This window comes from Streptomyces sp. NPDC093568 (assembly GCF_044764945.1).
In the GTDB taxonomy this organism is placed as follows: Bacteria; Actinomycetota; Actinomycetes; order Streptomycetales; family Streptomycetaceae; genus Streptomyces.
In genome coordinates this window covers 381,346-438,130 of sequence record NZ_JBIWJD010000007.1, presented here as the reverse complement: position 1 = coordinate 438,130, position 56,785 = coordinate 381,346, and the positions used below count along the sequence as shown (strand labels likewise).

Annotated in this window: 49 protein-coding genes, 2 pseudogenes and 1 riboswitch (1 of these 52 cut by a window edge); of the genes and pseudogenes, 35 read left to right on the top strand and 16 right to left on the bottom strand. The window is 70.3% G+C overall.

The annotated features are described in order from the left end of the window. Positions 1-618: pseudogene (locus ACIRD7_RS28610) on the bottom strand (AzlC family ABC transporter permease) (it extends 64 nt beyond the left edge of the window). 82 nt (positions 619-700) lie between these two features. Between ACIRD7_RS28610 and ACIRD7_RS28605 the strand changes: the two are divergent. Further along, complete coding sequence (locus ACIRD7_RS28605; RefSeq protein WP_403458069.1) at positions 701-1,249, top strand: helix-turn-helix domain-containing protein; 549 nt, start codon at positions 701-703, stop codon at positions 1,247-1,249. Positions 1,250-1,352: 103 nt separating this feature from the next. Here ACIRD7_RS28605 and ACIRD7_RS28600 read toward each other — a convergent pair whose 3' ends face one another. Continuing rightward, entirely contained in the window at positions 1,353-1,556 is a 204-nt protein-coding gene (locus tag ACIRD7_RS28600; RefSeq protein WP_003992177.1) for a cold-shock protein, read from the bottom strand. A gap of 320 nt (positions 1,557-1,876) precedes the next feature. On the opposite strand from ACIRD7_RS28600, the gene ACIRD7_RS28595 reads away from it, so the two are divergent. The 5 genes from ACIRD7_RS28595 (at position 1,877) to ACIRD7_RS28575 (ending at position 7,058) form a co-directional block, all read left to right on the top strand. Next, a complete protein-coding gene (locus ACIRD7_RS28595; protein ID WP_403458068.1) occupies positions 1,877-2,737 on the top strand; it encodes a menaquinone biosynthetic enzyme MqnA/MqnD family protein in 861 nt (286 codons plus the stop codon). 48 nt (positions 2,738-2,785) lie between these two features. Beyond that, the gene (locus ACIRD7_RS28590; protein ID WP_403458067.1) at positions 2,786-4,447 is read left to right on the top strand and encodes a serine/threonine-protein kinase; all 1,662 of its coding nucleotides are present in this window, start codon (positions 2,786-2,788) and stop codon (positions 4,445-4,447) included. A 2-nt stretch (positions 4,448-4,449) separates the two neighbouring features. Then, positions 4,450-5,175, top strand: coding sequence for a prepilin peptidase (locus tag ACIRD7_RS28585; protein ID WP_403458065.1), 726 nt, complete (start codon positions 4,450-4,452; stop codon positions 5,173-5,175). 70 nt (positions 5,176-5,245) lie between these two features. Next, positions 5,246-6,445 (top strand): cyclic dehypoxanthinyl futalosine synthase, encoded by a 1,200-nt coding sequence (gene mqnC, locus ACIRD7_RS28580; RefSeq protein WP_403458064.1) that lies wholly within the window; start codon positions 5,246-5,248, stop codon positions 6,443-6,445. A gap of 7 nt (positions 6,446-6,452) precedes the next feature. Continuing rightward, complete coding sequence (locus ACIRD7_RS28575) at positions 6,453-7,058, top strand: hypothetical protein (RefSeq protein WP_403458062.1); 606 nt, start codon at positions 6,453-6,455, stop codon at positions 7,056-7,058. A gap of 14 nt (positions 7,059-7,072) precedes the next feature. Here the strand turns inward: ACIRD7_RS28575 and ACIRD7_RS28570 are convergent, their stop codons facing one another. Further along, the gene (locus tag ACIRD7_RS28570; RefSeq protein WP_403458061.1) at positions 7,073-8,089 is read right to left on the bottom strand and encodes a chitinase; all 1,017 of its coding nucleotides are present in this window, start codon (positions 8,087-8,089) and stop codon (positions 7,073-7,075) included. Between the two features lie 225 nt (positions 8,090-8,314). On the opposite strand from ACIRD7_RS28570, the gene ACIRD7_RS28565 reads away from it, so the two are divergent. Genes ACIRD7_RS28565 through ACIRD7_RS28550 form a run of 4 tightly spaced genes read left to right on the top strand, consistent with a single transcriptional unit; the run spans position 8,315 to position 12,722 of the window. Further along, the gene (locus ACIRD7_RS28565) at positions 8,315-8,605 is read left to right on the top strand and encodes a hypothetical protein (RefSeq protein WP_403458059.1); all 291 of its coding nucleotides are present in this window, start codon (positions 8,315-8,317) and stop codon (positions 8,603-8,605) included. 19 nt (positions 8,606-8,624) lie between these two features. Then, entirely contained in the window at positions 8,625-10,895 is a 2,271-nt protein-coding gene (locus ACIRD7_RS28560; protein WP_403458057.1) for a bifunctional polysaccharide deacetylase/glycosyltransferase family 2 protein, read from the top strand. A 40-nt stretch (positions 10,896-10,935) separates the two neighbouring features. Beyond that, the gene (locus ACIRD7_RS28555) at positions 10,936-12,030 is read left to right on the top strand and encodes an acyltransferase (RefSeq protein ID WP_403458055.1); all 1,095 of its coding nucleotides are present in this window, start codon (positions 10,936-10,938) and stop codon (positions 12,028-12,030) included. Beyond that, entirely contained in the window at positions 12,027-12,722 is a 696-nt protein-coding gene (locus tag ACIRD7_RS28550; protein WP_403458054.1) for a demethylmenaquinone methyltransferase, read from the top strand. The genes ACIRD7_RS28555 and ACIRD7_RS28550 overlap by 4 nt, the downstream gene beginning before the upstream one ends. On the opposite strand, the gene ACIRD7_RS28545 is transcribed toward ACIRD7_RS28550, so the two are convergent. Beyond that, positions 12,709-13,020 (bottom strand): PASTA domain-containing protein, encoded by a 312-nt coding sequence (locus tag ACIRD7_RS28545; protein ID WP_403458051.1) that lies wholly within the window; start codon positions 13,018-13,020, stop codon positions 12,709-12,711. The genes ACIRD7_RS28550 and ACIRD7_RS28545 overlap by 14 nt on opposite strands. 120 nt (positions 13,021-13,140) lie before the next feature. Then, positions 13,141-13,656, bottom strand: a complete 516-nt coding sequence (locus ACIRD7_RS28540) for a GNAT family N-acetyltransferase (RefSeq protein ID WP_403458048.1) — start codon at positions 13,654-13,656, stop codon at positions 13,141-13,143. A gap of 47 nt (positions 13,657-13,703) precedes the next feature. On the opposite strand from ACIRD7_RS28540, the gene ACIRD7_RS28535 reads away from it, so the two are divergent. Then, entirely contained in the window at positions 13,704-15,038 is a 1,335-nt protein-coding gene (locus ACIRD7_RS28535) for a geranylgeranyl reductase family protein (RefSeq protein WP_403458046.1), read from the top strand. Here ACIRD7_RS28535 and def read toward each other — a convergent pair whose 3' ends face one another. Further along, positions 15,039-15,665: a peptide deformylase gene (gene def, locus ACIRD7_RS28530; protein ID WP_403458045.1), complete on the bottom strand. Its 627-nt coding sequence runs from the start codon at positions 15,663-15,665 to the stop codon at positions 15,039-15,041. An 88-nt stretch (positions 15,666-15,753) separates the two neighbouring features. Between def and ACIRD7_RS28525 the strand changes: the two genes are divergently transcribed. Beyond that, entirely contained in the window at positions 15,754-17,580 is a 1,827-nt protein-coding gene (locus tag ACIRD7_RS28525) for an FAD-dependent oxidoreductase (protein WP_403458044.1), read from the top strand. Positions 17,581-17,637: 57 nt separating this feature from the next. Here the strand turns inward: ACIRD7_RS28525 and ACIRD7_RS28520 are convergent, their stop codons facing one another. After that, positions 17,638-18,471, bottom strand: a complete 834-nt coding sequence (locus ACIRD7_RS28520) for a C40 family peptidase (RefSeq protein WP_403458043.1) — start codon at positions 18,469-18,471, stop codon at positions 17,638-17,640. Between the two features lie 251 nt (positions 18,472-18,722). Beyond that, positions 18,723-20,115, bottom strand: a pseudogene (locus ACIRD7_RS28515) (ATP-binding cassette domain-containing protein). A 768-nt stretch (positions 20,116-20,883) separates the two neighbouring features. Here ACIRD7_RS28515 and ACIRD7_RS28510 point away from each other — a divergent pair. The 15 genes from ACIRD7_RS28510 (at position 20,884) to recQ (ending at position 39,134) form a co-directional block, all read left to right on the top strand. After that, entirely contained in the window at positions 20,884-21,243 is a 360-nt protein-coding gene (locus ACIRD7_RS28510; RefSeq protein ID WP_030950624.1) for an NADH-quinone oxidoreductase subunit A, read from the top strand. A 15-nt stretch (positions 21,244-21,258) separates the two neighbouring features. Further along, positions 21,259-21,813 carry an NADH-quinone oxidoreductase subunit B family protein gene (locus ACIRD7_RS28505; RefSeq protein WP_007383964.1) on the top strand — a complete coding sequence of 185 codons (555 nt, stop codon included), beginning with the start codon at positions 21,259-21,261 and terminating at the stop codon, positions 21,811-21,813. Further along, on the top strand, positions 21,810-22,580 hold the full coding sequence (locus ACIRD7_RS28500; RefSeq protein WP_403458041.1) for an NADH-quinone oxidoreductase subunit C: 771 nt from the start codon (positions 21,810-21,812) through the stop codon (positions 22,578-22,580). The genes ACIRD7_RS28505 and ACIRD7_RS28500 overlap by 4 nt, the downstream gene beginning before the upstream one ends. Then, positions 22,577-23,956 carry an NADH-quinone oxidoreductase subunit D gene (locus ACIRD7_RS28495; protein WP_403458038.1) on the top strand — a complete coding sequence of 460 codons (1,380 nt, stop codon included), beginning with the start codon at positions 22,577-22,579 and terminating at the stop codon, positions 23,954-23,956. The genes ACIRD7_RS28500 and ACIRD7_RS28495 overlap by 4 nt, the downstream gene beginning before the upstream one ends. Beyond that, positions 23,953-24,825 carry an NADH-quinone oxidoreductase subunit NuoE gene (gene nuoE, locus ACIRD7_RS28490; RefSeq protein ID WP_403458037.1) on the top strand — a complete coding sequence of 291 codons (873 nt, stop codon included), beginning with the start codon at positions 23,953-23,955 and terminating at the stop codon, positions 24,823-24,825. The genes ACIRD7_RS28495 and nuoE overlap by 4 nt, the downstream gene beginning before the upstream one ends. Further along, positions 24,825-26,174, top strand: a complete 1,350-nt coding sequence (nuoF, locus tag ACIRD7_RS28485) for an NADH-quinone oxidoreductase subunit NuoF (protein WP_403458035.1) — start codon at positions 24,825-24,827, stop codon at positions 26,172-26,174. The genes nuoE and nuoF overlap by 1 nt, the downstream gene beginning before the upstream one ends. After that, the gene (locus ACIRD7_RS28480) at positions 26,171-28,675 is read left to right on the top strand and encodes an NADH-quinone oxidoreductase subunit G (protein WP_403458033.1); all 2,505 of its coding nucleotides are present in this window, start codon (positions 26,171-26,173) and stop codon (positions 28,673-28,675) included. Before nuoF ends, ACIRD7_RS28480 begins: the two co-directional genes overlap by 4 nt. Further along, a complete protein-coding gene (gene nuoH / locus ACIRD7_RS28475; RefSeq protein WP_403458032.1) occupies positions 28,672-30,048 on the top strand; it encodes an NADH-quinone oxidoreductase subunit NuoH in 1,377 nt (458 codons plus the stop codon). The genes ACIRD7_RS28480 and nuoH overlap by 4 nt, the downstream gene beginning before the upstream one ends. Then, positions 30,041-30,682, top strand: a complete 642-nt coding sequence (gene nuoI, locus ACIRD7_RS28470) for an NADH-quinone oxidoreductase subunit NuoI (protein WP_403458030.1) — start codon at positions 30,041-30,043, stop codon at positions 30,680-30,682. The genes nuoH and nuoI overlap by 8 nt, the downstream gene beginning before the upstream one ends. Next, positions 30,679-31,521 (top strand): NADH-quinone oxidoreductase subunit J, encoded by an 843-nt coding sequence (locus ACIRD7_RS28465; RefSeq protein WP_403458029.1) that lies wholly within the window; start codon positions 30,679-30,681, stop codon positions 31,519-31,521. Before nuoI ends, ACIRD7_RS28465 begins: the two co-directional genes overlap by 4 nt. Beyond that, entirely contained in the window at positions 31,518-31,817 is a 300-nt protein-coding gene (gene nuoK, locus ACIRD7_RS28460; RefSeq protein WP_003998919.1) for an NADH-quinone oxidoreductase subunit NuoK, read from the top strand. Before ACIRD7_RS28465 ends, nuoK begins: the two co-directional genes overlap by 4 nt. Before the next feature lie 16 nt (positions 31,818-31,833). Then, positions 31,834-33,747, top strand: a complete 1,914-nt coding sequence (gene nuoL, locus ACIRD7_RS28455; RefSeq protein ID WP_403458027.1) for an NADH-quinone oxidoreductase subunit L — start codon at positions 31,834-31,836, stop codon at positions 33,745-33,747. Between the two features lie 5 nt (positions 33,748-33,752). Then, complete coding sequence (locus ACIRD7_RS28450; RefSeq protein ID WP_403458026.1) at positions 33,753-35,324, top strand: NADH-quinone oxidoreductase subunit M; 1,572 nt, start codon at positions 33,753-33,755, stop codon at positions 35,322-35,324. Beyond that, complete coding sequence (gene nuoN, locus ACIRD7_RS28445) at positions 35,321-36,970, top strand: NADH-quinone oxidoreductase subunit NuoN (protein WP_403458024.1); 1,650 nt, start codon at positions 35,321-35,323, stop codon at positions 36,968-36,970. Before ACIRD7_RS28450 ends, nuoN begins: the two co-directional genes overlap by 4 nt. Positions 36,971-37,130: 160 nt before the next feature. Beyond that, the gene (recQ, locus tag ACIRD7_RS28440) at positions 37,131-39,134 is read left to right on the top strand and encodes a DNA helicase RecQ (protein WP_403458022.1); all 2,004 of its coding nucleotides are present in this window, start codon (positions 37,131-37,133) and stop codon (positions 39,132-39,134) included. A 58-nt stretch (positions 39,135-39,192) separates the two neighbouring features. Here the strand turns inward: recQ and ACIRD7_RS28435 are convergent, their stop codons facing one another. Both ACIRD7_RS28435 and fahA read right to left on the bottom strand, forming a co-directional pair. Further along, positions 39,193-40,131 carry a M56 family metallopeptidase gene (locus ACIRD7_RS28435; protein ID WP_403458020.1) on the bottom strand — a complete coding sequence of 313 codons (939 nt, stop codon included), beginning with the start codon at positions 40,129-40,131 and terminating at the stop codon, positions 39,193-39,195. Between the two features lie 240 nt (positions 40,132-40,371). Then, positions 40,372-41,592, bottom strand: coding sequence for a fumarylacetoacetase (gene fahA, locus ACIRD7_RS28430; protein WP_403458019.1), 1,221 nt, complete (start codon positions 41,590-41,592; stop codon positions 40,372-40,374). 314 nt (positions 41,593-41,906) lie between these two features. Between fahA and ACIRD7_RS28425 the strand changes: the two genes are divergently transcribed. Next, positions 41,907-42,737: an HAD family hydrolase gene (locus tag ACIRD7_RS28425; RefSeq protein ID WP_403458017.1), complete on the top strand. Its 831-nt coding sequence runs from the start codon at positions 41,907-41,909 to the stop codon at positions 42,735-42,737. 99 nt (positions 42,738-42,836) lie between these two features. Here the strand turns inward: ACIRD7_RS28425 and ACIRD7_RS28420 are convergent, their stop codons facing one another. Beyond that, a complete protein-coding gene (locus tag ACIRD7_RS28420) occupies positions 42,837-43,577 on the bottom strand; it encodes a LysM peptidoglycan-binding domain-containing protein (protein ID WP_403458015.1) in 741 nt (246 codons plus the stop codon). Positions 43,578-43,582: 5 nt separating this feature from the next. Beyond that, a riboswitch (cyclic di-AMP (ydaO/yuaA leader) is annotated at positions 43,583-43,768 on the bottom strand. 631 nt (positions 43,769-44,399) lie between these two features. On the opposite strand from ACIRD7_RS28420, the gene ACIRD7_RS28415 reads away from it, so the two are divergent. From ACIRD7_RS28415 to ACIRD7_RS28390, 6 genes are all read left to right on the top strand, one after another. Beyond that, on the top strand, positions 44,400-44,576 hold the full coding sequence (locus ACIRD7_RS28415; RefSeq protein WP_403458013.1) for a hypothetical protein: 177 nt from the start codon (positions 44,400-44,402) through the stop codon (positions 44,574-44,576). Positions 44,577-44,956: 380 nt separating this feature from the next. After that, positions 44,957-45,967: a polyprenyl synthetase family protein gene (locus tag ACIRD7_RS28410; protein ID WP_403458012.1), complete on the top strand. Its 1,011-nt coding sequence runs from the start codon at positions 44,957-44,959 to the stop codon at positions 45,965-45,967. Between the two features lie 201 nt (positions 45,968-46,168). Beyond that, on the top strand, positions 46,169-47,221 hold the full coding sequence (locus tag ACIRD7_RS28405) for a CHRD domain-containing protein (RefSeq protein ID WP_403458010.1): 1,053 nt from the start codon (positions 46,169-46,171) through the stop codon (positions 47,219-47,221). 283 nt (positions 47,222-47,504) lie between these two features. Continuing rightward, complete coding sequence (locus ACIRD7_RS28400; RefSeq protein ID WP_403458007.1) at positions 47,505-48,776, top strand: outer membrane lipoprotein carrier protein LolA; 1,272 nt, start codon at positions 47,505-47,507, stop codon at positions 48,774-48,776. Between the two features lie 59 nt (positions 48,777-48,835). After that, positions 48,836-49,855 (top strand): ATP-binding cassette domain-containing protein, encoded by a 1,020-nt coding sequence (locus ACIRD7_RS28395; RefSeq protein WP_403458005.1) that lies wholly within the window; start codon positions 48,836-48,838, stop codon positions 49,853-49,855. Next, positions 49,842-50,843, top strand: a complete 1,002-nt coding sequence (locus tag ACIRD7_RS28390; protein WP_403458003.1) for an ABC transporter permease — start codon at positions 49,842-49,844, stop codon at positions 50,841-50,843. Before ACIRD7_RS28395 ends, ACIRD7_RS28390 begins: the two co-directional genes overlap by 14 nt. Before the next feature lie 36 nt (positions 50,844-50,879). Here ACIRD7_RS28390 and ACIRD7_RS28385 read toward each other — a convergent pair whose 3' ends face one another. The 3 genes from ACIRD7_RS28385 to ACIRD7_RS28375 all read right to left on the bottom strand — a co-directional run bounded on the left by ACIRD7_RS28385 (position 50,880) and on the right by ACIRD7_RS28375 (position 53,381). Beyond that, positions 50,880-51,464, bottom strand: a complete 585-nt coding sequence (locus tag ACIRD7_RS28385; RefSeq protein ID WP_403458000.1) for a flavodoxin family protein — start codon at positions 51,462-51,464, stop codon at positions 50,880-50,882. A 72-nt stretch (positions 51,465-51,536) separates the two neighbouring features. Then, positions 51,537-52,835, bottom strand: coding sequence for an amidase (locus ACIRD7_RS28380; protein ID WP_403457999.1), 1,299 nt, complete (start codon positions 52,833-52,835; stop codon positions 51,537-51,539). A 30-nt stretch (positions 52,836-52,865) separates the two neighbouring features. Beyond that, complete coding sequence (locus ACIRD7_RS28375) at positions 52,866-53,381, bottom strand: DUF6668 family protein (protein ID WP_403457998.1); 516 nt, start codon at positions 53,379-53,381, stop codon at positions 52,866-52,868. Positions 53,382-53,650: 269 nt separating this feature from the next. Between ACIRD7_RS28375 and ACIRD7_RS28370 the strand changes: the two genes are divergently transcribed. Continuing rightward, positions 53,651-54,988, top strand: coding sequence for a tetratricopeptide repeat protein (locus ACIRD7_RS28370; protein WP_403457996.1), 1,338 nt, complete (start codon positions 53,651-53,653; stop codon positions 54,986-54,988). Positions 54,989-55,010: 22 nt separating this feature from the next. Here the strand turns inward: ACIRD7_RS28370 and ACIRD7_RS28365 are convergent, their stop codons facing one another. Then, a complete protein-coding gene (locus ACIRD7_RS28365; RefSeq protein WP_403457995.1) occupies positions 55,011-55,958 on the bottom strand; it encodes a M28 family metallopeptidase in 948 nt (315 codons plus the stop codon). 146 nt (positions 55,959-56,104) lie between these two features. Next, positions 56,105-56,581 (bottom strand): VOC family protein, encoded by a 477-nt coding sequence (locus ACIRD7_RS28360; RefSeq protein WP_403457993.1) that lies wholly within the window; start codon positions 56,579-56,581, stop codon positions 56,105-56,107. Positions 56,582-56,785 lie beyond the last annotated feature (204 nt).

Sequence of the window (56,785 nt, the reverse complement as noted above, 5' to 3'; positions counted from 1 at the left end):
ACACCCGCCGGGACGGCCGGTGTCACCGCCAGCGCCAGCGCGGCGCCGAGCAGCGCGCACCGCCGGATCCGGGCGTCCGCGCGCAGGGTGGGCAGGACCAGCGCCATCAGGACCGCCGGGAAGGCGGCGTCCAGGCCGTAGGTCGCCGTGTCGCCGAGCGCCGATCCGGCGAGCGCGCCCCCGAGGACACCCAAGTTCCAGGCGGCGAACAGACCGAGGCCGTTCACCCAGAACGCCGCCCGGCGCTGCCGCGGGATCTCCGGCTGGGCGAGCGTGAAGGCCACGGTCTCGTCGGTGACGAGGTGGGCGCCGAGGAAGCGGACCGGCCGGCCCCGCGTCGGCCACCGCCAGGCTGAACGCGGCCGTGCGGGTGTTCAGGAGCAGTCCGGTCGCCGCGGCGGCGAAGGGTCCGCCTCCGGCCAGCAGGACGCCGACCGCGCTGAACTGCGCCGATCCCGCGTACACGACCAGCGACATCACCACCGGCACCCAGACCGGCAGCCCGCCGGCCACCGAGATCGCGCCGAAGGAGACCCCGACGACCGCGCTCGCCAGCCAGACGAGTGCACTGTCGCGCACCAGAGGTGCCATCATCGGTGTTCGGAGAAGCGAACGCATGTTTTCCAGAATGAACACCTGGGCGCCCGTTCGTCAAGCCGAACGAACGTACCTGCAGAGCGAACGACGGGAAGTGACACGCATGAGCGAGCCCCTCACCTGGATCGCCGCCTCGCTGCGCCGCGAGCGCACCCGGGCCGGGCTGTCGCTGTCCGAGCTGGCCAAACGGGCGGGGATCGCGAAGTCCACGCTGTCCCAGCTGGAGACGGGTGGCGGGAACCCGAGCGTGGAGACGCTGTGGGCGCTGGGGGTCGCGCTCGGGGTGCCGTTCAGCGCGCTGGTGGAACCGCCGGCTCCGGCCGTTCAGGTGATCCGGGCGGGGGAGGGGCCCACGGTCGCCTCCGAGCGGGCCGACTACGTGGCCACCCTGCTCTCCGCCAGCCCGCCGGGCGCCCGCAGGGACCTCTACCACCTGCGCGCGGAGCCGGGGGCGGCCCGGGAGTCGGAGCCGCACATTCCGGGCAGCGTGGAGCACCTGATCGTCAGCACGGGCCGGGTGAAGGCGGGACCCCGGGGCGAGGAGGTCGAGTTGGGGCCCGGGGACTACATGTCGTATCGCGGGGATGTGCCGCACTCGTACGCGGCACTGGCGCCCGGGACGACGTTCGTGCTGGTCATGCAGCACGTCTAGGGCGCCGGGACAAAAGGCAGGAGCCCCGCTGCCTTACGGCACGGGGCTCCTTGGGTACTGCTATCTGTTCCGGATCAAAGCACCGGGCTCCGAGACCGAAGACTCAGACGGGGGTGACGTTCTCCGCCTGCGGGCCCTTCGGACCCTGGGTCACGTCGAAGGAGACCTGCTGGTTCTCCTCCAGCGAACGGAAGCCGCTCGCGTTGATCGCGGAGTAGTGAACGAAGACGTCGGGGCCGCCGCCTTCCTGGGCGATGAAGCCAAAGCCCTTTTCGGCGTTGAACCACTTCACGGTTCCGGTAGCCATAAGCCCTCCTTGGGCCCAAAGGGTTGCCCTGCTCCAGAACCCTGCAAGTGTGAAAACAAAATGCCGCACAACTGCATACGTCTGAAAACGACGAGAGCCCGCGGTCACATGCTCCGCAGGCTCTGTACTGCAAGGGAAACCAAACTGCAACTTGCGGCGAGCCTAGCACGCGGGCAGCCGAAAGCAATAGAGGTCAAGATCACGTCACCCGGACGTTTGAAGCCCTGTGTCGGATTGACGGGGCGGTGGTGGCCTTGGTGTCACCGGAGAGTCGCCACCCTGAAGCCTGCACGCTACCTCATGGGGTCTAGTCTCGCGATGTGGACAATTCTCGCACTCGGCCGCGCGTAGGCCACATCCAGTTCCTGAACTGCCTGCCCCTGTACTGGGGGCTCGCGAGAACGGGCACCCTGCTCGACTTCGAGCTGACCAAGGACACGCCGGAGAAGCTGAGCGAGCGGCTGGTGCGGGGTGACCTCGACATCGGCCCCATCACCCTCGTCGAGTTCCTGCGCAACGCCGACGACCTGGTCGCCTTCCCCGACATCGCCGTCGGCTGCGACGGCCCGGTGATGTCCTGCGTGATCGTCTCCCAGGTCCCGCTGGACGAGCTGGACGGCGCCCGGGTCGCCCTCGGCTCCACCTCGCGCACCTCGGTGCGCCTCGCCCAGCTCCTGCTCGCCGAGCGCTACGGCGTCCAGCCCGAGTACTACACCTGCCCGCCCGACCTCAGCCTGATGATGCAGGAGGCGGAGGCCGCCGTACTGATCGGGGACGCGGCGCTGCGGGCGAACCTGCTGGACGGCCCGCGCTACGGCCTGGAGGTGCACGACCTCGGCGCGCTGTGGAAGGAGTGGACCGGCCTGCCCTTCGTCTTCGCCGTCTGGGCGGCGCGCCGGGACTATCTGGAGCGCGAGCCGGTCATCACCCGTCAGGTCCACGAGGCGTTCCTCGACTCCCGCAACCTCTCCCTGGTGGAGGTGAGCAAGGTCGCCGAGCAGGCGGCGCGCTGGGAGGCGTTCGACGAGCACGTCCTGGAGCGGTACTTCACGACCCTCGACTTCCGTTTCGGCGGCCCGCAGCTTCAGGCGGTGGCGGAGTTCGCGCGCCGGGTGGGACCGACGACCGGATTTCCGGCGGACGTGAAGGTGGATCTGCTCCAGCCGCGAAGCGCGGGGTGATTCCGCACTAATCTGCTCACGTTCCTGACGGGGGAGGGGTGGACGCCGATGCAGCCGCTCGGAGTTGACGAGCCCAGGGTCGTCGGGCCCTACCGGCTGCTGGGCCGGCTCGGCTCCGGCGGCATGGGCCGGGTGTACCTGGGGCGCAGCGCGGGCGGCCGTACGGTCGCCGTCAAGATCGTGCATCCGCACTTCGCCCTCGACGAGGAGTTCCGCGCCCGCTTCCGCCGCGAGGTGGAGGCGGCACGCCGGGTGGGCGGCGCGTGGACGGCGCCCGTCCTGGACGCCGACCCGGACGCGGCGGTGCCGTGGGTGGCCACGGCGTACGCGGCCGGACCCTCGCTGTCGTCGGCGGTCGCGGACTCGGGTCCGCTGCCCGCGCATTCGGTACGGGCGCTGGGGGCGGGGCTCGCCGAGGCACTGGCGGCGGTGCACGAACTGGGCCTGGTGCACCGGGACGTGAAGCCGTCGAACGTCCTGCTGACGCTGGACGGCCCTCTCCTGATCGACTTCGGCATCGCGCGGGCCATGGACGGCACGGCGTCCCTGACCTCGACCGGCGTCTCGATCGGCTCCCCCGGATACATGTCGCCCGAGCAGATCGTCGGCAAGGGAGCCACGGGCGCGGCGGACGTGTTCTCGCTGGGCGCGGTGCTGGCGTACGCGGCGACGGGCGAGCCGCCGTTCTCCGGGGACTCCTCGGCGGCGCTGCTCTACAAGGTGGTCCACGAGGAGCCCGAACTCGACTCGCTGGACAGCGAGTTGCGGGAGCTGGTGGCGGCCTGCCTGGCGAAGGAGCCCGGCGCGCGGCCCACTCCGGGTGAGGTGGCCGGGCGGCTGGCCCCGCAGGGCGCGGCCCGGCTGGTGGCGGGCGGCTGGCTGCCGGGGGAACTGGTCGAGCAGGTCAGCCGGGGTGCCGTACGGCTGCTGAACCTGGAGGCGGGCGGGGACGTGGCGTCGGGGCCGGTGGCCTTCGAGGTCCCTTCGCAGGGGGTGCCCGAGACGGCGGGCGCGGATGTGCGGGCGGCGACGGCCGGGGTGTTCGGGCCGCCGCCCGTGATGCCGGCCTCGCTGACCGAGGCGCCCGCGGCCGAACCCCAGGACACCGTCCCGGCGGCGGACCAACGCCCGGGCAAGCTCTCCCTCTCCGTCGCGGCGGCCTCGACGCCCGGGGACGGCGGCCGCGGCCGGCGGATGAGCTGCACGGTCGCGCTGGCGGTCGCGGGGGCGCTGGCGGCGGTGACCGTGGGGACGGTGGTCGTCCTCGACCTGCTGCCGGACCGCGACCAGGACACCGACGCGGGCGCGGACGCCGCTTCCTCCCAGGCGCCGAGCAAGGAAGGCAGCCCGGACGCGGGCTCCGTCCCCGACCGCTACCTCGGCACGTGGGAGGGCAAGGCCACCGCCCTGGACGGCGCCCTGCCCGCCGGCACCTTCCGGCTCGTCGTGCACAAGGCCGACGTGGGCGACGAGGTGGGCACCCTCCGCCAGACCGACCTGCTCGGCGGCGTCTGCAACGACGTACTGACCCTGAAGCGGGCGACGGACAAGGAACTCGTCGTGACGTCCGTCGGGCGGAAGGACAACCACGGCGGCTGCAACCCGCGGCCGCACACCGTCCGGATCACACCGGCCGGCGAGGACCTCGTGTACCGCTCGGAGAGCGGTGACGAGGGCAATCCCGAGGCGCGTCTGTCGAAGGCCGAGTAGGGATGGCCACGCTCGTCGTGATCGGCGTCGCCCTGCTGTGGGGGGCGGCCGCGGGCGCCCTGCTGCCGCGGGCCGCGTACCGGTTCTCCGTCGAGGCCGAGGAGGACTGGCGCGAGCTGTGTCCCGACGGACATCCCCTCCCGGGCTGGCTCGGGCGGGCCCGCTGCTCGCGCTGCGCCACGCGCTACGGCCCCGGCGCTCCCGCGGTCGCGCTCACCACGGCACTCCTGTGCGCCGCTGTGGCCGCCGCCACCGACACCCGGCCCGAACTGGCGGTGTGGCTGCTGCTCGCTCCCGTCGGCGTCCTGCTCGCGCTCGTCGACCTCAGGGTGCGACGGCTGCCCGACGTGCTCACCCTGCCGCTCGCGGGCGCCGCGCTCGCCCTGCTCGCCGTGGTGGCGCTGGTGCCGGAACACGCCGGTGACTGGCCCACGGCCCTGTGGGGTTCGCTCGCTCTGGGCGCCGGCTATCTCGTGCTGCACCTCATCAATCCGGGCGGCATGGGCTTCGGCGATGTGAAGCTCGCGCTGGCGGTGGGAGCGGTGCTCGGCTGGTACGGCTGGGCGACGGTCATGCTCGGCACCTTCGCCGGGTTCCTGTTCGGGGCGCTGTACGGCTGGGGGCGCGTCCTCGCGCGGCGCGCCGGGCGCAAGTCGGCTGTCCCCTTCGGGCCGTTCCTGCTCGGCGGGGCGTACGCCGGGCTGCTGATCGGCGCGTACGCGGCCTGACCTCCGGGCCGCGAAAACGCTGGCGTAGGCTGGTCGGGTCCGTCCAACCCCTTGACGAAAGGGACCCCCGGTGACCGTGAAGGCCGACCTCCAGTCTGTGCTCGACCGTGCCGCGGCGGGCGGGCGGATCACCCCAGAGGAAGCGCTCGACCTCTACCGCGACGCCCCGCTGCACGCGCTGGGCACCGCTGCCGACGCCGTGCGCAAGCGCCGGTACGCGGGCACCGAGCACATCGCGACGTACATCATCGAGCGCAACATCAACTACACGAACGTCTGCGTCACGGCGTGCAAGTTCTGCGCCTTCTACGCCGCGCCCAAGGACAAGGCCAAGGGCTGGACCCGCGACCTCGACGACATCCTGCGCCGCTGCGCCGAGACCGTCGAACTCGGCGGCACCCAGATCATGTTCCAGGGCGGCCACCACCCGGACTTCGGCGTGGAGTACTACGAGAAGCACTTCGCGGCCATCAAGAAGGAGTTCCCGCAGCTCGTCATCCACAGCCTGGGGGCGAGCGAGGTCGAGCACATGGCCCGGATCTCCGGTGTGTCGGTCGAGGAGGCCATCACCCGGATCCACGAGGCCGGCCTCGACTCCTTCGCGGGCGCCGGCGCCGAGCTGCTGCCCGAGCGGCCGCGCAAGGCCATCGCCCCGCTGAAGGAGAGCGGCGAGCGCTGGCTGGAGATCATGGAGATCGCGCACGGGCTGGGCGTGGAGTCGACGTCGACGATGCTGATGGGCACGGGCGAGACCAACGCCGAGCGCATCGAGCACCTGCGGATGATCCGCGAGGTCCAGGACCGCACCGGCGGCTTCCGGGCCTTCATCCCGTACACCTACCAGCCCGAGAACAACCACCTGAAGGGCCGTACGCAGGCCACGATCTTCGAGTACCTGCGGATGATCGCCATCGCGCGTCTCTTCATGGACAACATCGCCCACATCCAGGGCTCCTGGCTGACCACCGGCAAGGAGATCGGCCAGCTGTCGCTGCACTACGGCGCGGACGACCTCGGCTCGATCATGCTGGAGGAGAACGTCGTCTCCTCCGCCGGTGCCAAGCACCGCTCCAACCGGATGGAGATCATCGACCTGATCCGCAAGGCGGGGCGCGTCCCGGCCCAGCGGACCACGACGTACGAGCACATCGTCGTCCACGACGACCCGGCGAACGACCCCGTCGACGAGCGGGTCATGTCCCACATCTCGTCCACGGCGATCGAGGGCGGCACGGCCCACCCCGAGCTGAAGATCCTCGCCTCCAACTGACGTACTCGTGCTGACGATTCACGCGGACTCCAGGGGGCGGGCGCTCGCCGTCAAAGGCGCGTGGATCGCCGACGCGGGGCAGTCGGCGGACCTGGTCGCCGCCCATCCGGGCGCGCGGGTGCGGCAGTGGCCGGGCATCCTCACGCCCGGCCTGGTCAACATCCACGGCAACGAGCTGCTGGAAGAGGCCTACCACCCCGATCCGCGCGAGGCCGACGAGCTGGGCACCGAGCCGCTGACCGGCGACGCGCTGGCTGCCCTGGAGATGGACGACGCCCGCTGGGGCGCGAGCGCACGGCGGTGCGTGCAGCGGATGCTGGCCCACGGCACGGTCCGGGCGGCGTGCGAGTCACTGCGCAACCGCGCGGTACGCGACGCCGTGCACCGTTCGGGGCTGGCGGTCATGGGCAGGATCGGCCGCCCCGACGGGACACCGGCGCTCGACCCGTACGACTCCGGGTGGCCGGTGCAGTTCGCGGAGCCGAGGGAGCGGAACTCGGCGGCCCGCTTCGCGGTGTTCGACGTGCGCGACGAGGAGGAACTGGCCGAGCGCGGCGCGGGGACGTGCGTGGCGACGGTGGCGGAGGGGCGGCTGGTGTATCGGCGGCGGTGAGGGTACGGCTGAGCTCACCCGGAGAACGCCTCCGCGAACGCCCCGTCCTCCTGCTCCACCCCGCTGCACTCGGTCAACGCGTCGTCCGACGCCGTGTCGTCATCGCACTGCCGGTCCCGGAACGTCGCCCACACGGACACCCAGCCGATCCCCTTCTCCTCGGCGAACTCGCGTACCTGCGCCGCGTCGTCGAGCGTGAACGTCTCGTTGTCGACGTCGTTCGTGCCGAGCATCGAGGTCAACGCCATCGCCTTCCACGCCGTCGCGTCCGACGTGCCGAAGACGTCCTTCAGCTGGGTGTGGGTGGCCCTGGCCGAGGCGAGCGCGTAGTCGCCCATGTCGCCGTCGTACGACTCGCCGTAGTTCATCGTCATGATGTTCACGGTGGAGACCTGCACATCGTGCTCGTTGGCGGACTCCAGCAGCGCCATGCTGTCGTCGTCGAGCCCCGACGGCATCACCGGCAGCGTGAAGGACACCTCGAGGTCGCTGCGCTCCTTCTGGAGCAGCGCGATCGCCTGTGAACGCAGGTCCACCGAGTCGGAGTCGGTCAGCTCGTCGCCCTCGATGTCGAAGTCGGCCTGCGAGGAGCCCGCCGCGTCCAGCGCCTTCCCGTATGCCTCCGCCAGTGCGGACGCGCTGTCACAACTCGCCGCCAGCTCCTTGCCGGAGGCGCCGCCGAAGGAGACGCGGACGGTCGAGCCGTCCTGCGTGAGCCGGGAGATACGGGACTTGACGGCCGAGTCGGAGACGGCGTCCGTACCGTTCCACCGGGGCGTGCAGTCGTTGCCGTCGGAGATGACGAAGGCCAGGTTGTACGTCGTCGGGGAGCCGGCGGAGTCGTATTCGGACGCCGTCGTGGCGCTGACGTAGGGGGCGTACGAGGTGCTCGTCGCGCTGGACTCGGAGGGCGCCGCGCTGGACTCGGGGGGTGCCGCGTCCGCCGTACCGTCCGAGCCCGCCGAGCACCCCGTGGTCAGCGCGAGCAAGCAGATGAGTCCGGCCGCCGATTTCCCTGAGTACGTTTGCATGCTGGAAACCTCTCATCACTGAGGGGCCGTTGCCGAAAACTCTCAGGGAGCGTACAGGCTAAGGCGTTTCTCATATGTGCCTCACATGAAGAGCGAGTTTGTGGCACATATAGCCTCCGTACTCTCCGGGGAATGCATTCCGAGCCTGTTATCGAAAGCCGCGCCGCCGGACCCCGTGTGCGCGGTCGCCGTCGCAAACGTGGCAACGGGTCCGCCGAAGGGCCCGTGTTCGTTGACAACTCCGGACGCCGCTCCAAGCTGCTGCGGCGCCTCGGCCTGCTCCTCGGCGTCGCCTGTCTCGGCTACGCGGTGGTGCTGGGCATGGCCTTCATGGGCGTCGGCACCTTGCTGAGCCCGTCCCAGCTGCTGCCTTTCGCGAACGGTCAGGGCGGCCCCGGCCCCGGCTACCAGCCGGGCGGCCGGGGCAACCGGATCGCCCCGCCCAGCGGCGCCCCGTCGGCGCCGTCCTCGGGCGCCCCCGCCCCGTCCGCGTCCGCCGACGCGTCCGCCCACTGACCGGAGCGCAGCGCCACTCATGACCACGACGACGCCCTCACGTCGCCGCCGCCGCGCCCCCTCCCGCATCGAGCGGGTGGCGGGCAGGGCCGCGGCCTTGCAAAAGCCCCGGGTCATCCTGGCCGGGCTGCTCCTGCTCGCGCTCACCAGCGTCATGCTGCTCGACGGCTATCTGCGCGCCGAGGTCGGCGGCGACCAGCGGGTGCGCACCGGGGCGAGCTCCGGCAAGGTCCCCGACAAGGTCCTCGACGGCGGCCCGATCCTCACCTTCCGGGGTGGCCAGGCCACCACCGTGTCCGTGCCGGAGAAGACGATCGCGCTCACCTTCGACGACGGTCCGAACCCCACCTGGACACCGCAGGTCCTGGCGATCCTGAGGAAGTACGACATCCCCGCCACGTTCTTCGTGGTCGGCTCGATGGTCTCGCGCTATCCCTCGATCGTCGGGGACATGGTCGAACAGGGCAACGAGGTGGGCATCCACACCTTCACCCACGTCGACCTCTCCTACCAGAGCGACGCCCGGGTCAACCGCGAGATGCAGCAGACCCAGCTGGCGCTCGCGGGCGCGGCCGGCATCACGACGACGCTGTTCCGGGCGCCGTACTCCTCGGAGACGGACGCCATCGACAACTACAGCTGGCCCGTCTACAAGAAGCTCGGCGAGGACGGCTACACCAGCGTCTTCGTCGACACCGACAGCGACGACTGGAAGCGGCCGGGCGTCTCGAAGATCATCAAGTGGGCCACACCGGAGGACGGCGAGGGCGCGTCCGTCCTGTTCCACGACGCGGGCGGCGAGCGGTCGCAGACGATCAAGGCGCTGCCCGCGTACATCGAGAAGATGAAGGCGAAGGGCTACACCTTCACCACGATCAGCGGCGCCATCCAGAAGCAGGAGGCGGCGAGCGGCGCGCAGGCACAACAGGGTGGCCCGAATGGCCGGGCCGGTGCGGGAGGCGCGGGGCCGGGAACATCGAACCTCCAGGCCGCCCACCGCGAGGCCACCGGCGCGACCCTGTACGAGGGCAAGGCCCTGATCGGTGCCGTGGCCGTGGCCGAGTGGGCGGTGCCGGTGCTGTCGGTGGGCCTCCTCGTCGTCGGCGTCGCCGTCCTGGGCCGCTTCGGCATGATGCTGATCCTCGCCCGGCGCCACTACCGGCAGCGCAACAGACGCCGGTTCGGCTGGGGGCCGACGGTGCACCGACCGGTGAGCGTGATCGTGCCGGCGTACAACGAGAAGGAGTGCATCGCCAACACCCTGGAGTCCCTTTCCAGGAGCACGCATCCGATCGAGATCATCGTGGTCGACGACGGCTCGACGGACGGCACCTCGGAGATCGCCCGGAACGCGGCCCACGCACTCGGCATGACCAACGTCCGCGTCGTCCGCCAGGAGAACGCGGGCAAGCCGGCCGCCCTGAACAACGGGGTGGGCAGCGCCAGTCACGACATCGTCGTGATGATGGACGGCGACACGGTCTTCGAGCCGGACACCGTACGGCAGCTCGTGCAGCCCTTCGCCGACCCCGGCGTCGGCGCGGTCGCCGGCAACGCCAAGGTCGGCAACCGGAACACCGTGATCGGCGCCTGGCAGCACATCGAGTACGTGATGGGCTTCAACCTCGACCGGAGGATGTACGACCTGCTGCGCTGCATACCCACCATCCCGGGCGCGATCGGCGCCTTCCGCCGCGAGGCGGTCCTGGAGGTCGGCGGCATGAGCGAGGACACGCTCGCCGAGGACACCGACATCACCATCGCGATGCACCGCGCGGGGTGGCGGGTCGTCTACCAGGAGCACGCGCGCGCGTGGACCGAGGCACCCGGTTCGCTGGGGCAGCTGTGGTCGCAGCGCTACCGCTGGTCCTACGGCACCATGCAGGCGCTGTGGAAGCACCGCAAGTCGCTCACGGACAAGGGTCCTTCGGGCCGCTTCGGCCGGGTCGGGATGCCGCTCGTCGTGATCTTCCAGATCGTCACGCCGGTCTTCGCGCCGCTCATCGACGTGTTCACCGTCTACTCGATGATCTTCGTCGACTTCAAGGCGGCCCTGCTGGCGTGGCTGGCGGTGCTGGCCGTGCAACTGCTGTGCGCGGCCTACGCCTTCCGTCTCGACCGGGAGAAGTACCGCTATCTGCTGATGATGCCGCTCCAGCAGCTGGCCTACCGGCAGATGATGTACCTGGTCCTCATCCACTCATGCGTCACGGCCATGACGGGCGGTCGGCTGCGCTGGCAGAAACTGAAGCGCACCGGCGAGGTGGGCACACCGGCGGGGGTGAGCTGAGGTGGGGTCCCACCGGAGAGGGGGCCCCGCTGTCACGGACGTGGGGACCTCGGGCTCGGCACCCGCACCCGAACGGGCCGGACGCGACCGGTACTTCGACACCCTCCGAGCCGTCGCCCTCGTCCGCGTGGTCACGTACCACACCTTCGGCTGGGCCTGGGCGGGCATGGTCTTCCCCTCGATGGGGGTCATGTTCGCCCTGGCCGGCACCCTCATGGCGAAGTCCCTGGAGCGCCCCGCGCTCAAGGTGGTGCGCGGCCGGATGCGCAGGCTCCTGCCCCCCTTCTGGTTCTGGGGCTTCTTCGTGGTCGCGGCGATGCTGATCCACGGCTGGATACCGGGATGGCAGATCGTCTACTGGATCGTGCCGCTGGGCGACCCGCCGGGCGACGCGTGGGCCGAGCAGGCGTGGGAGATCCTCTGGTACCTGCGGACCTACCTGTGGTTCGTCCTGCTCTCCCCGCTGCTGCTCAAGGTCTTCCGCCTGGCCCCGGTGGCGGTGCTGCTCCTGTCCCTGTCGCCGATCCTGATCGTCCACTTCGCCTGGGAGCCCCCGGACAACCGGCTCGGCAGCGCGCTGGCCGACCTGGCCACGTTCCTCTTCTGCTGGATCCTCGGCTTCGCGCACCGCGACGGCGTGCTCCAGCGGCTGAAGCCGTTCGCGGTCGTCGTCCTCTCGCTCGCGGCGCTCGGTTACGGCGGCTGGTACGCCTTCACCCACCAGGCCGAGACCGGCACCTACGACCTGGACGACATCCCGCTCGCGCAGGCCTTCTGGTCGGCCGGCTATGTGACGCTGCTGATGTACGCCAAGGCGCGCTTCAAGGCCGACTTCGCCGGGCTCACCACCTTCCCCCGCCTCGACCGCCTCGTCACGATCTTCAACTCGCGTGCCGTGACGATCTACCTCTGGCACGAGATCGCCCTGATCCTGGCCGTCCCGCTGATCGACCGGTTCTGGAACGTGCCCGCGTTCGAGAAGTACCTGCCGCTGGAGAGCCAGTGGTTCATGCTCGGCGTCGGCTGGATCCTGATCGCGGTCTTCGTGCTGCTGTGCGGGTGGGTGGAGGACGTGGCCGGGAAGAAGAAGCCGAAGCTCGTGCCCGGAGGCCGTACTGCCACAATGGGCCCGTGACCCGCGCATCCCTGGACAAGCAGCCGCACGAAGTCGCTTCGATGTTCGACAACGTGGCGGAACGGTACGACCTGACCAACGACGTGCTGTCGCTCGGCCAGGACCGCAGATGGCGCAAGGAGGTCGCGAAGGCCGTCGACGCCCGCCCGGCGCAGAAGATCCTCGACCTGGCCGCCGGTACGGCCACCTCCTCGCTGCCCTTCGCGCGGACCGGCGCGTACGTCGTGCCCTGCGACTTCTCGCTCGGCATGCTCCAGGTCGGCAAGCGGAAGAACGGCTGGCTGCCGTTCACGGCGGGCGACGCGACGCGGCTGCCGTTCAAGGACGACACCTTCGACGCCGTGACGATCTCCTTCGGGCTGCGCAACGTTCAGGACTTCGACGCCGCGCTGCGCGAGATGTACCGGGTGACGCGGCCCGGCGGACGGGTCGTGATCTGCGAGTTCTCGCACCCGACCTGGGCGCCCTTCCGCACCGTCTACACCGAGTACCTGATGCGCGCCCTGCCCCCGGTCGCGCGCTCGGTGTCCTCGAACCCCGACGCGTACGTCTATCTCGCCGAGTCCATCCGCGCCTGGCCCGACCAGCCGGCGCTGGCGGAGCGGCTGCGCAAGGCGGGCTGGTCGAAGGTGGCCTGGCGGAACCTGACGGGCGGGGTCGTCGCCCTGCACCGCGGGTTCAAGCAGAGCTGACCACGGGGTACGGGTCACCGGGCTCGTCGAGCTCGCGCTCCATCCCGCCCGAGGGCGGCCGCGGAATGCGCGGTTCGCGTACGCCTCCGCCGCCCTCGCCCTCACCGAAGTCGAACCAGATGTAGACCATCGAGTCCCGCGGCACCTCGGCACCGGGCTGGGGATACTGGCGTACGACGTAGTCGACGACGGTGAGGTGGAAGTCCGGCCGGTCCGGTGCGCTCAGGGACAGGCCGTGCGACTTCGCCGCCTCGCGCGCGTCCATGGCCATCAGTCCGACGAGTTTCGGTACTCGCACCTCGGGCGTTTTGGGTGTTATGCGCACAGATGTCACCCCCAGCGGTACTGGCAGGGTAACCGCCCCGGGGTGTTGTCCGGAAGCTTCAAGTACCTTTCTGTAACAGTCGGTTACTCAGGGTTACTGCTCCGCGAGACCGAGCCGGTAGCAGTGCCCCCGCTGCCGGGCGTCCGGCGTCGTGAACACCTCGGCCAGCTCCATCCCCAGCCGCCGCGTCACCGCGATCGACCGGGTGTTGCGGGCGTCGACCATCGCCACCACGCCCGGCACCCCGGCCGCCCGCACCCGCTCCACCGTCATCCGCGCGGCCGCCGTGACATAGCCCCGGCCCCAGTACTCCCGCCCGAGCCGCCAGCCGATCTCGATCTCGCCGGTGGGGCCCCACTCCCGCTCCCAGGGCTGGGCGCCGGTGAAGCCGATGACCCGGCCGTCCTCGTCGAGCATGGTCCACAGGCAGAACCCCCGCTCGGCGTCGTGCCGGCGCTGGCGGGCGGTGAGCTCCTCGTAGAGGGACAGCTCCGCGGCCCGGCCGCCGTGGAACTCCATGACGTCGGGGTGGGCGAAGACCCGGTGCCAGGCGACGGCGTCCTCGTCGGTGGGCACACGCAGCCGTACTACGGGCAGAGCTCGGTTCACAGGGCAGCCCTTCAGCCGGGTGATCAATTCTGCTGAATAGACTGCCCATGTCCAGTGCCGGTCGGCACGCAGATTTCGAACCTTGGGGAGATCCCGCCGTGACCGAGCCCCTCTCCGAAAACACCGCCGATGTCATCGTCGTCGGCGCGGGGCCAGCCGGCTCCACCACCGCGTACCACCTCGCCAAGGCCGGACTCGACGTACTGCTCCTGGAGAAGACCGAGTTCCCGCGGGAGAAGGTCTGCGGAGACGGCCTCACCCCGCGCGCCACCAAGCAGCTCGTGGCGATGGGCATCGACATCTCCGAGGAAGCCGGCTGGCTGCGCAACAAGGGCCTGCGGATCATCGGCGGTGGCGTACGGCTCCAGCTGGACTGGCCGGATCTCGCCTCCTTCCCCGACTACGGACTCGTCCGCAAGCGCGACGACTTCGACGAGCAGCTCGCCCGCCAGGCCCAGAAGGCCGGCGCCCGGCTCTACGAACGCTGCAACGTCGGCGCCCCCATCATCGACGACCGCACCGGCCGGATCACCGGCGTCCACGCCAAACTCGGCGAGGAGAAGCGCGAGGTCACCTTCCGCGCGCCGCTGGTCGTCGCCGCCGACGGCAACTCCACGCGCCTCTCCCTCGCGATGGGCCTGCACCGCCGCGAGGACCGCCCGATGGGCGTGGCCGTACGGACGTACTTCGAAAGCCCCCGCCACGACGACGACTACCTGGAGTCCTGGCTGGAGCTGTGGGACCGCCGAGGGGCCGAGGACCGTCTCCTGCCGGGCTACGGCTGGATCTTCGGCATGGGCGACGGCACCTCCAACGTCGGCCTGGGCGTGCTCAACACCTCCGACTCCTTCAAGGAGCTGGACTGGCGCGAGGTCCTCAAGGCCTGGTGCGCCTCCATGCCGGAGGACTGGGGCTACACCCCGGAGAACATGACGGGCCCGATCCGCGGCGCCGCCCTGCCGATGGCCTTCAACCGCCAGCCGCACTACACCAAGGGCCTGCTGCTGGTCGGCGACGCCGGCGGCCTGGTGAACCCCTTCAACGGCGAGGGCATCGCCTACGCCATGGAGTCCGGCCAGATCGCCGCCGACGTCATCGTCCAGGCCCACGCCCGCTCCACTCCCGCGGGACGCGAGATGGCCCTCCAGCGCTACCCGCGCGTGCTGAAGGACACCTACGGCGGCTACTACACGCTGGGCCGCGCCTTCGTGAAGCTCATCGGCAACCCGAAGGTCATGAAGATCGCGACCCAGCGCGGCCTGACCCACCCGATGCTGATGAAGTTCACGCTGAAGCTGCTCGCGAACCTCACGGACCCGACCGGCGGCGACGCGATGGACCGCATCATCAACGGGCTGAGCAAGGTGGCACCGAAGGCCTGATCAGGTGCTGAGCGCCTCGATGTTGGCGGCCCGGCGGGCGAACACCTCGTCCCGCCGGGCCGCCATCTGTCCCAGCGCGTCCTTGCGTTCGCGCTTGGAGAGCCGGTCGAGATAGACCTGCCCCGCGCAGTGGTCGGCCTCGTGCGCGAGGCAGCGGGCGAAGTAGCCGGTGCCCTCGATCACGAGCGGCTCGCCGTCCTTGTCGAACCCGCGCACCACGGCCCGGTCCGGACGCGGTACGTCCATCACGGCGCCCGGCACGGACAGGCACCCCTCGCTGTCGTCGAGGAGCCTGCGGTGCGCGGCGTCGAGCGGCTCCAGCACCGGGTTGACGATGTGCCCGACATGCCGGACCCCGTCGTCGTCCGGGCAGTCGTACACGAACAGCCGCGCGTCGACCCCTACCTGGTTCGCCGCCAGTCCCGCCCCGTCGGCGATGTACATCGTCAGGAACATGTCGTCGATGAGCGCGGCGAGATCGGGCCCGAACTCGGTCACGTCCCGGCACGGCTTGTGCAGCACCTCCTCGCCCACCTCGGTGATCCTGCGCACCGAACCGCGCCGGGCCTCGGGCGCCAGCGGCGGATACGACTCGACGGGCCTGCCTTGCACGAAGACGCTGGGCATGTCTCTCTCCCTGTGGTTGTGAGGATGCTGTAGGTGGCCGGGAAACGGGCTTCCGACCTTCGGAGCCCCTCCCTACCCTCCGGGTCCCATGACAACAGAACACACGCAGGAGCCCCAGGAGCAGACAGGTCACACACTCTCCGGCCACACCCGCAGACGCTTTCTGGCCGGCGCCGGTTCGATGGCCGGCGCGCTCGCCTTATGGCCCGCCGGCAGCGCGCGGGCGGCGCAGGGGCGCCGCGTGGCCGTCCTCGGCGGCGGGGTCTCGGGCCTGAGCGCCGCCCACGAACTCGCCGAACGCGGCTACGCCGTCACCGTCTACGAGTACTACGACTCCCTCGGCGGCAAGGCCCGCTCGATGCCCGTCCCGGGAACGGCGGCCGGCGGCCGGGCCGACCTCCCCGCCGAGCACGGCTTCCGCTTCTTCCCCGGCTTCTACCGGAACCTGCCGGACACCATGCGGCGCATCCCCGTCGCCGGCAACGCGAACGGCGTCCACGACAACCTCGTCAGCGGCACCGAGGCCCTGTTCGCTCGCGCGGGCGGCCGTCCCGACCTGCACTTCCCGCTGCGCCGCGCCACCACCCCGCCGCGCCCCGGCGACCTCACCCTCGGCTGGATCCGCGACCAGCTCCTGTCAGTGCTGGACCTCGGCACCCGCCTGCCCGCCCACGAGGCCGCCTACTTCGCCGACCGCCTGCTCGTCCACCTCACGAGCTGCGACGCCCGCCGGGAGGGGCACTGGGAGAAGGTCGCCTGGTGGGACTTCATCCGCGCGGAGGAGATGAGCGAGGAGTACCGGACGCTCCTCGGCATCGGCCAGACCCGCAATCTCGTCGCCACCCGCGCGGAGGTCGCCTCGACCAGGACGGTCGGCCGCGTCATCATCGAGGCCCTGCTCCTGTGGGGCCTGCTCGGCCGCGGCATGGACGGCGACGCCGACATCGACCGTGTCCTCAACGCCCCCACCAACGAGGCCTGGATCGACCCGTGGGAGGCCCACCTGCGGTCCCTGGGCGTCGAGTTCGTGCTCGGCACCCAGGTCCACGAGGTCCGCTACGACGGCGGACGGGTGACCGGCGTCCATGTCTCCGCCCGCGACGGCGGCGACGACCGTACCGTCACCGCCGACCACTACGTCTCCGCGCTCCCGGTCGAGCACGCGCGCCTGACGTGGGGAGCGGGGCTGCGCGCGGCGGACCCGCAGTTCGCGCGCTGCGACGCGCTCCAGGCGGACTGGATGACCGGCGTGATGTTCTATCTGCGCACGCCCACGCCGGTGGTCCACGGCCACGTCAACTGCCTCGACTCACCCTGGTCGGTGACGGGCGTCGGCCAGGCCCAGTTCTGGGTCGGCCGGGACTTCTCGCGCGACTACGGCGACGGACGCGCCCACGACTGCCTCTCCGCGATCATCTCGGAGTGGGACAAGCCGGGCATCCTGTACGGAAAGACGGCCAAGGAGTGCAGTAAGGAGGAGGTCGTCGCCGAACTCTGGGCGCAGCTGAAGGACGGCCTGAACGACGCCGGCAAGACCGTGCTCCGCGACGAGGACCGCCTGGGCTGGTTCATGGACCCGGCGGTGACGGGCCTCGGCGGCCCCGACCCACGGAACCGGGAGCAGCTCCTCATCCACCCCACGGGCACGCTCTACAACCGCCCGACGGCCCGTACGAAGGTCCCGAACTTCTTCCTCGCGGGCGACTACGTCCGCACCGACGTGGACCTGGCGACGATGGAGGGCGCCAACGAGTCGGCGCGGCTGGCGGTCAACGCAATCCTGGACGCGGACCGTTCGGACGCCGAGCGCTGCCGGATCTGGGAGCTGTACCGGCCCCCGGAGCTGGAGCCGCTGAAGCGGATCGACGAGGTGCGCTACCGGTTGGGCCTGCCCAACACCTTCGACCTCGGGTAAAGGCGTAAGGGCCGCTGCCCCCGAGCGGCTGCGGCCCTTACGGTGAGTCCCCGCGTCTCAGAGGACGCGCACCGCGCCCGACGCGGGGTATCCGGACAGGTCCTGGATGACGACGCCCTTGGAGGGGTTGGCCGCGTCCAGGTACTGGCCGTTACCGATGTAGACGCCCACATGGTAGGCGGAGCCCTTGCCGCCCCAGTAGAGGATGTCGCCGACCTGGATCTGCGACAGCGGGATGTCGGTGCCCGACATCGACTGGTCCTGCGAGACCCGCGGCAGGTCGACACCGACCTGCTTGTACGCGGCCTGGACCAGGCTGGAGCAGTCCCACGCGTTGGGGCCGGTGGCACCCATGACGTACGCGTCGCCCAGCTGCGCCTTGAGGAAGGCGATGACCGTGCCGACGCTGCCGCTCGCGGGAGCGGACACGTCCGTGCTGGTGCTCGCGGAGGCGGACAGGGTGGTCCGCTCCGCGCTACGGGAGGCGGCCTCCTCGGCGGCGGCCCGGCGGGCCTCCTCCGCCTTCTTCTTCGCCTCGGCCTTCTTCTTGGCCTCCGCGAGGTCCTTCTTGGCCTCCTTCGCCGCCGCGGCGGCGGCCGCGTCACGCTCGGCGTCGAGCTCGTAGTTCGCTGCCGCCAGCTGCGTGGCGTCGGCGGACTGGGCGAGCTGGTCCGCCAGGTCACCCGTGAGGGTGGGCAGTTCGATGGTCTGCGTCACCGGCTCGGCGGCGTTCGCCGTGGCCGCTGCGCCAGCCGCTGCCATGCTGAGGACGCCACCGGCAACTCCGGCGCGCATCGCGATGGTCGTGGACGCGGTGCGGCGGGGCTTCCGGTGGCTGCGTATGTGAGCGGTGTGGGACATGAGAACAACGGGTATCAGGGGCTCCTCCATACCTTCAAGAAACGTGTGCTGCGCCACAGTTGCTCAATGGGCGGCCCAAATTCCTGGCTCACCGCCCTTTATTGACGCCGTAACGGACATACCGGGCGCAGGTGATCATGCCTGTGATCATGGGGTTTCGTTATTACGTCCGTATTGCCCCGCAACTAGCATTGGTTGGGACGGTTGGCCAAGCCCGCTTCTCCGGGTCTCCGGTTGATGTGGTGGAGGTCACGCAACGGTTACAGCGGTGAAGGCGTCCTTCACCTGATCCGCTCAACCCGACGCTCGTCCCACACCGGCTCGGCCGTCTCGCGGACCAGTCCGTCCGACCCAAAAGCCAGGAACCGGTCGAACGGCCGCGCGAACCAGCGGTCGTGGGTGACCGCCGGCACCGCACCCTCGTACGCCTCCAGTCCCTCCTGAAGGGCTTCGGTCGACTCCAGATCGAGGTTGTCCGGGTGCCCGTCGGCTCGTTCAGCAGCGGGATCTGGAAGCGGGCCTGCTGGCCGCCCGGCAGTCGGTCGAAGACCTGGTCTCCCTGACGGTCCAACTCGTACCGCCGCAAAACCGGCATCGCGCCGACTCGGTCCCGCGCGTGCTCGCCCAGCGGATGTCCACCCGGGTCCGCCCCAACGGCTCGGGGTGGGCGTGCGTTTGGGCGAAGTGTCCCGGTACGACACATGCGCCCAGCTTGACCGCGCCCGTGTGCGCCACGTCCTCGCCGGCCCCCAGCCTCAGGAAGTGCGACTTGCCCGAGCCGTTCGAGCCGAGCACCGCGACCCGTTCGCCGTGGAAGACCTCCAGCGAGAACGGCCCCCTCAGACCCGTCAGCTCCAGATCGGCACGGGTGACCGCGCGGACCCCGGTGCGCCAGCCGTGCAGCCGCATCCGGATCTCCTGCTCGCGCGGCGGCTCCGGCGGCGGCCCGATCTCCTCGAACTCGCGCAGCCGGGTCATGGCCCGCCTGATAGCTCGAGGCCATGTCGTCGCTGCGGGAGGCGTACTGCTGCATGTCCTGCACCAGCCGCTTGAGCTGAGCGTGCTTCTCGTCCCAGCGGCGGCGCAGCTCCTCGAACCGGGCGAAGCGTTCTTGCCGTGCCTCGTGGAAGGTGCCGAAGCCGCCGCCGTGCACCCACACGTCCGAGCCGGCCGGTGAGGGCTCGACGGCGATGATCCGCTCGGCGGCGCGGGTCGGCAGCTCGCGGTCGTGCGAGACGAACAGCACCGTCTTGCCGGCCTCGGCGAGCCGCTCCTCCAGTCACCGCTTGCCGGGCACGTCCAACTAGTTGTCCGGCTCGTCCAGCAGCGCCTCGTCGGGTCGCGCAGCAGGGCCTCCAGCGCGAGCCGCGCCTGCTCGCCGCCGTGCAGGGGGGCATACCTGAGGGAACTGCGCCTTCTCGTACGGCACTCCGATCGCCGCCGAGGTGCGCGGCCGGGCCGCGGCATCCCGCCCACACCGCCGCTCGACGTCACTGCCCCCGCCGTGCGGGCGCAGCTCGCCCGAGAGCAGCCGCAGCAGGGTTGTCTTGCCGGCGACGTTGGCCTCACGAGGGCCGCCATCGCGCCCTCGCCCACCCGGAACGACACATCGCCGAGCAGTACCCGCCCGTCGGGCAGGTAGTACTCGAGGTGCGAGGCTTCCAGGTGCCCCATGGTTCACGTGTCCTTGTCTGAGGGGGAGAGGGAGAGGGGGAGAAGCCCGCCCTGATCTCCCCGCTCGCCGGGACGTGGATCGACGAGACGGAACTGGACGACCCCGCTCCACGAACTGCTCGATGCGGACGCGTCAGATGAGCATGGTGAGGTTAGTGAGAGTGGTGGGGCGCACGAGCCTTCGCCGCTGATCGCTGGTCGATACGAGCGCTTCACGCGAGGACCTGGCCGTGACGACCGCCCGCCGCGCCACTTCGGCGTCCCCCCGGCGCCCGCGCGCCAGAACCCCCAGCCCCTCCGCGATGCCCGGGGGCTTCCTTGTGCCGGGCCCTTGTGAAGGGATGAACGTGTCCACACCGCGGACGTTTGTCCCTCCGATGTGTGAAAAGCCGTCCTATACCAGGGGCTTGACGACGCCCGCCACTTTGCAGCGGACATGATCCATCTGGTAATGCGCACACCCTCTGATCAGCGTTGACGAGCGAAAATGTCACCAGTGGTGATCACTCAGGCGCTTCTTGTGCGAAGGTCATGGCTCATCCGACTTCATGATCCTTCATCAGGTGGTGGAGATCACAAAGCTTGTGCAATACCCCGTGTCGCAGATCACAGAGCGGCGGGCATAAGATGCGAGGCAGTTGGGCTTGTGACCTGCTTCACATGTTCTCGATCTTCGCCGGGACGAGCGGGGTTTGTGGGACCGGTGGGGCGGCTGTGAGCCCAGTGCAACCGCCAGCAGTCAGTGCCGACTGAGAGGAGCGAGGAGCGGTGAACGCGTATGCGCCCATCCTCGTACTGGGAGCCCTCGGGGCAGGCTTTGCGATCTTCTCCGTGGTCATGGCCACGCTGATCGGTCCGAAGCGGTACAACCGGGCCAAGCTCGAGGCCTATGAGTGCGGAATCGAGCCGACCCCCACGCCGGCCGGTGGCGGGCGCTTCCCGATCAAGTACTACCTGACGGCGATGCTCTTCATCATCTTCGATATCGAGATCGTCTTCCTCTACCCCTGGGCCGTCACCTTCGACTCCCTGGGGATCTTCGGGCTCGTGGAGATGCTGCTCTTCGTGCTCACCGTCTTCGTCGCGTACGCGTACGTATGGCGGCGCGGCGGCCTGGAATGGGACTGAGGGGCCTTTAACGACATGGGACTCGAAGAAAAGCTGCCGAGCGGATTCCTGCTGACCACCGTCGAGCAGGCCGCGGGCTGGGTGCGCAAGGCGTCTGTCTTCCCGGCCACCTTCGGCCTCGCCTGCTGTGCCATCGAGATGATGACCACCGGCGCCGGCCGCTACGACCTGGCGCGCTTCGGCATGGAGGTCTTCCGCGGATCCCCGCGCCAGGCCGACCTGATGATCGTCGCCGGCCGGGTCAGTCAGAAGATGGCGCCGGTGCTCAGGCAGGTCTACGACCAGATGCCGAACCCCAAGTGGGTGATCTCCATGGGGGTCTGCGCCTCCTCGGGCGGCATGTTCAACAACTACGCGATCGTCCAGGGCGTCGACCACATCGTCCCGGTCGACATCTATCTCCCGGGCTGCCCGCCACGGCCCGAGATGCTGATGGACGCCATCCTCAAGCTTCACCAGAAGATCCAGTCCTCCAAGCTCGGCGTGAACGCCGAGGAGGCGGCCCGGGAGGCGGAGGAAGCGGCGCTCAAGGCCCTGCCCACGATCGAGATGAAGGGGCTGCTGCGGTGAGCGACGCGAACGGCACCAACGGTGCGAACGGGGCGAACGGTTCCAACGGGGTCAACCCCGAGAAGGACCTCTCCGCCTCCAACCTCCCCGGCCAGCGCGGCCAGGGCGGCGAGGAGATCCGCGTCCAGCGCGGCATGTTCGGCGCCAACAGCGGCGGCGACACCTCCGGCTACGGCGGCCTCGTGCGCTCGATCCGCCTCCCGGGCCCCACGGGCCGCCCCTACGGAGGCTGGTTCGACGAGGTCGCCGACGAACTCGAGGGCGCGCTGGAGGAGCAGGGACTCCTCCCCGGCAACGCCATCGAGAAGACGGTCGTCGACCGCGGTGAACTCACCTTCCACATCGAGCGCGAGCACCTGGTCCGCGTGGCCCGTACGCTGCGCGACGACCCGGCCCTGCGCTTCGAGTTGTGCACCGGGGTCAGCGGCGTCCACTACCCGAGCGACAAGGGCCGTGAGCTGCACGCCGTCTACCACCTGCGCTCGATCACCCACAACCGGCTGATCCGCCTCGAAGTCAGCGCCCCCGACAGCGACCCGCACATCCCGTCGCTGTGCTCCGTCTACCCGACGAACGACTGGCACGAGCGCGAGACGTACGACTTCTTCGGCATCGTCTTCGACGGTCACCCGGCCCTGACGCGGATCATGATGCCGGACGACTGGCAGGGCCACCCGCAGCGCAAGGACTACCCCCTCGGCGGCATCCCCGTCGAGTACAAGGGCGCCCAGATCCCGGCTCCGGACCAGCGGAGGTCGTACTCGTGAGCACGCAGTCAGCATCCGCCCACCCGTCACCCGGCCACCACCCCTCATCGGGTCCCTCCGGGACACAGAGTCTTTCTCGAGAGACCACCGAGGGCACCGTCTACACGGTCACCGGTGGCGACTGGGACGAGGTCGTCCAGGCCGCGGCCCGTGCCGACGACGAGCGCATCGTCCTCAACATGGGTCCCCAGCACCCCTCCACGCACGGTGTGCTCCGCCTGATCCTGGAGATCGACGGCGAGACCGTCACCGAGGCCCGCTGCGGCATCGGCTATCTCCACACCGGCATCGAGAAGAACCTCGAGTACCGGACCTGGACGCAGGGCACCACGTTCGTGACGCGCATGGACTACCTGACGTCCTTCTTCAACGAGACCGCCTACTGTCTCGCCGTCGAGAAGCTCCTCGGCATCGAGGACCAGATCACCGAGCGCGCCAAGATCATCCGAGTGCTCCTGATGGAGCTGAACCGGCTCTCCTCCCACCTGGTGTGCATCGCCACCGGCGGCATGGAGCTCGGCGCCACCACGATCATGATCTACGGATTCCGTGATCGTGAAATGATTCTCGACATCTACGAGCTCATCACGGGCCTGCGCATGAACCACGCGTACATCCGGCCCGGCGGACTCGCCCAGGACCTGCCGCCCGGCGCGGTGGACCACATCCGCGAGTTCGTGAAGAAGATGAAGAAGAACCTCCCGGAGTACGACAAGCTCGCCACCGGGAACCCCATCTTCAAGGCCCGCATGCAGGACGTCGGCTATCTCGACCTGGCCGGCTGCATGGCGCTCGGCGCCACCGGCCCGATCCTGCGCTCCACCGGCCTCCCGCACGACCTGCGCAAGACGCAGCCGTACTGCGACTACGAGACCTACGACTTCGAGGTCCCGACCGCCGACACCTGCGACTCCTACGGGCGCTTCCTGATTCGCCTGGAAGAGATGCGCCAGTCGCTGGGGATCATCGAGCAGTGCCTGGACCGGCTGCAGCCCGGCCCGGTCATGGTCGCCGACAAGAAGATCGCCTGGCCCGCCCAGCTCGCCCTGGGACCCGACGGGCTCGGCAACTCCCTCGACCACATCAAGAAGATCATGGGCACCTCCATGGAGGCCCTGATCCACCACTTCAAGCTGGTCACCGAGGGCTTCCGCGTACCGCCGGGACAGGCGTACGCGGCCGTCGAGTCGCCCAAGGGCGAACTCGGGGTGCACGCCGTGTCCGACGGCGGCACCCGCCCCTTCCGGGTCCACTTCCGGGACCCGTCCTTCACCAACCTGCAGGCCATGGCGGCGATGTGCGAGGGCGGCCAGGTCGCCGACGTCATCGTCGCCGTCGCGTCCATCGACCCCGTGATGGGAGGCGTCGACCGGTGACCACCTCTTCTTCCGAGCCGGGCGTCAGCCTGGGCATGCCCGAACTGCCCGCGCCCGGCTACCCGGACGACGTTCGAGCCCGGCTGGAGACCGACGCGCGCGAGATCATCGCCCGCTACCCGGACTCCCGGTCCGCCCTCCTGCCGTTGCTGCATCTCGTGCAGTCGGAGGAGGGCCATGTCACGCGCACCGGGATGCAGTTCTGCGCGGACATGCTGGAGCTGACCACGGCCGAGGTCACCGCGGTCGCCACCTTCTACACCATGTACCGGCGCAAGCCGAGCGGTGACTACCAGGTGGGCGTCTGCACCAACACCCTGTGTGCGGTGATGGGCGGCGACGCGATCTTCGAGGAGCTCCAGGAGCACCTCGGCGTCGGCAACGGGGAGACCACCGGCGACGGCAAGGTCACCCTGGAGCACATCGAGTGCAACGCGGCCTGCGACTTCGCGCCGGTCGTGATGGTCAACTGGGAGTTCTTCGACAACCAGACCCCCGACAGCGCCAAGCGCCTCGTCGACGACCTGCGCGAGGGCAGGCCCGTGGAGCCGACGCGCGGGGCTCGGCTGTGCACCTTCAAGGAGACCGCGCGGATCCTGGCCGGCTTCCCCGACGAGCGGCCCGGGGCCGTCGAGGAGAGCGGCAGTGCGGGACCGGCGTCGCTGGTGGGTCTCCGCCTGGCCAGGGGAGAGGCCGCACCCGCGCGCGTGGTCCATCCGCGTGACGGCGGCCCGCACGACGAGCCGCAGGACAGGCCGGTGCACGAGCCGTCGCCGACCGAGCACCTCAGTTCGCACGACGCGCCGCATGAGACGTCGGCATCCGACCCGGCCCACCCGGCAGGGCCTGTCGCCGAGGAGGGGGAGTGATGACATTGGCACCCGAGCTGAAGGAAAACAGCCCCGAGAAGCTGCTCGCACCCGTGCTGTCGGCCTTCTGGGACGAGGACAGGTCCTGGACGCTGGACGTCTACCGCAGGCACGAAGGGTACGAGGGACTTCGCAAGGCGCTCGCCATGTCGCCGGACGACCTGATCGCGTACGTCAAGGAGTCCGGTCTGCGCGGGCGCGGCGGCGCGGGATTCCCCACCGGAATGAAATGGCAGTTCATTCCCCAGGGCGATGGAAAACCGCACTATCTAGTTGTCAACGCCGACGAGTCGGAGCCCGGGACGTGCAAGGACATCCCGCTCCTCTTCGCGAACCCGCACAGCCTCATCGAGGGCATCGTCATCGCGTGTTACGCCATCAGGTCTTCGCATGCCTTCATCTATCTGCGTGGTGAAGTCGTCCCCGTTCTGCGGCGGTTGCACGAGGCCGTGCGCGAGGCCTACGCGGCGGGATTCCTCGGCGAGAACATCCTGGGCAGCGGACTCGACCTCGAACTCACCGTGCACGCCGGCGCCGGCGCGTACATCTGCGGTGAGGAGACCGCGCTGCTCGACTCGCTCGAAGGCCGCCGTGGTCAACCGCGGCTGCGTCCCCCCTTCCCTGCGGTGGCAGGTCTCTACGCCTGCCCGACTGTTGTGAACAACGTCGAGTCGATCGCGTCGGTTCCCGCGATTCTGCATCGGGGCAAGGACTGGTTCCGGTCGATGGGCAGCGAGAAGTCCCCGGGCTTCACGCTCTACTCGCTCAGCGGCCACGTCGCGAGCCCCGGCCAGTACGAGGCCCCGCTCGGCATCACCCTGCGCCAGCTCCTCGAGATGAGCGGCGGTATGCGGCCCGGCCACCGTCTGAAGTTCTGGACGCCGGGCGGCTCCTCGACGCCGATGTTCACCGACGAGCACCTCGACGTCCCGCTCGACTACGAGGGAGTGGGCGCCGCCGGTTCCATGCTCGGCACCAAGGCCCTGCAGTGCTTCGACGAGACGACCTGCGTCGTGCGCGCCGTCACCCGCTGGACCGAGTTCTACGCCCACGAGTCCTGCGGCAAGTGCACACCCTGCCGCGAAGGCACCTACTGGCTCGTGCAGCTGCTGCGCGACATCGAGGCCGGCAAGGGCGTCATGAGCGACCTCGACAAGCTGAACGACATCGCCGACAACATCAACGGCAAGTCCTTCTGCGCCCTCGGCGACGGCGCCGCCTCGCCGATCTTCTCCTCGCTGAAGTACTTCCGCGAGGAGTACGAGCAGCACATCACGGGCCGGGGCTGCCCCTTCGACCCGGCCAGGTCGACGGCCTGGGCCGACCACCGTACGGAGGTGAACGCATGACTGTGACCACGAGCGCTCCCTCCGGAGGGGGAGAGGCGGCGGTCCCGCCGGAGGATCTCGTGACGCTCACGATCGACGGCGTCGAGATCAGTGTGCCGAAGGGCACGCTGGTCATCCGCGCCGCCGAGCAACTCGGCATCGAGATCCCCCGCTTCTGCGACCACCCGCTCCTCGACCCGGCCGGCGCCTGCCGCCAGTGCATCGTCGAGGTCGAGGGCCAGCGCAAGCCGATGGCGTCCTGCACGATCACCTGCACGGACGGCATGGTCGTGAAGACGCATCTCACCTCGCCGGTCGCCGAGAAGGCCCAGAAGGGTGTGATGGAGCTCCTGCTCATCAACCACCCGCTGGACTGCCCGGTCTGCGACAAGGGCGGCGAGTGCCCGCTGCAGAACCAGGCCATGTCGCACGGCCACTCCGAGTCCCGGTTCGAGGGCAGGAAGCGGACGTACGAGAAGCCCGTACCGATCTCCACGCAGGTGCTGCTCGACCGCGAGCGGTGCGTGCTGTGCGCCCGCTGCACCCGGTTCTCCAACCAGGTCGCGGGCGACCCGATGATCGAGCTGCTGGAGCGGGGCGCGCTCCAGCAGGTCGGCACCGGTGAGGGCGACCCGTTCGAGTCGTACTTCTCGGGCAACACCATCCAGATCTGCCCGGTCGGCGCGCTCACCTCGGCGGCGTACCGCTTCCGCTCGCGCCCCTTCGACCTCGTGTCGTCCCCGAGCGTCTGCGAGCACTGCTCCGGCGGCTGCGCCACCCGCACCGACCACCGGCGCGGCAAGGTCATGCGACGGCTCGCCGCCAACGACCCCGAGGTCAACGAGGAGTGGATCTGCGACAAGGGGCGCTTCGGCTTCCGGTACGCCCAGCAGCGCGACCGGCTCCAGACCCCGCTGGTGCGCAACGCCGAGGGTGACCTCGAACCGGCGTCCTGGCCGGAAGCGCTGCAGATCGCGGCTCAGGGGCTGCTCGCCTCGCGCGGCCGCACCGGCGTGCTGACCGGCGGCCGGCTCACCGTCGAGGACGCCTACGCGTACAGCAAGTTCGCGCGCGTGGCGCTCGACACGAACGACATCGACTTCCGCGCGCGCGTGCACAGCGGCGAGGAGGCCGACTTCCTCGCCGCGCGGGTCGCCGGTCACGGCCGCGACCTGGACGGTACGGGCGTCACGTACACCTCCCTGGAGAAGGCGCCGGCCGTCCTGCTCGCCGGGTTCGAGTCCGAGGAGGAGGCGCCCGGCGTCTTCCTGCGGCTGCGCAAGGCCTGGCGCGGTCACGGACAGAAGGTCTTCTCGCTCGCCACGCACCCGACCCGCGGCCTGGAGAAGGCGGGCGGCACCCTGCTGCCGGCCGCCCCCGGCACCGAGACCGAGTGGCTGGACGCGCTGGCGAGCGGGGTCGGCCTGGACGAGGACGGTGCGCGGGCCTCCGAGGCGCTGCGCACCGAGGGCGCGGTGATCGTCGTCGGCGAGCGGCTGGCCGCCGTGGCGGGCGGGCTCACCGCCGCCGTACGGGCCGCGACGGCGACCGGCGCCGAACTGGTCTGGATCCCGCGCCGGGCGGGCGAGCGTGCCGCCGTCGAGGTGGGCGCACTGCCCTCGCTGCTGCCGGGCGGACGTCCCGCGACCGACCCGCGCGCGCGTGAGGAGGTCGCCGCCGTCTGGGGCGTGGCCGACCTCCCGGTCCGCTACGGCCGCGACACCGGCCAGATCGTGGAGGCCGCCGCGTCCGGCGAACTCCAGGCCCTGCTGGTGGCGGGCGTCGAGGTCGCCGACCTGCCGGACCCGGCACGCGCGCGTGAGGCGCTCGCCGAGGCCGGGTTCGTGGTCTCGCTCGAACTGCGGCCCGGTGAGGTGACCCGGCGCGCCGACGTCGTCCTGCCCGTCGCCGCGGTCGCCGAGAAGGCCGGCACCTTCCTCAACTGGGAGGGCCGGGTGCGCTTCTTCGAGGCCGCGCTCAAGCCCGACCAGATGACCCGCCGCCTGGCCCCGACCGACGCGCGCGTGCTGCAGATGCTGGCCGACGCCATGGACGTACACCTGGGCCTGCCGGATCTGCGCACCACGCGCGCGGAGATCGACCGGCTCGGCGCCTGGGACGGACCGCGGGCCACCGACCCGCTCGCGACCGGGGCCCAGTTGCCGCGGCCGGCCGCCGGAGAGGCCGTCCTCGCCGGACACCGGCTGCTGCTCGACCAGGGCCTGCTCCAGCAGGGCGACGAGGCGCTCGCCGGCACCCGGCACGCCGCCCACGCGCGCGTGTCGGCCGCCACGGCCGCCGAGGCCGGCGTGAAGGACGGCGACGTCCTTGCCGTGACCGGCCCCGCGGGAGTGGTCGAACTGCCGCTGCAGATCACGGAGATGCCCGACCGGGTGGTGTGGCTGCCGCTGAACTCGGTGGGCGGCGGCGTCGCCTCCGACACCGGGGCGCTGCCCGGCTCACTCGTCCGCATCGGCCCGGCGACGCTCGCGTCCGAGGCCCCCGAGGAGGTGGAGGCATGAGCCCTTTCCTCGCCGCTGAAGACCTCTCGATGTTCGGCCGCGACCCCTGGTGGCTGGTCGTCATCAAGGCGGTGTTCTGCTTCGCCTTCCTGATGGTGACCGTGCTGTTCTCCATCGTCTGGGAGCGCAAGGTCGTCGCCTGGATGCAGCTGCGCATCGGGCCCAACCGGCACGGCCCCTGGGGCATGCTCCAGTCGCTCGCCGACGGCATCAAGCTGATGCTGAAGGAAGACGTCATCGTCAAACGCGCGGACAAGGTCGTCTACGTCCTCGCGCCGATCGTCGCGGCCATCCCGGCCTTCATGGCGATCGCGGTGATCCCCTTCGGCCCGGCCGGCAACGAGATCTCGATCTTCGGCCAGCGCACCACGATGCAGCTCACCGACCTGCCGATCGCGATGCTCTACATCCTCGCGGTCGCCTCGGTCGGCATCTACGGCATCGTGCTGGCGGGTTGGAGTTCCGGATCCACCTATCCGCTGCTCGGCGGCCTGCGCTCCTGCGCGCAGATGATCTCCTACGAGATCGCGATGGGCGCCGCGTTCGCCTCGGTGTTCCTCTACTCCGGGTCGATGTCGACCTCGGCGATCGTCGAGGCGCAGCAGGACCGCTGGTACATCGTGCTGCTGCCGGTGTCGTTCCTGATCTACATCGTGACGATGGTCGGCGAGACCAACCGCGCCCCCTTCGACATGCCGGAGTCCGAGGGCGACCTGGTCGGCGGCTTCAACACCGAGTACTCGTCGATCAAGTTCGCGATGTTCATGCTCGCCGAGTACGTGAACATGGTGACGGTCTCGGCCGTGTCGGTGACGCTCTTCCTGGGCGGCTGGCGGGCCCCGTATCCGGTCAGCGCCTTCTGGGAGGGCGCGAACCACGGCTGGTGGCCGCTGCTCTGGTTCGTGATCAAGGTCCAACTGCTGCTGTTCTTCTTCATCTGGCTGCGCGGCACGCTGCCTCGCGTCCGCTACGACCAGCTGATGAAGCTCGGCTGGAAGGTCCTCATCCCGGTCTCCGTCGTCTGGCTGATGCTGGTCGCGACCGTGCGGACCCTGCGCAACGAGAACTACGACTTCGCCGACATCGCCCTCTACGTCGGCGGCGGCGTCCTCGCACTGCTCCTGCTCTCCTTCGTCGTCGACATGTTCCGCGAGAAGGCCAAGGGCACCGAGCGGGCCGCCGAGGAACCGGCCGCGTTCGACGCGATGGCGGGCGGATTCCCCGTACCGCCGCTGCCGGGACAGGAGTTGCCGCCGGTGCCGCGGCGCCGCTCGCACCGTGAGCGGGACCTGATTGTCAGTGGCGGGCCCGATACTCAGAGTGACGGATCGCTGAGCGGTTCCACGGAGGGAAAGGAGGCGTCCGATGGCTGAGGAGCCCAAGGAGACCAAGCCCGGTTTCATGAACCCCGTCGCAGGCTTCGGCGTGACCTTCAAGGCCATGTTCAAGAAGCGGCTGACCGAGCAGTACCCGGAGCAGCCGAAGACCACCGCTCCGCGCTTCCACGGACGGCACCAGCTCAACCGCCATCCGGACGGCCTGGAGAAGTGCGTCGGCTGCGAGCTGTGCGCCTGGGCCTGCCCCGCCGACGCCATCTACGTGGAGGGCGCCGACAACACCGAGGAGGAGCGCTACTCCCCGGGCGAGCGGTACGGGCGCGTGTACCAGATCAACTACGCCCGCTGCATCCTGTGCGGCCTGTGCATCGAGGCGTGCCCCACGCGCGCGCTGACGATGACGAACGAGTTCGAGCTGGCGGACTCCAGCCGCGCCAACCTCATCTACACCAAGGAGCAGCTGCTCGCCGGCCTTGAGGACGGCATGGTCGACACCCCCCACGCCATCTACCCGGGGACCGACGAGCAGGACTACTACCGGGGGCTGGTGACGGAGGCCGCGCCCGGCACCGAGCGGCAGGTCGCCCACTCCAAGGGCGAGGTCGTGCAGGAGGCCGACTCGACCTTCGGCGAGACCGAGCCGGCGTCCGAGAAGGTGATCGGCCGATGACCGCACAACTCGCCGCCTACTCCACCTCCACCGGAGAGGCCGTCCAGTTCTGGATCCTCGGCACGGTCGCGGTGATCGGCGCCCTGTGCACCGTCTTCATGAAGAAGGCCGTGCACAGCGCCCTCTGCCTGGCCGGGACCATGATCGTTCTGGCTGTCTTCTACCTCGCCAACGGCGCCTACTTCCTGGGCATCGTGCAGATCGTCGTCTACACCGGCGCGATCATGATGCTGTTCCTGTTCGTGGTGATGCTCGTCGGCGTCACGGCCGCGGACTCCCTGAAGGAGACCATCAAGGGTCAGCGTTGGCTGGCCCTTCTCTGTGGGCTCGGCTTCGGCGTCCTGCTGATCGGGGGCATCGGAAACGCCTCCATCACGGAGTTCGACGGCCTCGCCCAGGCGAACGCGAACGGCAATGTGGAGGGCCTCGCCGCCCTCATCTTCACCAAGTACGTCTTCGCCTTCGAGATCACCGGCGCCCTGCTGATCACGGCCGCCGTCGGCGCCATGGTGCTCACGCACCGCGAGCGCACCGAGCGGGCCAAGACCCAGCGCGAGCTGTCCGAGGAGCGCATCCGCGAGGGCAAGTACATCCCGCCGCTCCCGGCCCCGGGCGTCTACGCCCGGCACAACGCCGTGGACATCGCGGGCCTGCTCCCCGACGGCACCCCGTCCGACCTCACGGTCAGCAAGACGCTGCGCGAACGCGGCCAGATCCGTGACGTGTCCACCGAGGCGCTCAACGACCTGCGGGCGCTGGAGCAGCGCGCGGAGGAGCGGCTGGAGCGGACCGCGATCGAGCCGTCCACCTTCAAGCGGCCGGAGGAGGCGTCCAAGTGAACCCGGTCAACTACCTGTATCTCGCGGCCCTTCTGTTCACGATCGGCGCCACCGGCGTACTGATCAGGCGCAACGCGATCGTCGTGTTCATGTGCATCGAGCTCATGCTCAACGCCTGCAACCTGACGCTCGTCGCCTTCTCCCGGATGCACGGCAACCTCGACGGCCAGATCATCGCCTTCTTCACGATGGTCGTCGCCGCGGCGGAGGTCGTGGTCGGGCTGGCGATCATCGTGTCGCTGTTCCGTTCCCGCCACTCGGCCTCGGTCGACGACGCCAGCCTGATGAAGCTCTGAGGGGTCGGAAGAAATCGTGGAGAACCTGATTGCGCTGCTGATCGCGGCGCCCCTGCTCGGAGCGGCCGTACTGCTGTGCGGCGGCCGGCGCCTCGACGCCGTCGGCCAGTGGCTCGGCACGCTCCTGTCGTTCGTCTCCTTCGCCTTCGGCGTGGTCCTCTTCGCCGACCTGCTGGGCAAGGATCCCGAACAGCGGACCCTCACCCAGCACCTGTTCAGCTGGATCCAGGTCGAGGGCTTCCAGGCGGACGTCGCCTTCCGCCTCGACCAGCTGTCGATGACGTTCGTGCTGCTGATCACCGGCGTCGGCTCGCTGATCCACCTGTACTCGGTCGGGTACATGGAGCACGACGAGCGGCGCCGCCGCTTCTTCGGCTATCTGAACCTGTTCCTCGCGGCGATGCTGCTGCTCGTCCTCGCCGACAACTACCTCCTGCTGTACGTCGGCTGGGAGGGCGTCGGTCTCGCCTCCTACCTGCTGATCGGTTTCTGGCAGCACAAGCCCAGCGCCGCCACCGCCGCGAAGAAGGCCTTCCTGGTCAACCGCGTCGGCGACATGGGCCTGTCGATCGCGATCATGCTGATGTTCTTCTGGTTCGGCACCTTCGCCTTCGGGCCGCTGCTCGGCGGCGAGGGCGAGCCGGGCATGGTCGGCGACGCGAGCGAGGGCAAGCTCACCGCGATCGGCCTGATGCTGCTGCTCGCCGCGTGCGGCAAGTCCGCCCAGGTACCGCTCCAGTCCTGGCTCGGGGACGCGATGGAAGGCCCGACTCCGGTCTCGGCCCTCATCCACGCCGCGACGATGGTGACCGCGGGCGTCTACCTGATCGTCCGCTCCGGAGCGATCTTCAACGCGGCGCCCGACGCACAGCTGGTCGTCACGATCGTCGGCGTCGTCACGCTCCTGTTCGGTGCGATCGTCGGTTGCGCGAAGGACGACATCAAGAAGGCGCTGGCCGGCTCGACCATGTCGCAGATCGGCTACATGGTCCTCGCGGCCGGCCTCGGCCCCATCGGCTACGTCTTCGCGATCATGCACCTGGTGACGCACGGCTTCTTCAAGGCCGGGCTGTTCCTCGGCGCCGGTTCGGTCATGCACGGCATGAACGACGAGGTCGACATGCGCAAGTACGGCGGCCTGCGCAAGTACATGCCGGTCACCTTCGTCACCTTCGGCCTCGGCTACCTCGCGATCATCGGCTTCCCCGGTCTGTCCGGCTTCTTCTCCAAGGACAAGATCATCGAGGCGGCGTTCGCCAAGGGAGGCACCGAGGGCTGGATCCTCGGCGGCTGCGCGCTGCTGGGCGCCGCGATCACCGCGTTCTACATGACGCGCGTGATGCTGATGACGTTCTTCGGCGAGAAGCGCTGGCAGCCGGACGCGAACGGCAACGAGCCGCACCCGCACGAGTCGCCCAAGGTCATGACGATCCCCATGATCGTGCTGGCCGTCGGATCGGTGGCCGCCGGTGGGTTCTTCAGCATCGGCGACCGCTTCATCCACTGGCTGGAGCCCATCACCGGGCACGACCACGGTGACGCGCCGCTGAGCGCGGGAGTGATCACCGGCGCGACCGTCGCGTGCATGGTCATCGGTGTCGCCATCGCCTACGGCCAGTACGGCCGCCGCCCGGTCCCGGCCGCCGCCCCGCGCGGGTCGGTGCTCACCCGGGCCGCCCGGCGCGACCTGTACCAGGACGACTTCAACCACGTCGTCCTCGTCCGCGGCGGCGAGCACCTCACACGCTCCCTGGTGTACGTCGACCACACGCTGGTCGACGGCGTCGTCAACGGCACGGCGGCCTCGGTCGGCGGCCTGTCCGGACGGATGCGCAGGCTGCAGAACGGCTTCGCGCGGTCGTACGCGGTCTCGATGTTCGGCGGTGTGGCGATCCTCATCGCCGCGACCCTGCTGATGAGGGCGGTCTGATACCGATGTCCTTTCCTCTTCTGACAGCCACGGCGGTGCTGCCGGCGATCGGGGCGATCGCCACGGCCGCCGTGCCGGCCGCGCAGCGCACCGCCGCCAAATGGCTCGGGCTGCTCGTCTCGCTCGGCACACTCGCCCTCGCGATCACCGTCCTGGTCCGCTTCGACCCCGACGGCGACCGCTATCAGCTCACCGAGTCCCACTCCTGGATCGCGGACTTCGGGGTCCGCTACGAACTCGGGGTGGACGGCATCGCGGTCGCGCTGATCGCGCTGACGGCGCTGCTGATCCCGTTCATCATCCTCGCGGGCTGGCACGACGCCGACCCGCTGGAGACCGGCAGCAAGCGGTGGCGGCCCACCCAGGGCTTCTTCGCCCTGATCCTGGCCGTCGAGGCGATGGTGATCCTCTCCTTCGAGGCCACCGACGTCTTCCTCTTCTACATCTTCTTCGAAGCCATGCTCATCCCGATGTACTTCCTCATCGGCGGCTTCGGGGACCGTGCCCACGAGCACGGCGAGAAGGTGGCGTCTACGCAACGGTCGTACGCGGCCGTGAAGTTCCTGCTCTACAACCTGGTCGGCGGTCTGATCATGCTGGCCGCGGTGATCGGCCTGTACGTGGTCGCCGGGAACTTCAGCCTCCAGGAGATCGCCGAGGCCCGCGCCAACGGCACGCTCGACATGGCGACGAACACCGAACGCTGGCTGTTCCTCGGCTTCTTCTTCGCCTTCGCGGTGAAGGCGCCGTTGTGGCCGCTGCACACGTGGCTGCCGAACGCGATGGGGGAGGCCACCGCACCGGTCGCCGTCCTCATCACCGCGGTCGTCGACAAGGTGGGCACCTTCGCGATGCTCCGCTTCTGCCTCCAGCTGTTCCCGGAGGCCAGCAAGTGGGCGACGCCCGCGATCCTCGTCCTGGCGCTGATCAGCATCGTCTACGGCGCGCTGCTCGCGGTCGGACAGCGGGACATGAAGCGCCTGATCGCCTACGCGTCGATCTCGCACTTCGGCTTCATCATCATGGGCATCTTCGCGATGACCAGCCAGGGCCAGTCCGGCGCGACGCTGTACATGGTCAACCACGGGATCTCGACGGCCGCGCTGATGCTGGTGGCCGGCTTCCTGATCTCGCGGCGCGGCTCGCGGCTCATCGCCGACTACGGCGGTGTGCAGAAGGTCGCCCCGGTACTCGCCGGCACCTTCCTGATCGGTGGCCTCGCGACCCTGTCGCTGCCGGGACTGGCGCCGTTCGTCAGTGAGTTCCTGGTCCTGGTCGGCACGTTCACGCGCTACCCGGTGATCGGCATCATCGCCACCTTCGGCATCGTGCTCGCCGCGCTGTACGTCCTCGTCCTCTACCAGCGGACGATGACCGGCCCGGTGAAGCCGGAGGTCTCCGCGATGCCCGACCTCAGGGTGCGTGAGCTCGTGGTCGTCGCCCCGCTGGTCGCGCTGCTGCTCTTCCTGGGCGTCTACCCGAAGCCCCTGACGGACATCGTCAACCCGGCGGTCAAGCAGACCATGTCCGACGTACAGAAGAAGGATCCCCAGCCCGAGGTGGAGGCGGCCAAGTGAGCGCATCAGCCGTCCACAGCCTGTGGACAACCGCGGCCGACCCGATCTCGAAGATCGACACGCCGAAGATCGAGTACGCACAACTGTCGCCCACCCTGATCGTCGTCGGCGCGGCGATCGTCGGGGTGCTGATCGAGGCGGTCGTGCCGCGCAAGGCGCGCTACTACGCGCAGGTGTTCGTCGCCGCCGTGGCGCTCGTCGCGGGCTTCGCCGCGGTCGTGGCGCTGGCGGCGGGCGGATATGCCACGACCAAGTCGGGCATCGCCGCGATGGGCGCCATCGCCGTCGACGGACCGGCCCTGTTCCTGCAGGGCACGATCATGCTGGCCGCCCTGGTCGGCCTGTTCACCTTCGCCGAGCGGCGGCTCGACCCGGCCGCGCACGGCAACCGGGTCGACTCCTTCGCCGCGCAGGCCGCCTCCGTGCCGGGCAGCGACAGCGAGAAGGCCGCGGTGAAGGCCGGGTTCACCACCACCGAGGTGTTCCCGCTGCTGATGTTCGCCGTCGCGGGCATGCTGATCTTCCCGTCGGCCAACGATCTGCTGACGCTGTTCATCGCCCTGGAAGTCTTCTCGCTGCCGCTGTACCTGATGTGCGCGCTGGCCCGCCGCAAGCGGCTGATGTCGCAGGAGGCCGCGGTCAAGTACTTCCTGCTCGGTGCCTTCGCCTCCGCGTTCACGCTGTTCGGCATCGCGCTGCTGTACGGCTACGCGGGCTCGGTGTCCTACGCGACGATCGCGCAGGTCGTCGACGGCACGGTGCCGGACGTCACCCCGGCGCTCGCGGACACCATGGGCAACGACGCGCTGCTGCTCGTCGGCGCCGCGATGATCGTCATGGGCCTGCTGTTCAAGGTCGGCGCGGTCCCGTTCCACATGTGGACGCCGGACGTCTACCAGGGCGCGCCGACGCCGGTGACCGGCTTCATGGCCGCGGCGACGAAGGTGGCCGCGTTCGGTGCCCTGCTGCGCATCCTGTACGTCGTGCTGCCCGGCCTGCGCTGGGACTGGCGGCCGGTGATGTGGGGCGTGGCGATCGTCACCATGCTGGGCGGCGCGATCGTCGCGATCACCCAGACCGACATCAAGCGCCTGCTGGCGTACTCGTCGATCGCGCACGCCGGATTCATCCTCGCGGGTGTCATCGCGACCACGCCGGACGGGGTGTCGTCCGTCCTCTTCTACCTGGCCGCGTACTCGTTCGTGACGATCGGCGCGTTCGCGGTGGTGACACTGGTGCGCGACGCCGGCGGTGAGGCGACGCACCTGTCCAAGTGGGCCGGTCTGGGCCGCCGTTCGCCGCTGGTCGCGGCCGTCTTCGCGGTGTTCCTGCTGGCCTTCGCGGGGATTCCGCTGACCTCCGGCTTCGCCGGGAAGTTCGCCGTGTTCAAGGCGGCGGCCGAGGGCGGGGCGGGCCCGCTGGTCGTGGTCGGTGTGATCTCGTCGGCGATCGCGGCATTCTTCTACATCCGCGTCATCGTGCTGATGTTCTTCAGCGAGCCGAACCCGGAGGGGCCGACGGTCGCCGTTCCGTCGCCGCTGACGATGACGGCGATCGGGGTCGGTGTGGCGGTCACGCTCGTGCTGGGCGTGGCGCCGCAGTACTTCCTGGATCTGGCGAACGACGCGGGGGTCTTCGTCCGCTGAGGCGGCGTTCCCCCGGCACGGCAGTGGCCCGGCTTCCCCTGAGGGAAGCCGGGCCAATGTCATGTCGAGTGGGGTGAGCCTGTGGATAACTCCGGGGCTGTCGGTGCGGGCCCCTATCGTGGAGGCAGTGGTCGAGGGACGACGTACGGGGGGCACGGCGATGGGTGCGACGGGTGGGATCAGGGAGATGCCAGGAGTGACCGAGGTGGCAGAGGCGGCCGGGAGTGAGGCGCTGGCCGCGCTGCACCGGGTCTTCGGGTACGAGGCCTTCCGCGGCGAGCAGGAAGCGGTCATCGAGCATGTGGTGAGCGGCGGGGACGCCGTCGTGCTCATGCCGACCGGAGGCGGCAAGTCGCTCTGCTACCAGATTCCGTCCCTGGTCAGACCGGGTACAGGCGTGGTCGTCTCCCCCCTCATCGCGCTGATGCAGGACCAGGTGGACGCGCTGCGGGCGCTGGGCGTGCGGGCCGGGTTCATGAACTCCACGCAGGACTTCGACGAGCGCCGCACCGTGGAGGCGGAGTTCCTGGCGGGTGAGCTGGACCTGCTCTACCTCGCTCCGGAGCGGCTGCGCCTCGACTCCACGCTGGACCTGCTGTCGCGGGGCAAGATCGCGGTGTTCGCGATCGACGAGGCGCACTGTGTGTCGCAGTGGGGCCACGACTTCCGCCCCGACTACCTGTCCCTGTCGCTGCTCGGTGAGCGCTGGCCGGACGTCCCGCGGATCGCGCTGACGGCGACGGCCACCCGGGCGACGCACCAGGAGATCACCCAGCGGCTGAACATGCCGACGGCCCGGCACTTCGTGGCGAGCTTCGACCGACCGAACATCCAGTACCGGATCGTGCCGAAGGCTGACCCGAAGAAGCAGCTGCTGAGCTTCCTGCGGGAGGAGCACGCGGGCGACGCGGGCATCGTCTACTGCCTGTCGCGCAAGTCGGTGGAGGCGACGGCCGAGTTCCTCAGCCGCAACGGCATCGAGGCGGTGCCGTACCACGCGGGCCTGGACGCGGGCACGCGCGCGGCACACCAGTCCCGGTTCCTGCGGGAGGACGGCCTGGTCGTGGTGGCGACCATCGCCTTCGGGATGGGTATCGACAAGCCGGACGTGCGGTTCGTCGCCCATCTCGACCTGCCCAAGTCGGTCGAGGGCTACTACCAGGAGACGGGCCGCGCCGGCCGTGACGGCCTGCCCTCCACGGCCTGGATGGCCTACGGCCTCAACGACGTCATTCAGCAGCGCAAGCTGATCCAGTCCGGTGAGGGTGACGAGGCGTTCCGGCGCCGGGCGGCCTCACACCTGGACGCGATGCTGGCGCTGTGCGAGACGGCCCAGTGCCGGCGAGGCCAGCTGCTCGCCTACTTCGGCCAGGACCCGGACCCGGTGGGCTGCGGCAACTGCGACACCTGTCTGACGCCGCCGGAGACCGTGGACGGCACGATCGCGGCGCAGAAGGTGCTGTCGACGGTGGTGCGGCTCCAGCGGGAGCGGGGGCAGAAGTTCGGCGCGGTGCAGATCGTCGACATCCTGCTGGGCAAGCGCACCGGCAAGGTGATCCAGTTCGACCACGACCAGCTGTCCGTCTTCGGCATCGGCGAGGAGCTCGAGGAGGGCGAATGGCGGGGCGTCGTCCGGCAGTTGCTGGCGCAGGGACTGCTCGCGGTCGAGGGTGATTACGGGACCCTCGTGCTCACGGAGGCCAGCGGGTCGGTGCTGCGGCGGGAGCGGGAGGTGCCGCTGCGCAAGGAGCCGAAGAAGCCGGCGACCTCGCGTTCGGCGTCGGGTTCCGGGCGCGGGGAGCGCAAGGCGAAGGCCGCGGTGGCCGAGCTGCCGGAGGCGCTGGTGCCGGCCTTCGAGGCGCTGCGGGCCTGGCGTGCCGAGCAGGCGCGCGAGCAGGGCGTACCGGCGTATGTGATCTTCCACGACGCGACGTTGCGGGAGATCGTGACCGTGTGGCCCACGTCGGTGCGTGAGCTCGGCACCGTCGGCGGGGTCGGAGAGAAGAAGCTGGCCACCTACGGGGACGGCGTCCTTGAGGTGCTGGCCTCGGTGCGCGGGGCGGAGTCCGGTGCCGGGGCGGCGGCGTCCGCAGCGGATCCCGGGCCCGATCACGGGATGGACGACTGGCCCGAGACGGAGCCCGAGCCGGAGGACTGGGCTTAGGGGACCAGGACCAGGAGGGGCGGGCGTCCGGAGGGGCATCCCTCGGCTCGGCGCCGGTTCAGGACAGCGCCGTCAGACCGGGCGCGAACGCGATCAGCAGCGGCAGCAACGGCACCAGTGCGGCCAGCGTCGTCGTGAGGGCGCGGCGGCGGCGTCCCAGGCGCGGGGGCGGCTGGAGGAGGCGGTCGACGCGTTCGCCCAGGAGGCGGTGGGTGGAGGCGCAGGACAGCACGCCCCGGTGCTGGTTGAGCTCGATCAGGGCCAGGGCGGTCGTCAGATGGCCGCAGCGGCGGGACGCCGTGTCGTCGGCGGCGAGTTCGACCAGGCGGTGGGTCTGGTCGCAGAAATGGGCGAACAACGGGATGCGGGGGAATCCGGTGGCGAGCGCGGTCGACAGGTGCAGCAACCAGTCGTGGCGGGCACGGGCATGGCCACGCTCGTGGGTGAGGACGGCGTCGAGCTGGTGGTCGGTCAGGCGGTGCAGGGCACCCGTCGTGACGATCAGCTGGGCCGGGCTGCCCGGCATCCACCAGGCGTCCGGGTACTCGTCCTCCAGCACCAGCAGCGGGCCGCGCGCCGAGCCCAGCCCCGCCGGCAGGTCGGGGGCGCGTTCGCGCAGATGGGCCCTGGCCTGGCCGCGTCGCCGGCGCGCCTCGACGAGTTCACGGGCCAGCATCGCGGTCGTCCAGGCCGCGCCGCAGGCCAGCAGCAGGGTGAGCGCGCTCGCCCAGGCCGGGGTGGCCGAGAGGTCGTACGCTTCCGTCACCGACGGCGGTGCCGGAGCGAAGAGCTGGGCGCGGACCGTGCCGAAGACGGCGGCGGTGCCCAGGGACAGGGCCGTCAGGCAGCACAGCAGGACGGTGGCGACCAGGCACTGCCACACCCAGAGCGCGACCACCGGTTCCCGCTCGGCCCAGGTGGCCCGGGTCAGCGCTCGGGGGACGGGTACGGCGGCCGTCAGGGCGACGATGCTCAGCAGGAGCATGCAGACGGTCATGCCAAGGTCTCCGGATCCTGGACGGGACGGTGCGGGGATGGCACAGCGGGGCGGCGGTCCGCGAACGCCGGTCGTGGCGCGCTTTCCACCGCCAGCCAGTATGACGGTGACCTTTGAAGGAGTCAGGGGGAAAGACGCGCCGAATGCGCGCTCCGGGCCGGCATCACACCCGCCCGAGGCCGCGCCCGCGACCGCGAACCACCCGGTAGGAGCCCCGAGTTGGCCCGGACCCCACTGTCGTCACCCCGCCACGATCCGCCCCGTGACGTCACCCAGCCCCACCCGGACCCCACCGGGACCGGGCGCCCAGGCGGTCAGCGTCACGACATCGCCGTCCTCCAGGAACGTCCGCTTGCCGTCGGGGAGTTCGAGCGGGTCCCGGCCGTTCCACGTCAGCTCCAGCAGTGAGCCGCGCTCGCGCTCGGTCGGTCCGCTGACCGTGCCGGAGCCGTACAGGTCGCCGGTGCGCAGCGAGGCGCCGTTCACGGTCATGTGGGCGAGCTGCTGGGCGGCCGTCCAGTACATGGTGGAGAAGGGGGGTTCGGAAATCACGTGGCCGTTGACGGCCACCGAGATACGCAGGTCGTAGCCGCCGGGTTCCGTGTCGGAGCCGGAGTCGTCCAGGTAGGGCAGCAGGGGGTGCGTGCGCTCCGGTGGTGCCACCCGTGCCTCCTCCAGGGCGTCCAGCGGGGTGATCCACGCCGACACCGACGTGGCGAAGGACTTGCCGAGGAAGGGGCCGAGGGGGACGTACTCCCAGGCCTGGATGTCGCGTGCCGACCAGTCGTTGAGGAGGCACAGGCCGAAGACGTGCTCCCGGAAGTCGCCCAGCGCCACCTGTTCGCCCATCCGCGACGGTGTCCCGACCACGAAGCCGACCTCGGCCTCGATGTCGAGGCGGACCGACGGGCCGAAGAGCGGCGCCGGATCGGTGGGCGCCTTGCGCTGGCCCGAGGGCCGTACGACGTCCGTGCCGGAGACCACCACCGTGCCCGAGCGGCCGTGGTAGCCGATGGGCAGGTGCTTCCAGTTGGGGGTCAGCGAGTCCGCGGCGTCGGGGCGGAACATCTGGCCGACGTTCCGGGCGTGGTTCTCGGAGGCGTAGAAGTCGACGTAGTCCGCGACCTCGAAGGGGAGGTGCAGGGTCACCGAGGACAGCGGGTGGAACAGGTCGCGGACGGTCTCCTGGTGCGCGGGCACCGTCACCCACGCCGTCACCGCGCGGCGCACGTCGGACCAGGTGGTGCGGCCGGCCGCGAGCAGCGCGTTCAGGGAGTCCTGGGCGAGCAGCGGGGCGTACGGCGAGCCGAGGGCGTGGGCCGCCTTGCCCGCGTCGAGGACGTGGTCGCCGAGCCGGACGCCGACCCGTCGCGCGGGGTCAGAGCCGGGAAGGGAGAAGACGCCGTACGGAAGGTTGTGTGTGCCGAAGGGGTCGCCCTCGGGGAGATCGAAGGGGGGCATGGGGTGCTGCCTCACTCTCATCCGCTCCGTATGCCATGTGGTCGGGCCACACGTTACGGGTGGGGCGCCCGTCTTGGGCAGTGCCGGCCTCGCGTCGCCGGTGCCGGAGAAACAGCAGGTCGTCACGGCGGGCGGAGGTTCAGGCGCGGCTCAGGCGCGCTCCGGCACCACGTGGGAGTGAAATCGCGACGGGGAAAGGACAGTTGTGGGCGCGGAAGCAGAAGCGGAACCGGAACAGGTGTCAACGCATGTGAACACAGCAGCCGTCCGGTTCAGGTCGAGTCGATGGGGCCTCCTGTCCGTATTCTCTGATCATGGCCCCACCCATCGCATATTCACTCATCGCCACTGACCTGGACGGGACGCTGCTCCGCGGTGACGACACGCTTTCCGACCGGACCGTCGACGCGCTCGCGCGGGTGGCGGCGGCCGGTGCCCAGCACCTCGTCGTGACGGGACGGCCGGCGCCCAGAGTGCGTCCGCTGCTCGACGACTTGGGCAGTACGGGGCTCGCGGTGTGCGGACAGGGCGCGCAGTTGTACGACGCGGGCGCGGACCGTCTGCTGTGGTCCGTCACGCTCGACCGGGAGCTCGCGGAGACAGCGCTCGGCAAGATCGAGGCCGAGGTGGGGCAGGTGTACGCCGCCGTCGACCAGGACGGCGTCGACGGGCTCACGCTCATCGAGCCCGGGTATCTGATGCCGCACCCGACCCTGCCCGCCGTACGCGTCAGGCGCCGCGGAGACCTGTGGTGCGAGCCGATCAGCAAGGTGCTGCTACGCCATCCCAGCCTGTCGGACGACGAGTTGGCGGCGACGGCGCGTGCGGTGGTCGGTTCGCTCGCGACGGTCACCATGTCGGGGCCCGGCACCGTCGAACTCCAGCCATGCGGCATCACCAAGGCGACCGGTCTCGCGCTCGCCGCCGAGCATCTCGGGCTCGGTCCGCGCGAGACGATCGCCTTCGGTGACATGCCCAACGACATCCCGATGTTCGACTGGGCCGCGCGGGGCGTCGCGATGGCCAACGCGCATCCCGAACTCAAGGCGGTCGCCGACGAGATCACCCTGTCGAACGAGGACGACGGCATCGCGGTCGTCCTGGAGAGGCTGTTCGCGGGGAGCTTGGCGCATATCGTCCAGTAGAGGGTGATCTCCAGTAGAGGGTGATCGTCCAGTAGAGGACGATATGCGCCGATGAGTCGCTTACTTCCCCGGGGGCCCGGGAGTCCCGGGGGCGATTCCCTAGTAGGGCCCGTTCACGTTGTCGATCGAGCCGTAGCGCGCGGCCGCGTAGTTGCACGCGGCCACGATGTTCGCGACCGGGTCGTAGGGGTCGTACACCGTGCCCGGCACGTGGTACGCCGCGAACGTGGGGTCGATGACCTGGAGGAGGCCCTTGGACGGGGTGCCCGCCACGGCGTTGGAGTCCCAGTTGTTGATGGCCAGCGGGTTGCCGGACGACTCGCGCATGATGTTGCGGTGAATGCCGTCGTATGAGCCAGGGATTCCGTTTTGCGCCATGATGTCCAGCGCGTTGCGGATCCAGCCGTCCAGGTTGTTCGGGTACGACTTCACCGAGGTCTGGGTGGCCTGGGCGACGGAGGACTTCTTGGCGGGTGCGGACGCCTTGTCGGCCGTCTTGCCCGGCGCTGACGCCTTCTTGGTCGCCCGGACCTTCAGGTCGACGCCCGGGTGGATCAGGCGGGGGTTGTCGCCGATGACCTCGCGGTTGTCCTTGAAGAGCTGCTTCCAGCCGCCCTGGGCGTCGTAGCGGTCCGCGATGCCGTAGAGCGTGTCGCCCTTCTTGGTGGTGTACGTGATCGAGCCGGCCTTGGCCGTGGTGGAGGTCTTGGCGGGCTCCGCGGCACCTGCGGTGGTCGCGCTCAGGAGCGGGAGGGCGAGGGCGACGGTGCCGGTGCCGGCGAGGACGGCACGGTGGGTGAGCGGGTTGGTGCGGGGGCGGCGGTGCTTGCCTCGGGGCATGGCGCTGTTCCTCTCCGGCGCCTGCGAGGTGAGCTGTCGGGTTCGGGCGGGAGATGCCCGGCCGCGCCGTCTCGCGACGGTGCGACTTAACCCCAAGCCGGTGCGCGGGCGCCATCAAGGCGTCCGGTCCGGCGACTTACCTGGGTCCCCCGCTCCTGCCGCGCGTGTGTGAGTTACGTCGGGGATGACTCGGGCGGCGGCAGGATTAGGCGTCCGCCCGACGAGCGGGAACGTATGCGAGAGCACATGCCCGGAACAAGTGCCGTAATCACCTGTCGTGCGGTTGACCATGGTCTGAGGCGTATGGGGCGCTTGATCCTTTGCGGTTGCCAAGCCTCAACTTGCGTTCGGGGCAAGGCGGGGAGGGGTGTGCCCGGCCCAGGGTGCGGGCGGGGGTGAGTGACCCAATTCACTGGTGATCACAGAAGTGGCAAATCGGGCAATGGCTCCAACTCGCCTTTAACCGGCTGTCCGTGGAGTCCGTTTTTCCCGCGTCCGACGGAAAAGGGCCTCTTCGCCCTCCGGGTGGAGCGCGCCGCCGGGGTCGTGAAATGCCCCTTTTTGCAACTCATTGCCGTGTGCGGCCCGGAAGGGGCCGGTGAGCTCCCGGCCTCAACACGCGGGTCTGCTCGCCCACTTCCGCGCCGGGCTGCCCGGCCGCCGGGTCGGCGACCCCCGTGAGGACGGAACCTCCCATGCGGTGCACGTCGTTGTCATGACGATCGAGCGGCGCGCGCGGGTCGTGATGTGTCGTCTCGCAGGGGGAGGACATACGGATGTGCATGAGCGGGATCCCCGGCCGGTCGGCGGACCGGACGCATCGTGCGCCGCGGCCGGCGCGCCGCGGCCTTCGCGGCCTTCGCGGGCTTCGCGGCGAGCCCGGCGGGCCCGGCGTCCACCGCGGTCGTGCCGGCCATCGGTTTCGGTGGCCCCGTGCCCGCGCTGATCGACCCGGGGCTCCCTGGGGTCGTGGTGGCGGCAGGCACCGCCATGGCGTAGTGGCCGCGAACGATCAGGGCCCCGCCCTCCGGCGCGCGGCCCCGGCCGTGGGAGGCGGGGTCTGTGGGCCTTGTCGGCATGCCCAGGCCCCTGCGGGCGGCCGCGTCCGCGAGGGCCGGGACGCGGATGGCCTGCATGTTCTCGGATCCGATGGCGGCGTCGGTTCGGGATACAGGCCGCTACTTCCCTATAAGTCGATGGATATCCGGCCTTATCACGTGATCAAAAAAATACCGGCCGTGATCCGATACCGCCCGTGGTGGACGGGTGGGCGGCATCGGTGATCGAAACCTGACCGGATACGCTGACTTGAGTGATGGCAGCGACCTATCGACAAACCGTGTAACCGCCAGTAGACACCAGCAGACAGGAGACCCCTCGTGACCGTCGTCGGGCCGTTCGGGCTGAGCGTGCGGGACCAGGCTCTGGAAGCCGATGTCCAGGCCGGATTGGCGGCTGTCGAGGAGGGATTGCTCGAAGCCACCAAGAGTGAGGTCCCCTTCATCACCGAGGCCGCCCAGCACCTGGTGCGGGCCGGTGGGAAGCGGTTCCGGCCGCTGCTCGTGATGCTCGCCGCCCAGTTCGGGGATCCGTACGCGCCGGGGGTCGTCCCGTCGGCCGTCGTGGTCGAGCTCACCCATCTGGCGACGCTCTACCACGACGACGTGATGGACGAGGCGGCGGTACGGCGCGGGGTCGACAGCGCGAACACCCGCTGGGGGAACTCGGTCGCCGTACTGACCGGCGACTTCCTCTTCGCGCGCGCCTCGCACACCCTGGCCGACCTCGGGCCCGAGGCCGTTCGGGTGCAGGCCGAGGCGTTCGAGCGGCTGGTCACCGGACAGATCCTGGAGACGGCGGGGCCGCAGGACGGCCGGGATCCGATCGAGCACTACCTGGATGTGCTCAGCGGGAAGACCGGGTCGCTCGTGGCGGTGTCGTGCCGGTTCGGGGCGATGATGTCGGGCGCCGACGAGACGGTCGTAGACGTGTTGACCCAGTACGGAGAGCGGCTCGGGGTCGCCTTCCAGCTGGCCGACGACGTCCTGGACATCGCGAGCGACTCGCGGGAGTCCGGGAAGACGCCGGGGACGGATCTGCGTGAGGGCATTCCCACGCTGCCGGTGCTGCGGTTGCGGGAGCGGGCCGAGCGGCTGGGGCTGGCCGAGGACATCGCGCTGTGCGAGCTGCTGGACTCCGATCTGAGTGACGACGCGCGGCTCGCGGAGGCGTTGGCCCAGCTTCGGGTGCATCCGGCGCTCGAGCAGGCTCGGCGGGACACGGTGCGGTACGCGGAGGATGCGCGGGCCGCGCTGGCGCCCTTGCCGGATCTTGATGCCAAGGCGGCGTTGATGGAGTTGTGCGACGCGGTGGTGCATCGCGCCGGGTAGGGGTTTCCAAGGGGCTTCGCCCCCTGGACCCCCATCGGCCTGAACGGCCTCGTCCTCAAACGCCGGCTGGGCTGAAAAGAACCGTGTGACGCAGGTCACAATGCTGGACTGAGTCCAAAGTAAGATCGCCTCCGTATGAATGCCCAGAAGCTGACGCAGGGGGCGTCAGCTGCATTACGGGGAGAAAACAGAATCATGGGCATGAAGACGACGTTCTCGAAGCGCCGTAAGAGCCTGATCGTCACCGCTGTCGCGGTGGCCGCCGCCGGTGGTGTCGCCACCGCGGTGATTCCCGCCTTCGCCGCCGGAAGCGCCCGCGCCGACCACGCGGGCCACGCCGGAAGCGACCGTGCAGACCACGCGGGCCACGCCGGAGGCGACACGCAGGGGATCGTGAGCCGGAGCGGGGACCTCGGTGCCGGGACCCACGGTGGCGGGGGTACGGTCCTCGCGGCCAGTCTCCGCGGGGCGAACGAAGTCCCCGTGGCGGGTGGGCCCGCCGTCGGGGACAGGGACGGTGCCGCGCTGCAGTTCGTGAAGGTCAAGGGCGAGAAGGTCTCCGTCGCCGTCACCTGGCGCGGCACCGGCAAGCCGACCGCCCTCCACATCCACCAGGGCGCCAAGGGCACCAACGGCGGCATCAAGGTCGACTTCGGCGGCCTGCTCGGCAAGAGCAAGGGGCACAGCGTCACGGGGACCGTCACCGTGAAGGACCCCGCCCTGCTCAACGCTCTGAAGACCGACCCGAGTTCCTTCTACGCCAACCTCCACACCGCCGAGTTCCCGGGCGGCGCCGTGCGGGGGCAGCTCCACAAGGTCACCGTCGCCAAGTTCGACTTCCGCGACGCGCTCGACAACTTCCAGGCGTCCGTCATCAAGGGCAAGCAGATCTACGAGTGCAAGCCCGCCGAGGGCGGCGGGTACGCCTTCGCCCAGCGGGACGTCAGCGCCGTACTGGGCGGCCGTATCGCGCACTCCTTCGTGGCGCCCAACTCCGGGACGCCGCAGTGGATCGCACGGGACGGCAGCGCGGTGACGGGGTCCGTCCTCTCCAAGACCCCGAACGGCGACAGGAACATCCCCGAGCTCGACCTGAAGGCCACTCAGTCCGGCAAGCACCACGGCCTGCTGGCCGACACCGCAGAGATCCTGCGGCTGAACACCGTCGGCGGCGTGGCCCCGGCCGGCTCCTGCTCGCCCGGCGCGATCGTCGGCGTGCCCTACCAGGCGGACTACGTGTTCATCAACGGCTGATCCGCTCCGGCGCGACGGCGCACGGCGGCGTCTCCCCGTGGCGACCCCTACGGGTCGGGGGAGGCGTCGCCTCCGTGTGTCATACCCCAGGTGTACGCCGAGTTGGCTCCGGAGGCTGACGAATCCCCCTGGCCGATTTGGTCAGATGGGGACCACGGAAAACACCACTCCTCACCGATTCGGGTGAGAATGGCGGCTCAGGGGTGGGCGAGTGCGGGGTCGTAAGACTCTCGAGCGAGGAACGAGACGGACAGCCGCCGCCGACGACGGAGGTAAGGCACACATGGCACCGTACGAATCCGACGACAGTACGACCGCCGGGGAGGCCGACGACCTGCGCGCGGGGCGCCGCAAGGCCGCGCGGTACGTGGTCCCGGTCGCGGTCGTGGGCATCGCGGCGGCGACCATCGGGCTCGTTCCGGCGATCGCCGACTCCGGCGACCCGGACCTGCCGGAGATCACCGCGCAGCAACTCATCGAGAAGATCGCGAAGTCGGACGTCGAGCAGTTGTCCGGCACCTTCAAGATCACCACCGATCTGGGTCTGCCCGACCTCGGTGGGCTGGGGTCGAGCTTCGCCTCCGGCGCCATGGCGTCCGGCTCGGGTGACGGATCGTCCGCCGACCCGACGGCCAAGCTCACCGAGCTGGCGTCCGGCACGCACACCCTGCGCGTCGCCCTCGACGGCGAGAACAAGCAGAAGCTCTCCCTGCTGGAGAACGCCTCCGAGTACAGCCTCATCCACAACGGCAAGGACATCTGGGGCTACGACAGCAAGTCGAACGAGGTCTACCACGGCACCGCCGAGGAGGCCCCGGAGGAGAAGGGGAAGACCGAAGAGCTCCCCGCCACGCCCAAGGAACTCACCGAGGAAGCCCTCAAGGCCGCCGACGACACCACGTCCGTCACCGTCGACGGCACCGCGCAGGTCGCGGGCCGGGACGCCTACCGCCTGCTCATCAAGCCGAAGCAGTCCGGCACCACGGTCGGCGCGATCACCGTGGCGGTGGACGCCAAGACCGGCATGCCGCTGAAGTTCACGCTGACCCCGTCCAGCGGCGGCGCGGCCGTGATCGACGCGGGCTTCACCCAGGTCAGCTTCGCCAAGCCGGCCGCCTCCACCTTCGACTTCACCCCGCCCAAGGGCGCGAAGGTCACCGAGGAGGGCGACCTGGACGGCGCCGCCGCCAGGCATGGCGGCGACGCGAAGTCCGAGGACGACCTGCGCAAGGAGCTCGAAAAGGAGTTCGGCGGCCCGAAGTCCGAGGGCGAGCGCGGCAAGGCGGCCGAGGGCGGCCCCGAGGTCATCGGCGAGGGCTGGAACGCCGTGGCGGTCTTCGACACCGGCGGCGAGGGCATCCCGTCCGGCTCCGAGGTCGGCGGCGACATGGGCGGCTTCCTGGACTCCCTCGGCGACAAGGTCACCGGTAAGTTCGGCTCGGGCACGGTCTTCAAGACCCGCCTGATCAACGCCCTGGTCACGGACGACGGCAAGGTCTACGTCGGCGCCGTCGACAAGAACGCGCTGGTGAAGGCGGCCGACTCGGGGAAGTGACCCGCGGGCCGATGCCGTACCACCCGTAGCACGCACGGATCGAGGAGCCTGAGGAGCGCATGGAGGAACTGGCCGCCGCGGAGGGCGACGGGGCCGGTCCGGCTGCCGAGGCCGGACCGGTCGACGACATCGACGACATCGACGGCGTCGACACGGTGATCGCCACCCGCGCGCTCACCAAGCGCTACCGCGGCGGACAGCTCGCCGTGGACGGTCTCGACCTGACCGTCCCGGCGGGCAGCGTCTTCGGCTTCCTCGGTCCGAACGGCTCGGGCAAGACCACCACCATCCGCATGCTGATGGGCCTGATCGACCCCACCTCCGGCACCGCGCGCGTGCTCGGCCGGCCCATGCCACGGGCCGCGCGCACCGTGCTGCCGCAGGTCGGCGCGCTCATCGAGGGGCCCGCCCTGTACGGCTTCCTCTCCGGCCGCGACAACCTCCTCCGCTACGACGCCGCCGACCCGACCGCCGATCCGCGCACCCGGCGCACCCGGGTCGCGGCCGCCCTGGACCGGGTGGGCCTGACGGCCGCCGCGGGCAAGAAGGCCAAGGCGTACTCCCTCGGCATGAAGCAGCGGCTCGGGCTCGCGGCCGCCCTGCTCCAGCCGCGCAGGCTCCTCGTCCTCGACGAGCCGACCAACGGGCTCGATCCGCAGGGCATGCGCGAGATACGTTCGCTGATCAGGGAGTTGGCGTCCGACGGTACGACCGTCTTCCTCTCCTCCCACCTCCTCGACGAGATCGAGCAGGTCTGCACGCATGCGGCCGTGATGGCGCAGGGCCGGCTGATCACCCAGGGCGCGGTGGCGGAGCTGGCGTCCGGAGCGCGCGGCCGGCTCGTCGTGACCACGCCGGACACCGGGGACGCGGCGAGGGTGCTGAAGGAGCAGGGCGCCGGTGACGTCGTCATCACCGACGACCGGGTCACCGCGGAACCACCGGACCGTGATCTCGCCGACGTCAACGCGGCGTTGGTGAAGGCGGGAGTCCGGGTCCGGGGCTTCGGCGTCGACCGGCCCTCCCTGGAGGACGCGTTCGTGGCGCTCACGGGGGAGGGGTTCGATGTCGCAGGCTGAAGCGGCAAAGGAGGTCGGCGCGGCAAAGGAGGTCGGCGCGGCCAAGGAGGTGGGCGCGGCCAAGGAGGTCGGCGCGGCCAAGGAGACGGGGGCGGCTCAGCCGGCTGTCGGGGTCGCGCAGCCCGAAGGACTCCGCAAGCCCAGTCCGCTCTGGACGTTCGGCCTCTTCCGCAGCGAGCTGCTCACCACCTTTCGGCGCTGGCGCACCCTCGCCCTGCTCGCGGTGCTGGCCGCCGTACCGATCCTGGTCGGGATCGCCGTGAAGATCGAGACCGGCGACGGTTCCTCGGCGGGCGGTGGTCCGGAGGGCGGTGGCGGCCCGGCGTTCATCTCGCAGATCACCAACAACGGCCTGTTCCTGGTCTTCACCGCACTCGCCGCGACGCTCCCCTTCTTCCTGCCGATGGCGATCGGCGTCATCGCGGGCGACGCGATCGCCGGCGAGGCGAACGCGGGCACCCTGCGCTATCTCCTCGTGGCCCCCGCCGGACGCACCCGGCTGCTCCTCACCAAGTACGCCACCACGATGACGTTCTGCCTGGTGGCCACCCTCGTCGTCGCGGTCTCGGCGCTCACGGTCGGGGCGCTGCTCTTCCCGCTCGGCGATCTGACGACCATCTCCGGCACCCGGATCAGCTTCGCCGAGGGGCTGGTCAGAGCCCTGTTGATCGCCCTGGTCGTCGCCGCGTCACTCATCGGCGTGGCCGCGCTCGGCCTGTTCGTCTCGACGCTGACCAACAGCGGCATCGCGGCGATGGCGACGACGGTCGGCCTGCTGATCACCGTCCAGATCCTCGACCAGATCCCCCAGCTCCACGCCATCCAGCCGTACTTCTTCTCCCACTACTGGCTGTCCTTCGCCGACCTGATGCGCGAACCCGTCTACTGGGACGACCTGGTCAAGAACCTCGGCATCCAGGCCCTCTACGCGGCCGTGTTCGGTTCGGCGGCGTGGGCGAGGTTCACGGCGAAGGACATCACGGCGTAGGGCGTCACCGCGTAGGGCGTCACGGCGTAGGGCTGCTCAGGGCGTCTCGTACGGGAAGCGGGCGAGCGGCGCCTCCTGCGCGAAGAACGTCTTCGCCCGGGCCAGGGCCTCGGCGTCGCCGAGCACGTCACCGGGCTTGCTGCCGTTGCCGAGCAGCACCCCGCCGAAGCGCATCCGCAGATACGCGGCGGAGTTGCTGAGCGTCCCGACCAGCGGATCGGCGACCTCCTGCTCCTCGTGCGCGAGCGCGGTGACACCCCACAGGGTGCGCCCGGCCATGGTCGCCTTGAAGTCGACGCCGGGTGTGCGCAGCCAGCCGGACCAGTAGTCGAGGTAGCGCTTGACGTGGGCGGACACCGAGTACCAGTACAGCGGCGAGACGATCACGACGTCCGTCGCCGCGAGCGTGGCGTCGAGCAGCAGTGCCACGTTGCCCTCCGTGGGGCGCACATGGTCGCTGTCGTGTCGCAGGTCCTCGAAGTCGGGCAGCGGGTGCGCGGCCAGATCGATCCACTGCTGTTCGACATCCTCGGGCAGCTGTTCGGCGGCCCTGCGGGCCAGCAGTTCGGTGTTGCCGTCGGGTCGGCTGCTGCCGAGAACGAACAGGAAGCGGCGGTTCATGGGTCCCCCAAACGGACGGCCGCCGTAGCTGGCCGGCCGCGAATCGGCGTACGGTGATTAACAGCATATGCATTATATGCACGCGCATGCAGAAGTCCAGGGTCCGAGCTTCGCCTCGGCCTCCCCGGCCACGCCGAGCAGCAGCGACTCCTCGCCGTGCGCCGCCACCACCTGCAGCCCGACGGGGCAGCCGTCCGGTCCGAACCCCGCCGGGATGCTGATCGCCGGATGCCCGCTCAGGTTGAACGCCCAGGTGAGCGCGGTGGAGTAGCGGTCGCCGGGCCCCTCGTGACCGTGCGGCGGGGTGGGCGCGGTCGGGGTCAGCAGCAACTGGGCGCCGGCGAAGAGGGCGGCCAGACGGCCGTCGTTCACGGCACGGATGCGGTGAGCCTCGCGGGTGTGGGCGGGGGTGGCCTCCCGACTCCGCAGCGCGAGCCACGCCGGGGCCGGGTCCTCGAGACGGAGCGGAGTGCCGGCGTGCCCGCCCGCAGCCCGCAGCACACCGGCCTCGACGAGTCGTACGGCGGCGGCACGGGCGACGGCGACCACGTCCGGGTCGGGGGAGTCGAAGCCGAGGTCCGGGGACCATACGGCGGTCGGGACCTCGTATGTCGTCGGGACCTCGTACGTCCGCGTCGCGACCCTCCTTGTGCCCGCCCCGTCCCCCGACATCACCCTCCAGTACGCCGCCGCATCCCCCGCGCACCGCGCCAGCACCCCCGGTGCCATGAGCCCCGTGCGGTCGGTCGTCGGCAGCCGTCCGCGGCCGGTCTTCAGCCCGACGACCCCGCACCAGGCCGCCGGAATCCGAACCGACCCGGCCCCGTCGCTCCCGGTCGCGAGCGGCACCAGCCCGGCCGCGACGGCCGCCGCGGAACCGGCCGAGGAGCCGCCCGGCGTACGGTCGTGGCGCCAGGGGTTGACCGTACGGCCGTGTCGGCCAAGTCCCCAGGTCTGCCAGGCGGTTCCCGGCCCCGGCACCGAAGTCGCCCCCACCGCCACACACCCCGCCGCCAGCAACGGTCCCGCCGCCCGCAGGCCGCGCCGCCCCTTGACCCCGAGCGGCACGCCGGCCAACGGCAGCCGCTCGCCCGCGCCGACCCGCGCGTCCACTTCGTGTGCCTGCCGGAGCGCTTCCTCGCCCCACACCTCGATGAAGGCGGACAGGACCGGGTCGGCCCGTTCGATCCGGTCGAGGGTCTCCGCGACGACGTCGGCCGCGCGCAGGGTTCCGGAGCGCACGGCCGAGGCGATCTCCTCGGCCGGGAGGGCGCTGGGCGGGCCCTCGGAGCAACAGGCAGAGGCGGACTGGGAGTCGGAGTCGAGGTCGGTCTCAGGGTGGTGGGTGCCAGGGCCGGGTGCACTCGTCATGGAGCGATTCTCCGCGTGGCCGCGGCGACTTCAGTGAGACCGTCCCGTCAACCTCCCCAACGCCTCCGCCTCCCGGGGCGGCTGCCCCCGCAAGTCGCCGAGCCGCCAGGCCGGCACCCAGGGCACCCGGTACACGTCGATCACCGACTCGATGACCTTGGCGTGCTCGGCGAGCGGGCGCGGCAGCCGGCCCGGCGCGTCCGCGACCAGGACGACGGCGTCGAGGTCGAGCCCGTGCGGAGCCTCACCGCGCCGGAAGACCTCAAGGGCGTTCAGGGCCGCGGCCAGCCCGGCCGCGTGGGTCCGGGCCACCAGCAGCACCGACGGCGGGGCGGCGGGCCCGGGCCAGTCCCGTCCGCAGTCGTGGCCGCCGTAGACCGCGGCGAGCGTGGAGACACCGGCCCCGCCGTGCACGCCGACCCAGGAGAATCGCCGGGACGCGAGGGGCAAGGGAGAGGGCGTCGGCTCGTCCGGCAGGGCGACCGGTCCCCGGAGCCAGATCTCCGGGCCCGGCCGGCCCCGCTGTACGTGCATGTCGGTTCGCATGCCCGCACTCCCCCCTCGTCACGCCATCGATCTCCGGGCCATGCATGGGAACGCTGTGACGTGGCACAAGCTCCTGGAACGAGTCTGTGACGCCACGGTGACGTCCGCACCGCGCGCGGCCGGAGAGACTCGAGAGTACGTGTACGACGTGTCCGCCCTTTACGACGGACCTGGACGCCGGAGAAGCGGAACCGGACGGCGAGAGGGAGCACCATGGAACCCGAACGCGCCGTCCGCGAACTCCCCGGCGCATGCGAGTGAGGGAAGCGATGCCTCGACTGAGCCGCGCGAAGAAGCGGGACCAGAAACGCGCCGCCGAGACGGCCGCCGTGGCCGCGCCGATCGACGTGCATGTTCCCGCCGCCGGACCGGGCGCGGGCGGCGCGTCGATCGGCGGCGTGCCCGTCACCGCGGCCCCGGGTGAGGAGATCCAGCACGTCGTCCTGACCCACCTCCAGCGCATCGCCCTCGCCGCCGGCCACGCCGTGCACGCCACCGTCCACGACGAGCGCATCGGCTACGTCGTCCCGCTGATGGTCGAGGCCGACGGATCCAGCCACTTCACCGCCGAGCCCGTACGGACGGCCCCGTCGGAGCCCACGGCGCAGGGGAACGCCGTACGGCATGCGCTCGCGCTCCCGGCGCCGCCCGCGCTTCCGGCCGCCCCGGCGAGCGCCTCCGCGCCGGGTGCGGCGGCACCGTACCGGGACATCCCGACCCACGTCCTACGACCGCTGCCGGGGCCGGAGCGCGACGCCTCGCCCACCTTCCGGATGCGCTCGCTGCCCGAGCCGGTGCGGGACGCCGTACCCGGCACGGTCGCACCGCCGCTGGGGGAGTTCGGGCCGCCGCCGCGCATGGACGGGACGCCGGAGCCGACGGACGTGCCCCGGGATGCCGTACCGCAGGACCACGCCCCTTCCCCTGCTCCCACTTCCACCCCCATCCCCTTGTCCGAGCCGGCCCCCATCCCCGTCTCGTCCCCGACCCCGACTCCGCCCCGGGCAGCGCTTCTGGTGCCGGAAGCGGCCCTCGACGCGGAACTCGACCCGGATCCCGGGCCCACTCCACCCCGCGGTTTCGACGCGGTGGCCGAAGCCATGCTCGGCGACGCGCCGCAGGCTTCCGCCGCCGACGCCTCTCCCTTCGCCGAGGCGAGTGCGCGGATCAACGAGGCCGTGACGGCGGGGCGGACGGCGGAGGCGACGGAGCTCGCGGAGCGGACCGTGGCGGAGGCGTCGGCGGTGCTGGGGCCGGAGCACCCCGAGGCGCTCCGTATCCGTGAACTCGCCGCCTACATCGCCTACTTGGCGGGTGACCAGGAGCGGGCCTTCGCCCTCGCCCTGGACGTGGCGCGCCGGCACCACCGGGCCCGCGACGCGGAGGCGGCCTACGGCAGCCTCCACGGCGCGGCCACGGCCTGGCGCGCCGTACGGGACCCGGCGCTGGGTCTGCACCTCGGCCGTGACCTGCTCGGTCTGTGGGCCGACCTCACGGCCGAGGGCGGTCCGGCCGCCGACGAGATCGAGGAGCTGGAGTCGGCCCGCGCCCGCATGGACCGACTCGCCGCCCGAGCCGCCAAGGCGGCCGAACCGCCGACCGGGTGAACCGGTCGGCCAAGGCCCGCCCTTACTCCGACAGCTCCCACACCGCGTACGCCACGGCGTCACTGTTGCGGTCGAGGGCGGTGTCGTTGATGTTGGACGTCGTGTCGCAGGACGAGTGGTAGCAGCGGTCGAAGGACTGCCCGGCCGTGCCACCCCACTTGGTGACCTGTGCCGCGGTCTTCGTCCGGCTGGCGCCCGTGAACAGGCCGCCCACCGGCACGCCCGCGCTCTTGAACGGGGCATGGTCGGAGCGGCCGTCGCCCTCGGTCTCGATCTCGGTCGCGACGCCGAGGCCGGCGTAGTAGTCCTTGAAGGTCTTCTCGATCGCGGGGTCGTCGTCGTAGACGAAGTAGCCCGGGTTGGGCGAGCCGATCATGTCGAAGTTCAGATAGCCGCTGATCTTCGCCCGGTTGGCGGAGGAGAGGTTGTTGACGTAGTAGCGGGAGCCGACGAGCCCCAGCTCCTCCGCGCCCCACCAGGCGAACCGCAGATGCTTGGTGGGGTGGTAGCCGGCCCGGGACACGGCGAGCGCGGTCTCCAGGACCGCCGCCGAGCCCGAGCCGTTGTCGTTGATACCGGGGCCGGAGGAGACGCTGTCGAGGTGGGAGCCGGCCATGACGACCTGGTTGGTGTCGCCGCCGGGCCAGTCGGCGATCAGGTTGTAGCCGGTGCGACCGGAGGACGTGAACTGCTGGATCGTCGTCGTGTACCCGGCGGCGTCCAGCTTGGCCTTCACATAGTCGAGGGAGGCCTTGTAGCCGGGGCGGCCGTGGGCGCGGTTGCCGCCGTTGGCGGTGGCTATGGACTGGAGCTGGGTGAGGTGGGCCTTGACGCCGGCCACGGGGATGTCGGGCGCGGCGGCCAAGGCCTCGGATCTGGGCGCCGCGCCGGCTATGGATCCGCTGGTCAGGAGGGTGGCGGCTGCGACGGCGGCAGCCGCCGACGTGCGCCAGGAGACGGAGAGCTTCATGGTGGGGGGCTCCGAATTCCTTGGGGAATCACAGGGATTCCTCAGTGAATGGGGTGCCTGGATGGTGAGGGTGAGCCTGACTCTCCGTCAAGAGCGCTATTCGGACGGGAAGTTCGTATAGGGAAAACCCTGAGTTCCCCGCGTGGTCACTGCACGCAGAACTCGTTCCCCTCCGGGTCCGCCATCACCACCCACTCACCACCGGGCTCCCGCACCCGCCGCAGCACGCTCGCCCCGAGCCCTTCCAGCCGCTCGACCTCGCTCTCGCGCTCACCGGCCGTCGCGTGCACATCGAGATGCAGCCGGTTCTTGACGGTCTTCTCCTCCGGCACGCGCTGGAACAGCAGCCGCCGTCCCAGTCCGGTGCCGCTGTCCTTGTCGTACGGGTCGTCCGGATGCCGTACGGCCACCAGGTCCCGGAACGCGAGCCGGGCGTGGAACTCGACGACGGCTTCCCGCGGCAGCGCGCCGAGCTCCAGCAGCCGTTCGATGAGGGCGTTGTTGTCCTCGACCTCGTAGTGCAGCGCGGCGCCCCAGAAGTCGGCCTGGGACTGGGGGTTGGCGCAGTCGATGACGAGCTTCCAGTGCAGGGGCGTGGGCGTGGTTCCGGGTTCCTGTGTCATGCGACCACTCATAGGGGGTGCGGGAGTGGGGTCGCAACGGTGAATCGCCGGTCGGGGGCCGCTCCCGCCTTCCGGTTCCCCGGCTCGGGCGCGCCGCTCGGGCGTCCGGCGCGTCGGGCGTCCAGGGCGGTCGACGTCGTAGGGGGTCGGCGTCGGGCGCGTCGGGCGTCCAGGGCGGTCGACGTCGTAGGGGGTCGGCGTCGG

Coding starts and splice junctions, on each gene's coding strand:
- ACIRD7_RS28605 (WP_403458069.1), top strand. CDS start 701: ATGAGCGAGCCCCTCACCTGGATCGCCGCCTCGCTGCGCCGCGAGCGC.
- ACIRD7_RS28600 (WP_003992177.1), bottom strand. CDS start 1,556: ATGGCTACCGGAACCGTGAAGTGGTTCAACGCCGAAAAGGGCTTTGGC.
- ACIRD7_RS28590 (WP_403458067.1), top strand. CDS start 2,786: ATGCAGCCGCTCGGAGTTGACGAGCCCAGGGTCGTCGGGCCCTACCGG.
- ACIRD7_RS28585 (WP_403458065.1), top strand. CDS start 4,450: ATGGCCACGCTCGTCGTGATCGGCGTCGCCCTGCTGTGGGGGGCGGCC.
- ACIRD7_RS28570 (WP_403458061.1), bottom strand. CDS start 8,089: ATGCAAACGTACTCAGGGAAATCGGCGGCCGGACTCATCTGCTTGCTC.
- ACIRD7_RS28560 (WP_403458057.1), top strand. CDS start 8,625: ATGACCACGACGACGCCCTCACGTCGCCGCCGCCGCGCCCCCTCCCGC.
- ACIRD7_RS28535 (WP_403458046.1), top strand. CDS start 13,704: ATGTCCAGTGCCGGTCGGCACGCAGATTTCGAACCTTGGGGAGATCCC.
- def (WP_403458045.1), bottom strand. CDS start 15,665: ATGCCCAGCGTCTTCGTGCAAGGCAGGCCCGTCGAGTCGTATCCGCCG.
- ACIRD7_RS28525 (WP_403458044.1), top strand. CDS start 15,754: ATGACAACAGAACACACGCAGGAGCCCCAGGAGCAGACAGGTCACACA.
- ACIRD7_RS28520 (WP_403458043.1), bottom strand. CDS start 18,471: ATGGAGGAGCCCCTGATACCCGTTGTTCTCATGTCCCACACCGCTCAC.
- ACIRD7_RS28505 (WP_007383964.1), top strand. CDS start 21,259: ATGGGACTCGAAGAAAAGCTGCCGAGCGGATTCCTGCTGACCACCGTC.
- nuoF (WP_403458035.1), top strand. CDS start 24,825: ATGACATTGGCACCCGAGCTGAAGGAAAACAGCCCCGAGAAGCTGCTC.
- ACIRD7_RS28480 (WP_403458033.1), top strand. CDS start 26,171: ATGACTGTGACCACGAGCGCTCCCTCCGGAGGGGGAGAGGCGGCGGTC.
- nuoH (WP_403458032.1), top strand. CDS start 28,672: ATGAGCCCTTTCCTCGCCGCTGAAGACCTCTCGATGTTCGGCCGCGAC.
- nuoI (WP_403458030.1), top strand. CDS start 30,041: ATGGCTGAGGAGCCCAAGGAGACCAAGCCCGGTTTCATGAACCCCGTC.
- ACIRD7_RS28465 (WP_403458029.1), top strand. CDS start 30,679: ATGACCGCACAACTCGCCGCCTACTCCACCTCCACCGGAGAGGCCGTC.
- ACIRD7_RS28450 (WP_403458026.1), top strand. CDS start 33,753: ATGTCCTTTCCTCTTCTGACAGCCACGGCGGTGCTGCCGGCGATCGGG.
- recQ (WP_403458022.1), top strand. CDS start 37,131: ATGGGTGCGACGGGTGGGATCAGGGAGATGCCAGGAGTGACCGAGGTG.
- ACIRD7_RS28435 (WP_403458020.1), bottom strand. CDS start 40,131: ATGACCGTCTGCATGCTCCTGCTGAGCATCGTCGCCCTGACGGCCGCC.
- fahA (WP_403458019.1), bottom strand. CDS start 41,592: ATGCCCCCCTTCGATCTCCCCGAGGGCGACCCCTTCGGCACACACAAC.
- ACIRD7_RS28425 (WP_403458017.1), top strand. CDS start 41,907: ATGGCCCCACCCATCGCATATTCACTCATCGCCACTGACCTGGACGGG.
- ACIRD7_RS28420 (WP_403458015.1), bottom strand. CDS start 43,577: ATGCCCCGAGGCAAGCACCGCCGCCCCCGCACCAACCCGCTCACCCAC.
- ACIRD7_RS28405 (WP_403458010.1), top strand. CDS start 46,169: ATGAAGACGACGTTCTCGAAGCGCCGTAAGAGCCTGATCGTCACCGCT.
- ACIRD7_RS28400 (WP_403458007.1), top strand. CDS start 47,505: ATGGCACCGTACGAATCCGACGACAGTACGACCGCCGGGGAGGCCGAC.
- ACIRD7_RS28395 (WP_403458005.1), top strand. CDS start 48,836: ATGGAGGAACTGGCCGCCGCGGAGGGCGACGGGGCCGGTCCGGCTGCC.
- ACIRD7_RS28390 (WP_403458003.1), top strand. CDS start 49,842: ATGTCGCAGGCTGAAGCGGCAAAGGAGGTCGGCGCGGCAAAGGAGGTC.
- ACIRD7_RS28385 (WP_403458000.1), bottom strand. CDS start 51,464: ATGAACCGCCGCTTCCTGTTCGTTCTCGGCAGCAGCCGACCCGACGGC.
- ACIRD7_RS28380 (WP_403457999.1), bottom strand. CDS start 52,835: ATGACGAGTGCACCCGGCCCTGGCACCCACCACCCTGAGACCGACCTC.
- ACIRD7_RS28375 (WP_403457998.1), bottom strand. CDS start 53,381: ATGCGAACCGACATGCACGTACAGCGGGGCCGGCCGGGCCCGGAGATC.
- ACIRD7_RS28370 (WP_403457996.1), top strand. CDS start 53,651: ATGCCTCGACTGAGCCGCGCGAAGAAGCGGGACCAGAAACGCGCCGCC.
- ACIRD7_RS28365 (WP_403457995.1), bottom strand. CDS start 55,958: ATGAAGCTCTCCGTCTCCTGGCGCACGTCGGCGGCTGCCGCCGTCGCA.
- ACIRD7_RS28360 (WP_403457993.1), bottom strand. CDS start 56,581: ATGACACAGGAACCCGGAACCACGCCCACGCCCCTGCACTGGAAGCTC.